Origin of the sequence: Flexivirga aerilata (assembly GCF_013002715.1) — a bacterium.
GTDB classification, from domain to species: domain Bacteria; phylum Actinomycetota; class Actinomycetes; order Actinomycetales; family Dermatophilaceae; genus Flexivirga; species Flexivirga aerilata.
On the sequence record NZ_JABENB010000001.1, the window covers coordinates 338535 to 394763 of the forward strand.

Consider the following 56229-nt stretch of genomic DNA (forward strand, 5'->3'; position numbering starts at 1 on the left):
GCGGGCCGAGTCCGCCGCGGTGCGTGACCGGGTGGCCGGCGCGTCGTCGGCGACTCTGCACACCCCCACTCCGGCAGCGGGGTGGGATGTCGCGCACCAGATCGCCCACCTGACCTGGACCGACGAAATGGCAACCAGCGCAGTCGCTTCCGTCGTGGATGGCGTCGATGCACCACACGACTGGAACGCCGCGCTCGAAGCCGCCGCGAAGTCACCGGAGACCTTCGTCGACGACGGTGCCGACGAGCTGGCCGCACTCCCCGCCGACGAGCTGCTGGCCCGATGGGACGCGAGCCGCGAGGCACTCGCCGCCGCGCTTCGGGCGACCCCTGCCGACACCCGCATCCCGTGGTTCGGGCCCCCGATGAAGGCGACGTCGATGGCCACCGCACGCATCATGGAGACCTGGGCGCACGGGCTCGACGTCGCCGCGGCGCTCGGTGCCGAGCCCGAGCCGACCGACCGCATCCGGCACGTCTGCCACCTCGGCGTCGCCACGCGCGGTTTCGTGCACAGCGTGCGCGGCCTGCCTGCCCCCGAGACGCCGGTGTATGTCGAGCTCGTCGCGCCCAGCGGCGAGACCTGGACATGGGGCGACGCGGGTGCGAGTGACCGGATCACCGGGCCCGCCTGGGATTTCGCGCGCGTCGCCGTGCGCCGCCTGCATCCGGACGACACGACGCTGGTCGCCGAGGGCGCTGCGGCCACGGAGTGGCTCGGCATCGTGCAGGCCTTCGCCGGGCCTCCCGGCGACGACCCCGTGCGCCGCACGGCGGGCGACGGCAGAGTCGAGGCACAGGCATGAGTGACAAGGTGCTCCGGATCGCCAACGCGTCCGGCTTCTACGGCGACCGGCTGTCCGCCATGCGCGAGCAGCTCGAGGGCGGACCGGTCGACGTCGTCACCGGCGACTACCTGGCCGAGCTGACGATGCTCATCCTCGGCCGCGACCAGCTGAAGGACGCGTCCACCGGCTACGCCAAGACCTTCCTGCGCCAGCTCGCCGACTGCCTGTCGCTCGCCAAGGCGCAGGGCGTGCGGATCGTCAGCAATGCCGGCGGTCTCAACCCGGCCGGCCTGGCGGACGCCGTGCGCGCGCTCGCTGCCGACACGGGCATCGACATCACCGTCGCCCACGTCGAGGGCGACGACCTCCGCGCGCGGGCTGCGGAGTTCGGCTTCGGCGACGCCCTGACCGCCAACGCCTATCTCGGCGCCTTCGGCATCGCCGAGGCTCTCCGACGGGGTGCCGACATCGTGGTGACCGGTCGAGTGACCGACGCGTCGGTCACCATGGGTCCGGCGATCGCCGAATTCAATTGGGGCCGCGAAGATTTCGACCAGCTCGCCGGCGCACTTGTCGCCGGACACGTCATCGAGTGCGGCGCGCAGGCGACCGGCGGCAACTTCGCCGGCTTCGACACGGTCGGCGACCTGGCGCATCCCGGCTTCCCGATCGCGGAGATCGCCGCAGACGGCAGCAGCATCATCACCAAGCACGTCGGCACCGGCGGTGCGGTCACCGTCGACACCGTGACGGCACAACTGGTCTACGAGATCGGCGGCCCGAGCTATCTGAACCCCGACGTCGTCGCCCACCTCGACACCGTGCAGCTCGACCAGGAGAGCAAGGACCGCGTGCGCATCTCCGGAGTGCGCGGCAGCGCCCCGCCCGAGACCACCAAGGTCGCGCTCAATCGGCTCGGCGGCTTCCGCAACTCCGCCGACTTCGTGCTGACCGGGTTGCAGATCGAGCACAAGGCCGAACTGATCCGGTCCCAGCTGACCGCAGCGCTGGCGGCCGACCCGCCCGCAGAGGTCGTATGGCGACTCGACCGCGCCGACACTCCGGACCCGCAATCGCAATGGGCCGCAACGGCATTGCTGCGCTGCCAGGTGCGCGACAAGCGCGAGGAGCCGGTCGGCCGGGCTTTCAGTGGGGCAGCCGTCGAGCTGGCACTCGCGTCATACCCCGGGTTCACCACGACCGCACCGCCGGCGAAGGCGACGCCGTTCGGCGTCTACCGCCCCGACTACGTGCCGCAGGAGTCGGTGACCCACCAGGTCGTCATCGACGGTGACACAGTCGACATCCCGGTCCCACCCCGGATGACGCCGACATCCCAGGACCACCCCGCGGCCCTCCCGACCGCACCGGACGGCCCGACCGACCGTCTCCCCCTCGGCGCGGTCGCCTATGCCCGCAGCGGCGACAAGGGCGGCGACGCCAACGTCGGCGTGTGGATCCCGCAGAGCAGCCCCGACCCCGAGCGCGCCTATGCGTGGCTGGCCAATCTCCTGACCCCCGAGGCGATTCGGTGGCTGCTGCCCGAGGCGGCCGAGCTGCCGATCGACGTGTGGCCGCTGCCCAACCTGCGCGGGGTCAACATCGTCATCCACGGACTCCTCGGCGAAGGAGTCGCCGCGTCCACCCGTTTCGACCCCCAGGCCAAGGCACTCGGCGAGTGGCTGCGCGCACGGGTCGTCGACGTCCCCGAAGGGATCGCCCTGTGACCGACGTCTGGCTCACCCCCGAACGCGTCGCCCTGCGCGACGCGGTGACTCGCTTCACCACCAAGCACATCGCACCGCACCTGTCGCAGTGGGAGGACGACGGCGCCATACCGCGCGAGCTGCATCGCACCATGGCCGAATCCGGTTATCTCGGAGTCGGTTTCGCAGAAGAAGTCGGCGGCTCCGGCGGTGACATCATCGACGTCTCGATCGTCGCCGAGGCGATCATCCAGGCCGGCGGGTCCAGTGGGCTGATCGCCTGCCTCTTCACGCACGGCATCGCCATCCCGCACATCGTCGCATCCGGCAACACCGACCTCATCGACCGCTACGCGCGTCCCACCCTGGCCGGCGAGCTCATCGGCTCCCTCGGGGTCACCGAGCCCGGTGGTGGCTCCGACGTCGCGGCCGTGCGCACCCGTGCCGTGCGCGACGGTGACCACTACCTGGTCACCGGCTCGAAGATGTTCATCACCAGCGGTGTTCGCTCCGACTTCGTCACCACCCTCGTGCGCACCGGCGGCGACGGCCACGACGGGCTGAGCCTGCTGGTGATCGACAAGGGACTGCCCGGCTTCTCGGTCTCCCAGCCGCTGCGCAAGATGGGCTGGCACTGCTCCGACACCGCCGAGCTCACCTTCGACAACACCCCGGTGCCGGCGACCCAGCTGGTCGGCGGCGAAGGCGACGGATTCGTCGCTGTCATGCGGCAGTTCGTCAACGAACGCATCAATCTCGCAGTGCACGGGTATGCCGTCGCGCAACGCGCGCTCGACCTGGCCACCGACTACGCCCGCACGCGCGAGACCTTCGGCCGGCCGATCATCGACCGGCAGGCCATCCGGCACAAGCTGGTGAGGATGCACCGCCGGGTCGCCGAGGCGCGGGCGCTCACCCGCTCGGTGATCGAGCGTGCCGCGGCCGGTGAGGAACCCATCGCAGACGCCTGCCTCGCCAAGAACTCCGCCGTCGAGGCGTGCGACTACGTCGTCGACGAGGCGGTGCAGATCTTCGGGGGCGCCGGTTACCTGCGCGAGTCGGAGGTCGAGCGGCACTACCGCGACTCCCGCATCCTCGGCATCGGCGGTGGCACCAACGAGATTCTCGACGACCTGGCGGCCAAGCTGCTCGGTTACAGCTCAGGAGGCAAACGGTGACCGTCATACGGTCGACGATCGACCCTAATTCCCCTGCGTACCAAGCAAACCGGGAGGCAATGCTCGAGCGCGTCGCCGACCTCGGCGAGCAGCACGCCAAGGCTCTCGTCGGCGGCGGCGAGAAGTATGTCGAGCGGCACCGCAAGCGCGGCAAGCTGCTCGCCCGCGAGCGGATCGAGCTCCTGCTCGACCGGGACAGCGCATTCCTCGAGCTCTCCACGCTCGCCGCGTGGGGCAGCGACTTCCCGGTCGGCGGCAACGTCGTCACCGGCATCGGGGTGGTCGAGGGCACCGAGTGCATGATCGTCGCGAACGACCCGACCTCGCGCGGCGGCGCATCCAACCCGTCGACGCTGAAGAAGTCCGGGCGTGCCGCGCAGATCGCCGCGGAGAACAACCTGCCGACGATCAACCTGGTCGAGTCCGGGGGTGCAGACCTGCCGACGCAGAAGGAGATCTTCATCCCGGGCGGCGCGGGCTTCCGCAACCTGACTCGGGCAAGCGCGGCCCGACGGCCCACTGTTTCCTTGGTTTTCGGCAACTCGACCGCCGGCGGTGCCTACATCCCCGGCATGAGCGACTACACGGTCATGGTCAAGGGGGGCGCCAAGGTGTTCCTCGCCGGACCGCCCCTGGTCAAGATGGCCACCGGTGAGGACTCCGACGACGAGTCGCTCGGCGGCGCCGAGATGCACGCCCGGCAGTCCGGCCTGGCCGACTACCTGGCGGCCGACGAGCAGGATGCGATCCGGATCGGCCGGTCGATCATCCGCCGGCTCAACTGGCGCAAGCAGGGCCTGGTGCCCGTCCCCGACTACGCCGACCCGGTGCTCGACGCCGAGGACCTGCTCGGTCTGGTGCCTTCGGACCCGAAGGAGCCGTTCGACCCGCGCGAGGTCATCGGCCGGATCGTCGACGGGTCCGACTTCGACGAGTTCAAGCCGCTCTACGGGTCGAGCCTGGTCACCGGCTGGGCCAACCTGCACGGCCACCCGATCGGCATCCTCGCCAACGCCCAGGGTGTGCTCTTCAGCGAGGAAGCACAGAAGGCGGCGCAGTTCATCCAGCTCGCCAACCAGATCGACACCCCGCTCCTCTTCCTGCACAACACCACCGGCTACATGGTCGGCAAGGAATACGAGCAGCGCGGCATCATCAAACACGGCGCCCAGATGATCAACGCGGTCTCCAACTCGACCGTCCCACACCTCAGCGTGGTCATCGGATCGTCATACGGCGCAGGCAATTACGGCATGAGCGGCCGCGCCTACGACCCACGTTTCATGTTCAGCTGGGTCAACGCGAAGTCGGCCGTGATGGGCGCCGCGCAACTCGCCGGCGTCATCTCCATCGTCTCCCGCGCGTCCGCCGAGAAGAAGGGCGTGCCGTTCGACGAGGACGCCGACGCCCAGATGCGCGAGCTGGTCGAGAAGCAGATCGAGGCGGAGTCCACGTCATACGTCATCTCGGGGATGTTGTATGACGACGGCGTCATCGACCCGCGGGACACCCGCACCGTGCTCGGCATCTGCCTGTCCGCGATCAACACGACCGCCACCCGTGGCGCCGAGGGATTCGGAGTGTTCCGGCTGTGATTACCCCGAAGAGTCCTCGCTTCTCCATCACCCGGCAGCTTCCAGGGGTCCCACAATGACGATTCGACGACTGCTCGTTGCCAACCGCGGCGAGATCGCCCGCCGCGTGTTCGCCACCTGCCGCCAGCTCGGCATCGAGACCGTCGCCGTCCACTCGGACGCCGACGCCGACGCGCCCTTCGTGCGGGAGGCAGATTACGCCGTGCGGCTGCCGGGTGACGCCCCGTCCGACACCTACCTGCGCGGTGACCTGATCGTCGCCGCGGCGAAGTCGTCGGGCGCCGACGCCATTCACCCCGGCTACGGGTTCCTTTCCGAGAACGCCGAATTCGCCGGCCAGGTGATCGACGCAGGGGTGACCTGGGTCGGTCCCCGCCCGGAGACCATCGCGTCGATGGGTTCCAAGATCGAGGCGAAGTCGCTGATGCGCGCCGGCGGCGTGCCCACCCTCGACGTCGACGTCGACAACGTCGCCGACGACGCGTTCCCCCTGCTGGTGAAGGCGGCCTTCGGCGGCGGTGGCCGCGGCATGCGGGTGGTGCAGTCCCGCGACCGGCTCGCCGGCGAGCTGGAAGCGGCACGCGACGAAGCGAAGTCGGCATTCGGCGACGACACGGTCTTCGTCGAGCCCTATCTGCCCACCGCGCGTCACGTCGAGGTGCAGGTGCTCGCCGACGAGCACGGCACCTGCTGGGTCGTCGGCGAGCGCGACTGCTCGATCCAGCGGCGCCACCAGAAGGTCGTCGAGGAGGCACCGGCGCCCAATCTCTCTGAGAGCGTGCGTGATCGGTTGTTCGACGCCGCCCGCAAGGCGGTCGCCGCGGTCGACTACGTCGGCGCCGGCACCGTGGAGTTCCTGGTGCAGGGCGACTCGGTCTACTTCCTGGAGATGAACACCCGCCTGCAGGTGGAGCACCCGGTGACCGAGTGCGTCACCGGCACCGACCTGGTGGCCGGGCAGCTGACCGTCGCCGAGGGCGGCGCGCTGCCCGAGCGAGACTTCACCCCGAACGGCCACGCGATCGAGGTCCGGCTCTACGCCGAGGACCCGGCACACGGCTGGGCTCCACAGACCGGCGTCGTCGAGTCCTTCGAATTCCCAGCAGCGATAGCGGAGTTCGCCAAGCTCGACCGCCCCGGACTGCGCCTCGACTCGGCCGTCGAGAGTGGGTCGACGGTCAGCATCCACTACGACCCGATGCTCGCCAAGGTGATCGTCTGGGGCCCGACCCGCGAGGCGGCCACCCGGATGCTCTCCGATGCGCTGCGGCGCGGTCGGGTGCACGGTGTGCTGACCAACGCCGCGGTGCTGCGATCGATTATGACTGACGAGGAGTTCGTCGCCGGGCGCGTGCACACCTCGCTGCTCGACGAACGCATCGAGCAATGGATCGAGGCTGCCGGGGCACCGGACACGACTCAGGCGGTCACCGCGGCCGCTCTCGCCGACGCGACGGCCGCCCAGCGCAGCCGGCCTGTGCAGCAACGGATTCCGGCCGCCTGGCGCAACGTCCCCTCCCAAGACCAGACCCGCACCTACCTGCACGGGGACGACGAGGTCACGGTCGCCTACCGCAGCGTGGGAGGCCGGCTCACGCCAGCCGACCAGACGCTCGCCGCCGAGCAGGTCGACGCCGACGGCGTGCGGTTGCGGTCCGGCGAGGTCGTGTCGGCATACCGCGTCGACCGTGCGGAGGACGTGACCTTCGTCGACGGTCCGCACGGTGCCATCGACCTCACGCTGGAGCCACGCTTCGTGGATCCGCAGGAGGCGGTCGCCAGCGGCTCGCTGCTCGCACCGATGCCGGGCGTTGTCACGGCGGTCAGCGCGGCCGTCGGCGACTCCGTCACCGCCGGCGCACCCCTGCTCGTGCTCGAGGCGATGAAGATGCAGCACTCGATCACCGCTCCCGCCGACGGCGTGGTGAGCGAGCTCCCGGTCAGTGTCGGCACCCAGGTGACCGCCGGCGCCGTCCTCGCCGTCATCGACGAAAACGACTCTGCCGAATAATCATTGGAGACCCGCATGACCGATCAGATTCCGTTCACCGAGACCGAGGAGCGGCAGGCGCTGCGCAAGTCGGTCGCCGCCTTCGCCAGCAAGTACGGCGAGGACTACTGGCTGGAGCAGGCCCGCGCCGGCAAGAAGACCGACGAGCTGTGGGCCGACGCCGGCAAGCAGGGCTTCCTCGGCGTCGCCGTGCCCGAGGAGTATGGCGGCGGTGGCGGCGGCATCGGCGACCTGGCCGCGGTCTGCGAGGAACTCTCCGCCGCTGGTTGCCCGCTGCTGCTCATGGTCGTCTCGCCGGCCATCTGCGGGACCATCATCGCGTCATACGGGACGGACGAGCAGAAGCAGCGGTGGCTGCCCGGTTTCGCCGACGGCACCCGCAAGATGGCCTTCGCGATCACCGAGCCGGACGCCGGGTCCAACTCGCACAACATCACCACGACGGCCACCCGCACCGACGACGGCTGGACCCTCAACGGCGGCAAGGTCTACATCTCCGGGGTCGACGAGGTCAGCGACGTGCTCGTCGTCGGCCGGGTGGAGAGCGCCAAGACCGGCAAGCTGCGACCGGCGCTCTTCGTGGTGCCGACCGGCGTGGAAGGCTTCTCCTACAACCAGATCGAGATGGGCATCGTCGGCCCGGAGAAGCAGTTCGTGGTGCACATCGACAACGTCAAGCTGCCGTATGACGCGCTCGTCGGCAGCGAGGACGCCGGCATCGACCAGCTCTTCGCCGGGCTCAACCCGGAGCGCATCATGGCTGCGTCGTCGGCGACCGGCATGGCGCGGCGCGCGCTGGAGAAGGCCACGGCATACGCCAAGGAGCGCGAGGTGTGGGGGGTGCCGATCGGGCAGCACCAGGCCGTCGCACATCCGCTCGCGCAATCCTACGTCGAGATCAACATGGCGCGGCTGATGACCCAGCGTGCGGCCGCGCTCTACGAAGCCGGCGAATACCTGCTCGCTGGTGAGTCGGCGAACATGGCGAAATACGCTGCGGCAGAAGCGGCGTGCACCACCGTCGATCGCGCGGTCCAGGTGCACGGCGGCAACGGTCTGGCCGAGGAGTACGGCCTGGTGCACATGGTCGGCGCCTCCCGGCTGACCCGCATCGCGCCCGTGAGCCGGGAGATGGCGCTCAACTTCGTCGCGCAGTTCAGCCTGGGGTTGCCGAAGTCGTACTGAGCCCGCGGCGGGCGCGGTGTGGGCGCCGGCGGCGTGCGTAGCCCGCGACTGTCGCGACTTGTGCACGCCGCCGGCCGGTTTCGCGTGCACACCCCGCAACCGTCGCGACTTCTGCACGCCCCAGCCGGGTTTCGCGTGCACAGCCCGCAACCGTCGCGACTTGTGCACGCCCCCAGCCCATTCCGCGTGCGTACGGCGCAACCGTCGCGACTTGTGCACGCCCCAGCGCCCCTTCGCGTGCACAGACCGCAACCGTCGCGACTTGTGCACGCGCCGCCGCCACTCCCCTACTTCCGACGCTCCACCGTCGCGAGCACCTCGGGGTCGGCGCGGAAGTCGATGCGCCGCACCCGGCCGCCCGCGATGGTGAAGTCGAAGGCGACCTTGAACTCGCCGCGGTGCAGCCACGCCGCGCCGGGTCGACCTTCGACATACACCGGGAAGGCCGTCTGAGCGGCGCCGTTGAACATCGTCGCGACGTCCTTCGCGCCGGCGATGCGGGCGGGGGTGCCGAGCGCGACCGCCAGCTCGTCGCCGGCGATGACCGCGTCGGGCGCGAGGAGCTCCATCAGTCGGGCGAAGTCGCCGCCTCGCGCGGCGGCGAGGAACGCGTCGACGATGTCGGCGTCCGAGGCCGGCGAGCCGGCGGCGGGCAGGGCGACCTTCGCCCGCGCCCGGGACGCGAGTTTGCGAGCAGCCGCCGGCGAGCTGTCCAGGATCTGCGCGATCGTCCCGAACTCGACGCCGAACGTGTCGTGCAGCACGAACGCCACCCGCTCGGCCGGCGTGAGCCGGTCGAGCACCACCTGCAGTGCGATGCCGACAGTGTCGGCGAGCGCGACCTCGTCGGCCGGGTCGGGCACGGTGTCGTCCGGCTCGATCTCGGCCTCCGGCAACGGAGTTCGCGACCGGAGCCGGTCCAGGCAGAGCCGGGTGGTGACTGTCGTCAGCCAGCCGGGCAGGTTGTCGATCGCGACTTCGTTGCGGTCGAGCCGCAGCCAGGCGTTCTGGACGACGTCCTCGGCCTCGGCGTGGTCGCCGAGGATGCGCTCCGCCATACGCACCAGGCGAGGACGCTCGGCCAGGAAGACCGCGGTCTGGTCGATTTCGTTCATCGTGGTCACACTTTCATCGTTCGGCTCGTCAGGTGGGTGACGCGCACGAAGCGCGCATTGTGACCGATCAAGGAGAAGACATGACCAGTTTCCAGACCGTGCTCATCCCGGCCAAGGATCTCGCCGCCGCGCGCGAGCTCTACACCAAACTGCTCGGCACGGCGCCGTCCGCCGACTCGGACTACTACGTCGGGTATGACGTCGACGGGCAGCAACGTCCGGCCGAAGGACGGCAGTCAGACACAGATGCTGGGTCGGCGATGAGGAACGAATCGCCGACCCAGCACATTGGACTCGTGCCGGGAGACGGTGAGGTCACGGCATACCTGCACGTCGATGACCTCGACGGCACGATCGAGCAGATCACCGCGGCCGGCGGCGAGGTCGTCGAGGAGCCGAAGAGCGTCGGCGGTACACGCCGGGTCGCGGTCGTGACCGACCCGTCGGGCGGGCGCATCGGGCTGCTCAGCGACGCCGGCTGAGCGTGGCCGCCGAGCGACGGCTGGCGGACCAGCGCAGGTCGCGGTGCCACGACTCGGTCTTGTATGACGTGACCCACCCCATGGAGGAGTACAACCCGTCGGCACCGGTCGGCGAGTCGGCGTCGACCTCGAGGCCGACGCGGTTGCGATCGTGCTCGAGCGCGTCGCGAATCACGGTGTGCAGCAGCGCTTTTGCGACGCCCCGGCCTCGCGAGCGACGGTGCACGCCGATGTAGTCGATGTAGCTGCCGTAGGCGCCGGAGTCGTCCGGCGGCAGCACCGTCCCGACGACGGCCCCACCGGGGGCAGGCTCGCCGGCCTCGTCCTCGACCTCGGCCAGCCACCAGAGCGCCCACCGGTGCCCGGGGTCCTCCCGCAGCCGCTGCATGAACTCCGGGAAGCTCTCCCGATAGGAGTTGAAGTGGTCGGCGAAGGACTCCTCCAGCACCAGGTGCACCGCCTGCAGGTCGGCCGCGACCGGGGTGCCGTCCTCGTGGGTGGCAACCCGGCGCACGGTGACGCCGGCGCGCGGACCGGGCAGGTCGGCGTCCGCCGGGGTCACCGGCCGGGACATCTGCAGCCAGGTGCGCGCCTGCGAATAGCCGGCGTCGGCGAGCCACCGCCGCTGCCGGTCGTCGGCGGCGTAAGCCCCTGAGTCCAGCTGAGTTTCGGTCAGGCCGCGCGCGTGGGTGATGGTGCGGGCGACGTCCGCCGCCCAGTCGAACAACGCCTTGGCGACCTCGTCGGCGTGCTCCTCGTCGGGCCGGACGGTGACCTCGACGACGGTGCGTCCGGCTGCGCGGTCGTGCACCAGCCCCCACGCCGCGAGGGCGCCGTCCGGGTCGCGCACGATGACTTCCCGCCGGGTCCACGACCCGGTGCCGGCGACGTTGGACTCGACCATCTCCGGGTCGACCGAGCTGGAGCCGTGCGCGGCCCGTTGATGGGCGGCGAGCAGCGCGGCGATCTCGGGCACGTCCGGCAGGTCGGGCACACTCGCGCTCCAACCGGTCGGCACCTCGGGCATGGTCAGCTGTGCGGAAGTCACGGCATACAGTCAATCGCAGGCGCTTCAGGCGCGCACGGACCCGCCACCCTGTGGTTTGTCGTCGTCGTCCTTGTCGTCCGGGATCCGGCACCAGGCCTGCACGACGAGACCCACCGCAACCGCGCCGACCGACGCTACGAACAACACGATCGCCTGCACCATGCCGCTGAAAGCACTTGAGGCTTCTAGCCTTCCGGCCTCGACGAGCGCATAGCCCGCGAACCAGCCGGCCAGTGCCGCGCCGGCGAGGACACACGCCTGCGCCGCGACCAGTGCGCGCCGCGCCTTCTGCGGCGACGGGGGCCGGGTGGACTGGCCGCGCAGATAGGCGCGCACCTCCCAGCCGCCGGCGAGCACCGCGACCGTGAGCAGCACGATCGCGATGAGTGCGAACCACGAGTTGTGCGGCAGGGTGTTGCCGCGGGTCGAGCCGAGTTTGAGCGCCACGTAGGACAACACCAGCACGACGCCACCGACACCGGTGGCGTGCCGCCAGCTCACGCCGTTCTCGGTCACAACGGGCTCCAATCCGGCCCCGGCCGTATGCCGGAGCGATCGCTCGAGTCCAACAGGTCATGCACCGGCACGGCCGCTCCCCCGACCGACAGCGTCGCGGCCGGGTCGGCGTCGGCCCAGGGGGCGAGCACGAAGGCGCGTGCGGCAGCGCGCGGGTGCGGCAGGGTGAGCTCCGGGGTGTCGAAGCGCAGGTCGGTGCCCGCGGCGGGGTCGCCGACCTGCAGCAGGTCGAGGTCCAAAGTGCGCGCACCCCAACGGATCTCACGAGTGCGGCCCCGACCGGCCTCGATCTCGTGCAGCCGCTCCAGCAGCGTCCACGGCGCCAGGCGGGTGCTGCCGACCGCGACCGCGTTGAGGTAGTCGGGTTGCTCCGGGCCGCCCACCGGGTCGGTCTCGAAGAGGCGGCTGACCGCGATCAGCTCCAGCCCGGGCAGGCGGTCGAGCGACCGCACCGCGGAGCGCAGCGTGGCGACGCGGTCGCCCAGGTTGGCGCCGAGTGCGATGGCGACCGGGCGGTGCTGCTCACGGCGGATCGTCACCGACGGACCGGAGAGGCCGATGTCCGAAAACCGCACTCCCGCAGGCGCATCCGGCTTGTGCACGGTCACTTCGACGGCTTCGGCGGCCGGACGCTGCAGGACCGAGGCGGCCACCTGCTCGGCGAGCGTCTCGATCAGGTCGACTGGCGGCTGGGTCATGATCCGCTCGACATCCTGCGCGACCTCGGCGTAGCTGATCGTGGCGCCGAGGTCGTCGCTGTGGCCCGCCCCGGACAGGTCGCACTCGATCACGACGTCGACGAAAAACCGCTGCGGCTCGCGCTTTTCGTGGTCGAGCACGCCGTGCGGGGTGGTCACCGCGATGCCGGTCAGTGTGATCCGGTCGGTGCATCCTGCGGTGTTCATTCGGCTGCCCCGGCAGCTCGCAGCTTGGCGACGACGTCGCACGCCGCGAAGGTCGAGCGGACCTCGTGCACCCGGATCGCCCACACGTCCGCCTGGGCGAGCACGACGGACACCGCGGCGGTCGCGTAGTCGCGCTGGTCGGCCGGCACCGGCGGTGCTTGCCCTGCGCCTTCTCCTGAGCGCTGTCCTGAACCTGTCGAAGGGCCCGCCGCGGGGTCGCGGCTGCCGATCCGGGAGAGGAACGACTTGCGCGAGGCACCGACGAGCACCGGCAGCCCCAACTGCTCCAGGCTCGAAAGGTGCTGCAGCAAAAGCCAGTTCTGGTCAGCGGTCTTGGCAAACCCCAGGCCGGGGTCGATGACCAGCTGCGACGAGGCGACGCCGGCGTCGAGCGCGGCCTGCACCTGGGCGGACAGCTCGCGGCGGACTTCGTCGACGACGTCGGCATAGACCGCTCTGGTCTGCATGTCGTGGCTGTGACCGCGCCAGTGCATGACCACGAAGCCGGCGCCGGTGTCGGCCGCGACTCCCGTCATACCGGGATCGGCGAGGCCGCCGCTCACGTCGTTGACGATGCGTGCTCCGGCCGCGACTGCCGCCGCGGCGACCTCGGCGCGCATGGTGTCGATCGAGATCCAGGCTCCGGTGCCGGCCAGCCCCTCGATCACGGGTATGACGCGCCGCAGCTCCTCCTCGACACTCGGTCGCGAGGCGCCGGGCCGGGTCGATTCGCCGCCGATGTCGAGGATGTCCGCGCCCTGGGCGAGCAGTTCGCGACCGTGTGCGACGGCGGAATCGCAGTCGTACCAACGCCCCCCGTCGGAGAACGAGTCGGGCGTGACGTTGACGACGCCCATCACGAGGGGGCGTTCGGCGGGTCGGGCCGGCAGTGCCGCAGCCTGCGCAGCCATCGTCACCGTCGCGACTGTGCGTTGATCAGGCTCATCGCCTCGGCGCGGGTGGCCGGGTCGGTCAGCTGCCCGCGCACCGCCGAGGTGATCGTGAGTGCACCGGGTTTGCGCACGCCACGCATCGACATGCACAGGTGCTCACACTCCACGACGACCAGCACGCCCTGGGCGTGCAGGTGCTGCACGAGGGCGTCGGCGATCTGGGTGGTGAGCCGCTCCTGCACCTGCGGCCGCCGGGCGAACACCTCGACGAGCCGGGCGATCTTGGAAAGACCGGTGACCCGGCCGTCCGGCGCCGGGATGTAGCCGACGTGCGCGACGCCGTGGAAGGGCACCAGGTGGTGCTCGCAGGTGGAGTAGACCTCGATGTCGCGCACGATGACCAGCTCGGAGTGGTCGACGTCGAAGGTGCGGCTGAGCGCTTCCTCCGGGGTCTGCCACATGCCGGCGAAGGTCTCGGCATACGCACGGGCGACCCGGCCGGGGGTGTCCTTCAGACCCTCCCGGTCCGGGTCCTCACCGAGGGCGAGCAGCAGCTCGCGGACTGCGGCTGCTGCTCGCTCGAGATCAACTGTCGGCGGGGTCGACATACCCGCCGTCCGGGACCTCGATGACCGCCTCCGGCGGGTGCAATTCGGCCTGCTGCTTGTCCTCTTCCTTCTCCAGGTCGACGCCGTTGGCCTGCGCGCGCTGCTCGGCCGGGGTCAGCACCGGCGGGCGGTCGCTGACGAAGCGGCGGTCGCTGGACAGCCAGATCTTGCGCCGCGGGCGCTTGCGGACGTCCTTGAAGATCTCCTTGAGCTGCTCGACGTCGAGCGTCTCCTTCTCGAGGAGTTCGAGCACCAGGTTGTCGAGCACGTCGCGGTTGTCGTTGAGCGCGTGCCAGGCCTCGTCGTGCGCGGCCTCGATGAGTCGGCGGACCTCCTCGTCGACGACGCCCGCGAGCTCCTCGGAGTAGTCGCGCTCGTGGCCCATGTCGCGGCCGAGGAAGACCTCGGAGTTGCCCTGGCCGAGCTTGATCGCGCCGACGCGCTCCGACATACCGAACTGGGTGACCATCTTGCGGGCGAGGCCGGTGGCCTTCTCGATGTCGTTGGCCGCACCGGTGCTCGGGTCGTGGAAGACGATCTCCTCCGCGACCCGGCCGCCGAGCGCGTAGGCCAGCTGGTCGAGCAGCTCGTTGCGGGTGGTGGAGTATTTGTCGTCGACCGGCAGCACCATCGTGTAACCGAGGGCGCGGCCGCGCGGCAGGATGGTGATCTTGCTGACCGGGTCGGTGTGGTTGAGCGCCGCCGCGACCAGGGCGTGACCACCCTCGTGGTAGGCGGTGATCTTGCGCTCCTTGGCGCTCATCACGCGGGTGCGCTTCTGCGGACCGGCCATGACGCGGTCGATCGCCTCGTCGAGGGCGCGGTTGTCGATGATCTGCGCGTTGGAGCGGGCGGTGAGCAGCGCGGCCTCGTTGAGCACGTTGGCGAGGTCGGCGCCCGAGAAGCCCGGGGTACGGCGGGCCACCTGCAGCAGGTCGATGTCCTTGGCCATCGGCTTGCCCTTGGCGTGCACCTGCAGGATGTGGTGACGGCCGCCCATGTCGGGCGCCTCGACCGCGATCTGCCGGTCGAACCGGCCCGGGCGCAGCAGCGCCGGGTCGAGGATGTCGGGGCGGTTGGTCGCGGCGATCAGGATGACGTTGGTCTTGACGTCGAAGCCGTCCATCTCGACCAGCAGCTGGTTGAGGGTCTGCTCGCGCTCGTCGTGGCCGCCGCCGAGGCCCGCACCGCGGTGCCGGCCGACAGCGTCGATCTCGTCGACGAAGATGATGGCGGGCGCGTTGGCCTTGGCCTGCTCGAAGAGGTCGCGCACGCGGCTGGCGCCGACGCCGACGAACATCTCCACGAAGTCCGAGCCGGAGATCGAGTAGAACGGCACCCCGGCCTCGCCGGCGACCGCGCGTGCCAGCAGCGTCTTACCGGTGCCGGGCGGGCCGTAGAGCAGCACACCCTTGGGGATCTTGGCGCCCACGTCGAGGAACTTCTTCGGCGACTGCAGGAACTCCTTGATCTCGTGGAGCTCCTCAACGGCCTCGTCCGAGCCGGCGACGTCGGCGAAGGTGACCTTCGGCATGTCCTTGCTGGCCAGCTTGGCCCGCGACTTGCCGAACTGCATGACGCGCGAGCCGCCGCCCTGCATCTGGCTCATCAGGAACCAGAAGATCAGGATGAACAGCAGGAACGGCGCCAGGCTGATCAGGATCGACAGGAAGACGTTCTGCTTGTCGGGGTCGTCGGTGTAGCCACCGGGCGGCGGGTTCTTCGACAGCATCTCAACCAGGCTGTCGCCGCGCGGGCTGACGTAGTTGGCCGACACCTTGGTGGCGTCCTTGACGTCGCCGATGGTGGTCGGGTCCTTCAGCGTCAGGTTGATCGCATCGGGGGTCAGCTTGGCGGATTCGACCTGCTTGGAGGTGATCAGTCGCTCGGCCTGGGAGGTGTCGATGTTCTGGTAGCCGCCGACGTTGCCGAAGACGAACCAGAGGAAGCCGAGCAACACGACCAGGACGATCCACAGGCCGGGGCTCTTGATGACGCGCTTGAAGTTCATGTACGTGCGGGGCGTGCCCCGATCCTCCTGCTACGAGTTGGGCCGAGCCCGACAACAGACCAATAGACGGTACACCGACGAAACCGGGGAGATCTTCGGGTGTCCGGCCTGGTCAACGCATGGCAGGTGACCGATGTTCCGTATGACGTCCCGCAGCCCTTAGCTGCGACAGACTCGCGCAAGATTGCGGCGCCGGGTCCGCGCCGGGTATCGCCGAGCGTCGTTCGGCGCGCCGTCGAGCCGCGGCTCGGCGATACCTCGGGCGCAGCGAATCAGCCGATCAGGCCGGTGCTGCCGAAGATCGGCGACTGCGGGTAGCACCGAATCGCGTGCTGGTCGGCCGGATCGAGCTTGTTGAGCACGATCTGGGCGACGTTCTTGGAGTAGGGCAGGCTCAGGTGCTCGGACTGGTCGACTGCGCAGACGTTCTGAATGGTGATGTTGTCGACGCTGGAGTCGGGGCCCGGCTTGATGAACGCCCGCTCGTATGGCGTGACGACCTCGTCGTTCTTGGTCGCGATGACCGTGTAGTTGATGCCCGCGACGGTCTCACTGCCGCCATTGACCTGCTGGTAGAACGGCGCCTGCGGGTTCGGGCTCTGGTCGGCCTGCTGGGCGGCCGCGGGCATCCGGATCGCATTCAGCACCGTCATACCGGCGCCGAACAGGTTGAGCGTCTTGGCAAGTTCGGTGATGCCGGACAGCGTGGTCGGGTGGTTGGACGGCGCAAGCCCGATCACGTTGTCGACCGTGCCGGGGGTCGCGAGCTTGTTGGCGTAGTAACGGATCAGTGCACCGCCCTGCGAGTGCCCGATCAGGTCGACCTTGGCGGCACCGGTCTGCGACCGCACCTTGTCGACGAACGGGGTGATCTCGTTGGCCGACTTGATCATGTCGCCTGTGCCGTTGAGGAAGGGGACGCCGGTGGAATTGCCGTAGTTGAGCGCGTAGACGCAGTAGCCCTGGTCTTTGAGGATCGGTGCCAGACCGTTCCAGTTGTTGTAGGCGTTCTCCCAGGTGCCGTGGACCAGCACCACCGGGTTCGGGTGGGCGGCGGACGGCTTGCAGCTCCAGTCGTTGGCGCCGATCGGGTTGCGCGTCGGCGTCAGCGTCGACACCCCGAAGGCCCGCGGGAACGAGTTGTCCTCGGTGGGCGGCGAGATCCGGATCGGGCGGGGCGTCGGATCGGTCGCCGCCTCGGCGGGCATCCCGATCGCGACCAGGCATGAGGTCGCGGCGGCCGCGGCGATCGTCATACGAAACGTCTTGCGGGTCATCTCTACTCCTCGGATTAGGTGACGGGGGTCACATTTTACCGAGAAGTAAGTTCCTGCTGGGTAAGAAGACTGTCAAGAAGAGCCTGCGAGCGCGGCCGGAGGAGGAGTCGACGCCAAGAGGACAGGCGTACTCGTCGCCGACGAAGGAGGCTACGAGTACACGTGCGGGGCGAGCGTTCCGATGTCGCGCAGGTTGCGGAACTTCTCGTCGTAGTCCAGCCCGTAGCCGACGACGAATTCGTTGGGGATGTCGAAGCCGACGTACTTGCAGTCGATCTCGACCTTGGCGGCGTCGGGCTTGCGCAGCAGCGTGCAGATCTCGACCGACGCGGGCTCCCGGGAGCGCAGGTTGCTGGTGATCCAGTTGAGGGTCAGCCCGGAGTCGATGATGTCCTCGACGATCAGCACGTGGCGGCCGGAGATGTCGGTGTCGAGGTCCTTCAGGATGCGCACGACGCCGGAGCTCTTGGTGCCCGAGCCGTATGACGAGACCGCCATCCAGTCCATCGGCACCGAGCCGGGCAAGGCCCGCATCAGGTCGGCCATCACCAGGATCGCGCCCTTGAGCACGCCGACGAGCAGCACGTCCTTGTCCTGGTAGTCGCGCCAGATGTCGGCGGCGAGTTCGTCGAGGCGGGCGTGGATCTGCTCCTCGGTGAAGAGCACGTGGTCGAGGTCGTCTCCCATATGGCTGGAGTCCATGGGGCTATTCAACACGCCCGTGGTTCGAGGTGGATCAGCCCGTCGGCCCGACGCACCTGCAGCGCGCCCGGCACGTGGATCGGGCCCTGCCCGCGCCATTGCCCGACGAGGGCGTCGACGCCGTCGAGGTGCACCTTGCCGAGGGCGGCGCTCGGGCAGCCTCCGGTGGTGAGCAGGCTGCGCCATACGCGAGTGCGGAGGGCGGGGCTGAGGGTGCTCAATTCGTCGACGGGCCAAGGGGTTTCGCCGAGACGGGCGGCGATGGCGTCGGCCTGCTCGTCGAGCGTGTCGAGGTCGCGGCGGACGAGTGCGGCGCTGCGGGCGAGGCCGGCGACGACCCCGGGCCCGATCTGCCGCTCCAGGTCGACCAGCGCCTGCCGGGTGCGCACCCGCAGATAACGCGGGTCGCTGTTGTGCGGGTCCTGCCACGGCTCGATGCCGAGTGCGGCACACGCCGCGGCCGTCTCGGCGCGGGCGACGTCGAGCAGCGGCCGCATCCACCGGACGCCGCGGGAGTGCGCGACCTGCGGCATACCGGAGATGGCGCGGGGGCCGGAGCCGCGGGCGAGGCCGAGCAGCACGGTCTCGGCCTGGTCGTCCCGGGTGTGGCCGAGGAGCACGCCGGCAGCGGCCGCCTCACCGGCGGCGTCGGCGAGCGCCGTGTAGCGGACCTCGCGGGCGGCGGCCTCGGGGCCGTCGGCGCCGGCCGGCACGTGCACCGGTATGACGCGCGCCGCGAGCCCAAGGGCGTGGCACTGTTCGGCGGCGCGGGCGGCGACGGCGTCCGACCCGTCCTGCAGCCCGTGGTCGACCACGACCGCCTCGGCGGTCAGCCCCAGTTTCGGCGCCTCGAAGGCCAGCGCGGCCGCGAGCGCCAGGGAGTCGGCGCCGCCGGAGCAGGCGACGAGCACGGTGTCACCGGGTCCGATCGGGGCACGCAGCGCGCGCCGCACGGCCAGGCGGGTGGCCGCGACGGCCGGGTGCGGGCCCGCCATAGCGCCGATCCCCTAACCGTGGACGCGCTCGACCCAGGCGGCCGGCGTCTCGATCTCGGCGGCGGTCGGCAGCGTCTGCGGTGACGTCCACACCGCGTTGAAGCCGTCGACGCCGACCTTCTCCTGCACGGCCCGGCAGAACGCGGCGCCGTCGCGGTATTGCCGCATCTTGGCCTCGAGGCCGAGCAGCCGGCGCAGCATGCGGTCGACGCTGCCGGCGCCCTTGCGGCGCTCGTCGAACTTGGCGCGGATCTGGTCGACGGACGGCACGACCTGCGGGCCGACGTCGTCCATCACCACGTCGGCATGGCCTTCGAGCAGCGACATGATCGCGGTGATGTCGGCCAACTCGGCGCGTTGCGCAGGGTTGACGACGAGGTCGGTGAGGCCGCCCCCGCCGTCGCGCAGCGCACCGGGCAGCGCCTTGGCGACCGACTGCAGCCGCTGCTGGAGCGCTTCGGGGTCGGGCACGAGGTCGGTGATCAGCGTGCGCACCCGCCCGATCAGGTGCTCGCGCAGCCACGGCACCGCGGTGAACTGCACCCGGTGGGTCTCCTCGTGCAGGCACACCCAGAGCCGGAAGTCGGTCGGGTCGACGTGGAGTTCGCGCTCGGCGGCGACGATGTTGGGCGCGACGAGCAGCAGGCTCGGCTGTCCCTCGGGCGCGAGGTCGAACTGCCCGAGCACTTTGCTCGCCACGAAACCCATCAGCGCACCGGTCTCGGCGCCGCCGACCTTCGCGCCGACGGCGCGGGTGCGCGGGCCGGCCTTCTTCTTGGCGGTGAGCACGTCGATGACCGGCGCCAGCAGCGCGTCCATCGAGTCGACGTTGACGTCGATCCAGACGGTCCGGTCGACGATGTGCACGGGCGACTCCGCGCCGGTGCTCGCGTCCATCCGCGCGGTCTCGGCGACCGGCCCGTGCGCGCGCATCGCCGCGCCCCGCAGGTCCTCGACCGCGGCGGCCGCCTCACCCGGTGTCGTGCTCGGACCGTCCGCGACGAACCTGCGGGCGGTGCGCTTCGCCAGCGCCCAGTCGACATACGTCTGCGCCATGTCCACGAGGGTATGACGTGACGCCGCGCGCCGGCGCGGCCGTCATACCGAGCGCGCGCCGGGCCTGGTCGCCGCAGCCTGCTCGCCGAGTTGACGACCCGAAAGGTCACTTCCGCGGGACGGTCGCACCTTGTGGTGCCCACAAGTGACCGTTCGGTCGCACCTCAGCAGGGGAAATGCAGCCGCCACTGCGGATCCAGCCGGGGCGGCCGCATCCCGACTGAGCGCATCGCGGCCACCAGCCGGTCCAGGAACTGCTCGGGCCGCCGGTAGATGTCCGCCGAGACCGCGACCACGAAGCGCCAGCCACCACCTTCGACCGATTCGCGCCGCAGGAGGTCCTTCTCCCACTGTCCCTGCCGTTCGACATGGGCGCGGCCGTCGTACTCGATCGCCAACCGGAACCCTCCGTAGGCCAGGTCGAGGCGGTAGACCACGAACCCCTCGGCATCGAGCAACTCGACCTGAACGGTCGGCTCGGGCAGTCCGGCGAGAACGACGAGCAGCCGCAGACGACTCTCCTGCGGGGACTCGACCCGAGCCCGCACCAGCTTCGCGGCGCGGCGTGCATTGACCGCCCCGCGACCCCGCGCGTCGCCGGTGGCGGTCGGCAATCTCTCCGGGAACCCGACGTCGCTCCGGGCGAACGAATCGCCCAGCACGACGAGGTCGACCAGGCTCAGGCGAGCTGCCAGGTCGAGGAAGGTCTGCTCCTTCGAGGTCACCGGCATACCGCGCACGGTGACGATTTCGGGCGCGCGGGTGTAGCGATGGACGACCAGCCCCCGCACCCGCACCCGGCGCCCGGTCAGGGTGCCGACCTCAACCTCGCCCGTGGCGGGCACGACACCACCGTGCAACGCGGCCGCCGTGTGGTGACTGAGAAATGCGTCATCCGGCCCGCAGTTGAGACCGGCCTGCCAGAACTCCTCCAGCCGCAGCCGCGTGGTGTCCACTTTCCAGTGACCGCGCAGCAGCCGGAGGTGCTGGCGGCGCAGCTGATTGTCGTCGATACCCAGCGAATTCGCCGTCGCTCGACTCACCGGACCGTTGACCCGGCCGACGCTTCGCTTCATCGGTCGAGCGTGCCAGCCGTCGCCGACGGGCCACCGTAGTTATCCACAGGGGGCGCAGCTGGCTGCCGAGGCACCGGTGGCGAGAACTCGACCCGAGAGGTCAATGTCGGGCGGGTATGGCGGAGTAGCCCCGACGAAAGTGACCTCTCGGGTCAGTTGCAGCCGCAGCTCGCGAGGTCGGCCACGATGTTGTCGATCGCGTCGCGCGTGACGTATGGCGAGGCCTGCGGGCCGTTGCTGATCACAGCGAAGACCAGCAACCGGTTGTCCTTGGTCACCACCGTGCCGGCGAGGGACGCGACGCCGAGCAGGGAGCCGGTCTTGGCGCGCACCAGCCCCGCGGCCGAGGAGTTGGTCTTGGCCTCGAAGCGGTTGTGCAGGGTGCCGTTGAGCCCACCGACGCCGAGGCGGCTGACCGTCTCGGCATACGGCTTGTTCTTGCCGGTGGTGCCGGACAGGAGAACGTCGGCGAGCACGCGCGGTGGGATGGTCGTGCCGTCCGAAAGGCCGGACGTGTCAGCGAGTTTCACCCCGGCCAGGTTGAATCCGCCCTGTTTGAGCGTGTTTTCGACAAACTTCGTGACCTCCGCGGTCGAGCCGCCGATGCCCTTGCCGAAGGCCGCCTGGCGCGCGAGCGACTCGATCATCGCGTTGTCGCTCGCCTGCAGCGCGTCGCCGAGCACGTCGACCAGCGGCGCCGACTCGACCCGACCGAGCTCCTGGGCGTCCTTCGGGGCAGCCTTGCTCGCGCCCTTCTTGGCCGTGATCCCTTGTGCCGCAAGGGCTTTGACGAATGTCTGCTGGGTGCTGCCGACCGGGTCGGTGGGCGTCGGGGTCGCCGGGTCGGTGGCCCGCTCGGTCGACAGCCCGAGTTGCGCGATGCGGGCGGTGTAACCGGCGGCGACCACGCCCGGGTCCCAACGCGCGGCGGTCAGCGGGCCTGGCGCGTAGGAGGTGTCGACATCGACGGTCACCGAGGTCCGGCCGGCCCTCTTCAGGGCGCCCGCGACCTGCGCGGCGAGGTCGGCCAGCCCGGCGTGGCCGCTGACCGCGTTGGGGTCGCCCTTGCCGGGGTTGAGGGCGGTGTCGCCACCGGCGACGAGAGTGACCGCGTCCGGGGACGCACCACTGACCACCTTCGTGGTGAGCGGCTTGTCGAGGTCCATCGTGTTCGCGACGGCCCAGGCGGTGAGCAGCTTGGTGGTCGATGCGGGTGTGGTCGCGTCGTTCTGGGACTGCTCGGCGAGGACGGCCCCCGTCATACCGTCGCGCACGTCGATGGCGACCTTGGTCGACAGGTCCGGATCCTTCAGTGCCGCAGCGATTTTCGCCTTCACCTTGGCCGGGTCGGGTTGCGGTCCGGCGAGCGCGGGCAGGGCTGCGGGTGAGGCGGGTGCCGCCGGCGGTGCGACGGACGGACCGACGGCGGTCTTCCCGGGCTCCGGCACGGCCTCGCGGGCGGCGCTGTCGCGGGTGAGCGGACCGGGCACGACGTCGAACACGTCGAGCGTCTCGTAGCCGAGGGCGAGGACGAGCGCGCCGGCGGTGACGCCGATCGCCATACGTTTGCCCATGTGTCGCCCTCGATGTGAACGTCCGGGATCCCTCGGACCACCCGGACCCCTCGCACGGCGCTCCCGCGCACCGTGCGCCACACTAACCTGCAGCCAAACATTTCCGCGAAGGGACAGCCGCAATGGAGTTCGACGTCACCATCGAGGTGCCGCAGGGCAGCCGCAACAAGTACGAGATCGACCACGAGACCGGCCGCCTGCGCCTGGACCGCCGGCTGTTCACGTCGATGCAGTACCCGACCGACTACGGCTACATCGAGCACACCCTCGGCGAGGACGGCGACCCGCTCGACGCGATGCTGTTGATCACCGAGTCGGTCGTGCCGGGCACGGTCGTCGAGGCGCGTCCGATCGGCGTCTTCCGGATGGTCGACGAGGCCGGCGGCGACGACAAGATCCTCTGCGTGGTCGCGGGCGACCCGCGCACCGACGCCCTGCAGGACACCGGTGACGTCAACTCGTTCGTGCTCGACGAGATCGCCCACTTCTTCGAGAACTACAAGGCGCTCGAGCCGGGCAAGGGTGTCGAGCCCGGCGCGCGCTGGGAGACTCGCGCCGAGGCCGAGCGCATCGTCGGTGAGGCGCTGCAGCGCGCGAAGGACCAGGGCGTGGACACCGCGCGCTGGGCGATGCCGCAGCAGCAGCAGCACTGACCTGCCACTGACACTGACACTGCCACTGACTGACACCGGCCCTCCCGTCGAGAGGACCACTTACCGTCCAGAGGCCCACGTGTCAGGCCCAATTGCGGGCCTGACAAGTGGGCCTCTCGGCGATTAGTGGGCCTTTCGGCGGGACGGGGAGTGGCGGCCGATCGGCAGGCCGGTGCGCAGGTGGGCGTAGTCGTCGTCGGCGCGCACCAGGCGGCGGGTCTCGCGACGCAGCCGCACGATCTGCACGATGCCGAGCGCCCAGACGAAGTACTGCACGCACATCGCGACCCGGAAGGCCGACAGGTTGTAGTCGTTCGGACCGCCGGGCACCTGGTGGTCGAGCACGACACCGATCAGCAGCACCGAGATGAGGGTCGCGCTGAAACCGCCGACATTGACGATGCCCGACGCCGACCCGAGCCGGTGCTCGGGGTTGAAGGTGCGGGCCAGGTCGAAGCCGATCATCGAGCCGGGGCCGCCGACGGCGGTGATGACGACGAGGATGATCAGCATCCAGAGCGGCGCCCGCCCGGGCCAGAGCAGCACGATCGTCCAGGCGGCGATGATCGCGCCGACGGTGATCAGCACCAGGGTGGAGCGCGAGTAGGGGTAGCGCGCGGTGAAGACCCCGAAGACCGGGCTCGCCGCGATCGTCGCGACCACCATGATCTCCAGCAGCAGGCTCGCCGTGCCGGTGGACAGCCCCTCCCCCTTGGTGAGGAAGGGGAAGCCCCACATCAGCGAGAAGACGGTCGCGCTGAACTGTGACGTGAAGTGGCACCACAGGCCGAGGCGGGTGCCCGGCTCCTTCCACGCGACGCTCACCGCTCGCCCGACGGCGCGCAGCTTCACGTCGGTGCGCTGCTTGCTGCGGTATGGCGAATCACGCACAACCAGCACGAGAATCACGCCGAGCACCACACCCGTCAGCGACGCGATCAGGTAGGACTGCGTCCATCCGAGGTCGTGCAGCGCGACGGCGAGCGGGCCGGCGGCGAGAATGGCGCCGAGTTGCCCGAAGACGCCGCACAGCTGGGTCATCAGCGGCGTCCGCGCGGGCGGGAACCACAGCGCCACCAGCCGCAGCAGCGACACGAACACCATCGCGTCTCCCATGCCGACGAAGACGCGGGCGAGCACACCGAGCGCGAAGCTGTCGGCGAAGGCGAAGCCGAACTGCGCGATCGACATCGTCGTCACGCCGGCGACCAGCAGCACCTTGGAGCCGTACTTGTCGAGGAGTGCGCCGACCGGGACCTGCATGACGGCATACACCAGCAGTTGCACCATGACGAAGGTCGCCAGTTGCGCGGAGCTGATGTGGAAGCGGTCGGCGGCGATGACGCCGGCGACGCCGAGCGAGGTGCGGTGGAAGATCGCGAGGATGTAGATCGACAGCGCGGAGAGCCACACCGCCCAGGCGCGCTTGCCGCCGAGTGGCCAGTCGGCAGAGGGGGATTCGACGACTGATGGCAGCGAGTGGCTGCCTTCCTTGGTGGGCGGGGTCATCGGCTCACCGCCATGGTGCCGACGTAGCTGACGTGGTCGCGGCAGGCCCGCACGAAGGCGGCCTTGGTGCCGGCGTCGAGCAGGTCGAGCAGGTCGCGGTGCTGGGCGTATGACGCAGTCATCCGCTCGGCGTCGCCGCGCAGGTTGCCGGCCACGATCACGATCTGGCGGTCGCGCAGGTGGCGATACTGCCGGGCGATGACCGAGTTGCCGGCCGCCTCGACGATGACCTCGTGGAAGGCCCGGTCGGCGGCGCTGAAGGCGTCGGCATCGCCGGTCTTCATCGCGGCCGCCATGTCGGCGAGGCGGGCGCGCAGTCGTGGGACGGCGTCGGCGCGGCGGGGCCAGGCCTGGGACGCCGCCCACTCCTCGATGAGGGCGCGCGCCTCGAAGACCTCCCGGCCCTCCTGCGGGGTCGCCGGCACCACCAGCGCGCCCTTCTTGGGGTAGAGCTCGACCATCCCCTCGGTCTGCAGCCGCAGCAGCGCCTCCCGCACAGGGGTGCGCGAGATGCCGACCTCGGCCGCGACCTGCCCTTCGGTGAGGAAGCTGCTGGGCGCGAGCCGGCCGGTCAGGATGCCGTCCTTGACGTGTTCGTAGGCTCGATCACTTGCACTCATGTTGCATCCATCATAGATGCAACAGCGGACATGTCGCAGGCAGCGATCGCGTGACGTCGACCACCCGGGCGGACTACGTTCGTAGTCATGCAGACCTACACTCGCGATGGGCTGACCTTCGACGTCACCGACTCCGGACCCGCAGACGGCGAGGTCGTCGTGCTGCTGCACGGCTTCCCCGAGGACCGGCAGGCCTGGGACAAGCTGACCCCGAAGCTGGTCGAGGCCGGCTACCGGGTGCTCGCCCCGGATCAGCGCGGCTACTCCCCCGGCGCGACGCCGAAGGGGCGCACGTCCTACGGGCTGCACGAGCTGGGCAAGGACGTCGTGGCGCTGCTCGACGCGGCCGGCGTGGAGCAGGCGCACATCGTCGGGCACGACTGGGGTGGGGCGGTCGCCTGGCAGCTCGCCGGGCGGCACGCCGATCGGGTGCGCACGGTGACCGTGCTCTCGACGCCGCATCCGGCGGCGATGGCCTGGGCATTCGCGCACAGCGACCAGTGGCGCAAGAGCGGCTACATGGTCTTCTTCCAGCTGCCCTTCATGCCCGAACGCGCTGTGCTGCGGCAGATTCCGGGCCTCTACACCAAGACGGGCATGCCCGCGGAGGACGCCGCCAAGTATGCCGAGCGCTTCCGCACCCCGCAGTCGCTGACCGGCCCGCTCGGCTGGTATCGCTCGATGCCGGCGAGCGGCGCGATGCTGAAGGCGATGCGCGGCCGCGGCAAGTCCGCGTCCCCCCCATCCTCGGACGGCGCGCCGAGGCCGAGCCGGAAGGTGCAGGTGCCGACCACTTACATCTGGGGTAGCCGCGACTTCGCCCTCGGCCGCGCAGCGGCCGAGAAGACCGGTGAATTCATCGCTGGCGACTACGAATTCGTGGAGATCCCCGGTGCCGGGCACTGGCTGCCCGAGGCCAACGCCGACGAGGTGGCGGAGGCGCTGCTCAGGCGAGTGCGCGGCTGAGTCCGGTCGCCCACGCCGCGCGGACGGCATTGGTGGGAGCGGTGCCGCGACGCGGGTGCACGGCGTTGGACAGCAGGATCGCGACCGCGCTGCGGTCGAGGTCGACGACCAACGAGACGCCGGTGAAGCCGGTGTGCCCGATCGTGCGCGGCCCGCTGAGCTCTCCCATGTAGCGCGGCTGGTCGATCTCGAAACCGAGTCCGTGCGCGTCGTCCGGCAGATCGCCGTTGAGGTTGGTCGTCATGCGAACGACGCTCTCCTCGCTCAGGATTCGTGTCCCGTCGACCTCGCCGCCGCCGAGGAAGACGCGCGCAAACTGCAGGAGGTCGGCCGCGGTCGAGAAGACTCCGGCATGCCCGGCGACACCGCCCAGCGACCAGGAGTTCTCGTCGTGCACCTCGCCGCGGACCAGGCCGCGACCGGCGTCGTCCTCGATCTCGGTGGCGGCGAAGCGCTCCGGGTCGAGGTGACCCAGCTGGGTGACATAGCCGGTGTCGGACATCCCCAGCGGTGTGGTGACGTGGTCGCGGAGCAGCACGTCCAGCGGTGTGGCGCAACGGTTTTCGAGCAGCACGCCGAGGGTGATCAGATTGAGGTCGCTGTAGACGAACCGTCCGGCCGGTGACGCCTGCGGCCGGGTGAGCGCTGCGTGGATGCGCTCCCGCGGCGTCGGCCAGTCGCGCCACAGCGGGAGCCACGACTCCAATCCACTGGTGTGCGTGAGCAGTTGGGCGACCGTGATGTCCTGCTTGCCACCCGCTGCGAAGACCGGCAGGTAGTCGGCGACCGGGGCATCGAGATCGAGCAGCCCGGCTTCGGCCTGCTGCAGGGCGAGCGTGGCGGTGCAGAGTTTGGTCAGCGACGCGACGTCGAAGACGGTGTCGGCGCGGGTCGCTGATCGTGCGGGCTCGGGCAGGAGTGCGCCGGCCGCGTCATACAGCACGGCGGAGCCGGCGACGTGCTCGGCGATCACCCGCCCGTCGGCCCACATCACGCCGACGACGCCGGGCAGCAAGGGTGCCCCGGGCACGACCGGCGTATGACGGGCCGCCTCGACGGCCGCGATCGCGCTACTGACCGGACCGGCGACGCTCACGCCGTTCGTCGTCCTTGACCAGCAGCGGCAGTTGCGGCGCCTCGCGCGGGCCGCGGCGCTTGTCGCGCAGCTTGCCGACCCAGACGATCAGGAGGAAGAGGATGACCATGAACGCACAGATGCCGAAGAAGGCCACGCCCATGCCGATGGGGTGCCCGTTGTTCTGGTCGAGCTTGGCGGGCAAGGCAGCTGCAGCGGTCAACACGTCTCCATTGTGCCCCGACCGGCTCGATCCGGCGCCGGCCGCCTCCGTCGAGCGACCGAGTGCAGCCGCGCAGACGCTCCCGCGGCTCGATAGCCTGCCGGACGTGCCTGCCGACGAACCCACCATCCTCGCCACGTCCGGTGGCCTGCGGCCCGGAGAGCGGACCTTCTTCGAGTTCAGTGCGCTGACGCATTACGCGGTCGAACTCGCGGGGGTGACCGGCCGCGCGCCGCGACTCTGCACGGTCGCGACCGCTCTGGGCGACAACCCGCACGTGCTGCACGCGTTGGCTGAAGCGGCCCGCGTTGCGGGTTATGAGCATTCGCATCTGCAGCTCTTCCCCCAGCCCAACGTCGCGGATCCTGCCGAGCACCTGCTGGCCCAGGACGTGGTGTGGGTGATGGGCGGCTCGGTCGCCAACCTGCTGGCCGTATGGCGGGTGCACGCGCTCGACCGGGCGATGCGCGCGGCATGGGAGGCCGGCGTCGTGCTCACCGGGGTGAGTGCGGGGTCGATCTGCTGGCACGTCGGTGGCACCACCGACTCCTTCGGACCGGAGCTGCGGCCGGTGACCAACGGTCTGGCGTTGCTGCCCTACGGCAACGGCGTCCACTACGACGCCGAGGACCGGCGCCGGCCGCTCATGCAGCGACTGGTCGCCGACGGCACGCTGCCGGAGTCCTACTGCAGCGACGACGACGCAGGGCTGCTCTACCGCGGCACCCGGTTTGTCGAAGCCGTCGCCGAACGCGACGGCGCGCGTGGTTATCACCTTGTGCGGGAAGGGGATTCGGCGGTCGAGACGCCGTTGGACACGCGACTGCTCTGACCGCTGCGAGCGACCTGGCCGGCCGCGCGGCCTCAGTCGAGACAGAACTCGTTGCCCTCGGGGTCCTGCATGACGATGTGCCCGGCGTCCATCGCACCCGGGTCCTGGCGCCGGACCCGGGTCGCGCCGAGCGCGACGAGCCGGGCCGCGACCGACTCGAGTTGCGTCATACGAGCCTCACCTGCGGTGCCCGGAGCGGCGCGCAGGTCGAGATGCACCCGGTTCTTCGCCGCCTTCGCCTCCGGCACGCGCTGGAAGAACAACCGCGGGCCGTTGCCGGCCGGATCGACGACCGCTGAGCGGCTGTTCCACTCCTCCGGCGGGACGGCCCACGACTCGAGCGCCGCCTCCCAGGACTCGAAACCGGGCGGCGGGGCTTCGAGCTGGCCACCGGTCGCTTCGGCCCAAAAGGCAGCAAGGGCAGCGGGATCCGCGCAATCGAAGGTGACCTGAAACTCCAGAGCCATCAGCTCACCACACGATCCCGCGTGCGTTGAAGCGCGCCTTCACCGCGGCAGCCGCGGCCGCGCCGTCGCGGGCGAGCGCCTTGTCGTAGGTGGCCTTCGCGGCAGCGGCGAAGCTGGTGTCGGGGGCGTAGTCGAACTGACTGTCGACCAGCGTGGTGTCCCAGGCGCGGCTGCCGAGGCCGAGGGTCTCGTAGTCGGTGCGGATCTCCCAGAGCGCCTGCCCCCAGATCTGACCGTCGTGGTGCACCTCGCCGTTCGCGTCGGCGACGGTGAGACCGGTGTGGAAGCTGCGGATGCAGTGCGGGGCACGGGTGTAGGACGTGGAATCCCAGTCCATCGGGCACGACGGGTCGGCCTTGACCGGCCAGCCATACTGCTTCGCGGCGTCGAGTCCGACGGTCACCCCGAAGTAGTCGCCCCAGGCCTCCCCGATCGAGCCGGCCTGCACGCTTCCGCCATACCCGGGGACCTGCGACTGGTGCACCGCGTGGCCGTACTCGTGCACGATCACCTCGGCGTCCTCTGCGTCGTCGACGCCACCCTTGCCGTAACGCACCCGGTAGGGCTTGTCGGTCTGGTAGCTGTTGTCGCCGCCATACTGGTCGACCTTGACCGGGAACTGCTGCTTGAGCACCGGACGCAGCGTCGAGCCGAAGCCGAGCGACTGCAGGTATTCCTGCGCCTGGTTGACGAAGAAGTAGGCCATCACCTGCTCGAACTGGTCCTGGCTGCGGGTGAACATGAAGGTGTTGGTCTTGCTGAATGCCGGTGTGCCCGTTGCGGATTCGACACTGACCCACTTGCCGCGCAGATATCCCGAGCCGTCGAGGTTGCGCAGCTGCTCGACCGTGTATGCCGAGGCCGGCACCGCCGCGTCGGAGTCCTTCTGGTCGGTCAGCGACTGGTCGCCCGTGGACTGCACCGAGTTGACCATGAAGATCCGGGCCTGCCCGGTGGACGTGCCCGCGCCGGGCTTGTCGGCCTGGGCCGGAAGGGCGACCGCGCAGAGGGCCAGCGTGCTGGCGGCGGCCGCGGCGATGCGGGTGACGGGTGCGGACATGGCGTCTACTCCTCGTGTGACGGGTGGCGCCGGGGTGCGCGCCTCTCGTGAGGCTAACCAGGACCGGGTGCCGCCTGGGCTTATTCACGCAAAGTACCCGGTGTCGGAGTTCGGGCGTTGATGTCCGAGCCGTATCCCGACTGGCTTCTGAGTGACTTCGGTGTCAGCCGAATTTCGAGTCGATCATCGTCGAGCTTGGAGCGCGCCGACACATACCCTCTCACTTGCGGTCGATTGACCATGCCGCTGTTTATGCGGCTCTGACTACAAGGAGGCTTAGATGGTAGCGGAAAGATCCAGTTCCCACCTCGTGAGTGCATACGGTCTGTTTTGGGATCGAAGTCAGGTCGGCTGGCCATCGGGCAAGGGCAGAGCCTGGCAACTACTCGGCTATCGAGGAGCCAACACGGGAACCGTACGCGTGTGCGACTTCCGTCGTGCCCGTGGTCTCTACATCCTCTATAACGACTACGGTCCCAACTACGTCGGAATTGCGCGAGGCACACAAGGGATCGGCCAACGACTCCTCACTCACGACCGCGTGAGGACTGACCGTCATACCGCGTGGACCCGCTTCTCGTGGTTCTCATTCGACCATGTTGTCGATGTCGGATCCACCGGATGGGCGGCGTTACGACTTCGTGCAGCACTCAAAGAAGTCGACGCCGAGGCAGTCGTATTCGACATGGAAGCACTCATGATCAAGGTGTTGGGCACTGCTGTGCAGAGCGGCCAGAACGACATGAACTTCAACCGAGGTCGCGATGTGAAGCAATGGGAACAGGTTACGTCCGAGGACATCTATCCGGGTCGACCACTTCAGAAGGTCGACCCGACACAACTGACCGATTGGATGTTCCGTGACTACCTTGAACAACTGGAGGATCGTCCGCTGTGACGAACAACGCTGCCTGATCGCACTTCCGCGGTGCCCCATTGAAGGAGCATCAGCCGCTCACGCGCCTGACCCGTAGCGCGAGACCTAAACACGCGATGCACAGGACAAAGCAGATCCACGGGTTGACGTGAATTCCCGAACCCATCGTCTGACGAATTACCTCCTGCCGCGAGACGCCCCGCACTTGCTCCGGATACCACAGCTCCAGACTCGCCCGCGTGAGCGGATCGACGAACCGACTGACCGCGCTCACAACCGCCGATGGCAGAACCACGGAGATCACGTGACGCGAGATCGAAGGCCAATGATCCAGGAGCGCCAGCGCCGACCGAGCGGCAAGATAGACGGAAACGACCGAGACTGCGGCCACACCCAATCCGACCTGGCAAACCCCGAGCATTTTTGCGGCTGACAGCCCGCCGGCGACATCGGCCGAGGCCGCCTGGGAGTTTGTCGCGGAGAGAGTGATCGCGGCGGGAGCAGTTAAGAGAACGATCGCCGCAACTGCGCCGAGCGTCGTGGCGACGGAACGGAGCACCGCGATCGTCTCTTGACCAACCTTCATCACGCTGGTTGACCAGGACACCCCAGTCATTCCCTGCGCGAACATGCTCAATGGGAACGTTACTGCCAACGCCGCCGAGCCGCACGTGAGCAGCGCGCCCGCCAGCGAACCGAACAAAGGCACCAGCACGGCGGCGTCTGGGTGGCGCGTCATTGCCCAAGGCACGGTCAAAATCGACAAACCTAGAATGCTGGCACACAGCATGAGTGCGACCTTGAACCATGCCACGTAGCACCGAAAGAACAACACGATTGGGTCGCCGGCCTGAGCACGCCACCACGACCCCTCGGCCTTGAGCATTCTCGCGGCTTCCTCCATCCGGCGAAGCCAACCCACCTTGTTGGTAGCCATGGCGGCCATCGTGGCCCTGCACACTGACAACCGTCGCCGCAGCAACCGCTGTACGCAGACCGGCCCCTGCTGATCACGCCTGGTCGGCGACACGGTGGGACACGCGAAACGTCCCGGATCGTTGATCCGGGACGTTTCGGCTGAGCCGCCTGTCGGAATCGAACCGACGACCTATTCATTACGAGTGAATCGCTCTAGCCGACTGAGCTAAGGCGGCCTGGCCCGCGGGCGTGCCGTGGGCCGCGACGAGTATACGCAGCCCAACGCCGTCCCGCCGAATCGAGCGACTGCGGTGGTCGCCGCGAGGGCGGAGCGCCTCAGCCCCCGACGATCGTGAGGCCGTAGACGGTGATCAGGCCCAGGAAGAACGCCGCGGTCAGGACCGTCGTTTCGGACTCCTCGTGGGCCTCGACCAGGAGTTCCTCGACGGCCAGGTAGACCAGCGCCGCAGCCCCGAAGCCGAGGGTCGCCGCAATGGGTTTCGGTCCGGCGTCGCCGAGGGCGACCGCGGCCGTCAACGCACCGACCGCGGTGAGCAGGCCGAGGCCGCCACTTGCGCCGGCGGCCCGCCACCGGGTCATCCCGGCCTGGACGAGTTCGCCCTGCACAGACAGCGCGAGGAAGAGCACTTCGAGCGTGAGCGCGCCGACGAGGATCATCGCCTGGGTCGAGCTCAGCGTCGCGGCAAGCCCGACGAGAGCTCCGTCGATGAGCAGGTCGATGGCGACCGTGACCATGAGCCCGATGGGCAACGCCGACCGCGCCGCCCTGGCGGGGTCACTGGCTTCGCCGGCCTTGCCTCGGGCATCCAACCTGCGACCCCAGGCGGCCAGCGCGAGCACCACCACCACGCCGAGCGTGAAGCCCGCCACCGCCCACGACCACTGCGCTTCCTTGTCCAGGTCGGGCAGGATCTCACCCACCACGGCCGCGAGGACCACGCCGGCCGCGAAGTGTTGGACCGCGCTCATGACGACGCCGCTCGGTCGCCGGACGGCCGCAATCACCGCACCGAGCGCGGCGGCGCCGACGGGGAACGCCGTCAGCAGGGCCGCATTCGCAACATTCGCCATGTCAGGTGAAGATACCGCCGCTGCAGAAAAGAACGTGAGCGGCTCAGCAGGCCTTGCCCGCCGCCGGCACCGTGCCGTCCAGCAGGTAACCGTCGACCGAGTCGTCGACGCAGCCCGACCCCATCAGGTAGGCGGTGTGGCCGTCGCCGTCATACGTCAGCAGGTGGCCGTTCTGCAGCTGGTCGGCCAGTCGCTTCGACCATTCGTATGGCGTTGCCGGGTCCCGCGTGGTGCCGACCACCAGGATCGGGCCGGACCCGGCCGCGGTGATCCGCCCCGGCTTGCCGGTCGCCTTGATCGGCCACTCCCCGCACACCAGCGAACCCCACGCGAGCATCGGACCCCACGTCGGCGCCTGCTGCGCGAACGACTTCGCGTCGGCCCGGTAGGCGCCGAGGTCGGACGGCGCGGACCGGTCGAGACAGTTGACGGCATTGATCGCCTGCATGATGTTGCCGGAGTAGCTGCCGTTCGCATTGCGCTCGGCGTAACTGTTCGCGAGCTTCATCAGCTTGTTGCCGTCGCCCCCGAATGCCGCCTTCAACGCGTCGGTGAGGTCGGGCCAGTAGCTCTTCTCGTACATCGCCTGCGCGATGCCGATCGTCGCCCAGCCCTCGGTGAGCCCCTTGACATCGCCGTTGCCGCTGACCGGCAGTGGCTTGGCGTCAATATCCTTGAGGAACTTACGGATTCGCGCCATACCAGAGTCGACGCTGTCGCCGAGCGGGCAGCCGCCCTGCGCCACGCAGTCACGCACGTAGGACTGCGTCGCCTGCTCGAAACCCTTGGCCTGGCCGAGGTTCATCTCGGTGCTGGTGATGTCCGGCGGCACGACACCGTCGAGCACGAAGCGGCCGACCCGCTGCGGGAACAGGCCGGCGTAGGTCGAACCGATGAACGTGCCGTAGGACTTGCCGAGGTAGTTGAGCTTGTCCTCCCCCAGCGCGGCGCGCAGCACGTCGACGTCCTTGGCCACCTCGACCGTCGACACGTGCCCGACGAGCGGACCCCCCTTGGTCTGGCACGCCGTGCCGAAGTCACGGTTGGACGTCGCGGCCTGCTGCTCCTCGGCGGCCGTGTCGGGCGTCGGGTCGGACCCGATGAAGCCGTCGAGGGCCTTGTCGTCGACGCAGGTGATCGGCGCCGAGCGCTGCACCCCGCGCGGATCGAAACCCACCACGTCGTATGCCGAGGCGACCTTCTTGCTGACGACAAACCCCTCAGCGGTGTAGGCCGCGTAGTCGTAGCCCGAGGCCCCGGGCCCGCCGGGGTTGACCACGAGCGCGCCCTTGCGTTTCCCCGTCGCCTTGACCCGGTCGACCGCGAGCTGGATCGTCGCGCCGTCGGGCTTCGAATAATCAACGGGGACAGTCAGTTTCGCGCACTCGACCGGCCCGCAGTCCTTCCAGTCGAGCTTCTGCCCGTAGAACTTCGCCAGGGACGCCGGCGCACCAGCTGCGGATGCTCCGGCCGACGACGCAGCGGCCGCCCCGCCGGACGATGCGGATGCCGAACCGCCGGCCGAGTTGCTGCCCGCGCCGCCGGCTCCGTCACCCGAGCCGCTGCTGCACCCCGCCAGGGTGAGCGCGATTGCAGCGGCCGCCGCCGCACCGGTCGTGGCCAGTCGTCGCATGGCTGCACGCTACGTCATACGACGGGGTCGGTGACGCAGGGCAACTTGTACCGCAAAAGGTGGACTTGTCACGTGCTAGAGCACGTGACAAGTCGGGTGCGGACGTGACAAGTCGCCGAAAGCGTGACAAGTCGACCGCAAGCGGACGAGCGACGGCCGAGGCGTATGACGGGGCGGCGCGACTACGACGCGGCCGGAGCGCGCAGGCCGATCGCCATGGCCTCGAGCGCGAGCAACGGCGGCACGTTGGCCTCGATGCGTTCGCGCGCGGTGCCGATGGTGTCCATCGCGGTCAGCAGTTGCTCGCTGCTGCGGGCCCGCGCCAGCTGCTCGACCTCGGTCGCGAGGTCGGCGTTGATCAGCGGCACGGTGTTGCCGGCCCGCACCACCAGCGCGTCCCGGTAGAACGACAGCAGGTCGACCAACGACCGGTCGATCACGTCGCGGCCGAAGCGGGTGGCCCGGGTTTTCTGCTCCTTCTCCAGCGCCGCAAGCTGCGAGCGCACGTGCGGCGGCTGGGTGCGCGCGGCCGGGTCGGCGCCCAACTGCTCCATGAGCTTGACCTTCTCGGCGGCGTCCCGCTCGGCGCTGGACGCCGACGACTCCTCCCCCGCGATCGACGCGAGCTCGGCCGCCGCGGACATCGCGTCGCCCAAGGTGTGGATGCGGCCGGCGAGCAGCACCGTGCTGCGTCGGCGTTGCCGGGCGGCGTCGTCGGTCGCCAGGCGGCGGGCCAGCCCCACGTGTGACTGCGCCGCCCTCGCCGCGTACGACGCAAGCCGCTCCTCGATGCCGTCGCGCCGGACGAGCAGCGCCGCGACCGCCTCGACCGACGGCGTGCGCAGCCGCACGTGCCGCGAACGCGACCGGATGGTGACGATCACGTCCTCCAGGGACGGCGCGCAGAGCAGCCAGACCGTGCGCGGCACCGGCTCCTCGAGCGCCTTGAGCAGCGCGTCGGCCGCCCGCTCGGTGAGGCGATCGGCGTCCTCGATGATGATCACCCGCCACGGGCCGACCGCGGGCCGGCTCTGCGCCAGCTCGGCGAGGGCGCGGGCGTCCTTGACCTGGATCGACAGCCCCTCGGTCGCCATCACGGTCACGTCGGCGTGGCTGCCGTCGAGCACGGTGTGGCACTCGTGGCACTCGCCGCAGCCGCCGTGCGGGCACTCCAGTGCGGCAGCGAAAGACCTTGCCGCCATGGAGCGTCCGGAGCCGGGCGGCCCGGTGAGCAGCCAGGCGTGGGTCATGCGGGCCGGGTCCGCGACGGCGGAGGTCAGGGCGGCGACGGCGTCGTCCTGGCCGACGACGTCCCGCCATACGCCTCCGGGGGCGGTGTCCGTGGTCACGACTGCACCTCCTGCGCGACGAGCGCGGCGATCTGCTCGGCCGGCAGGGCGGCGTCGACCACCAGGTAGCGCCCGGGGTCGGTCGCCGCGAGCGCGAGGTAGTGCTCGCGGACCCGGGTGTGGAAGTCGTCGGCCTCGCGCTCGAGCCGGTCGTGCACCTCGCCGCGACGAGCGCGCCCGACCTCGGGGGTGACATCGAGCAGCACGGTCAGGTCGGGCAGCAGGTCTTCGGTCGCCCACAGCGAAAGCCGTTTGACCTCAGCAGGATCGAGCTCCCGGCCGGCCCCTTGGTAGGCGATCGAGGAGTCCATGTAGCGGTCCTGCAGCACGATCGCACCGCGCTCCAGCGCCGGCCGCACCACCGTCGCGACGTGATGGGCGCGATCGGCGGCGAAGAGCAGGGCCTCGGCGCGCGGGGCGACGTGGTCGCCGTGCAGCAGGACGTTGCGGATCTCCTGCCCGAGGGCCGTGCCGCCGGGCTCGCGGGTCACCACGACCTCCCGGCCGGCGGCGACCAGCCGGTCACGCAGCAACTGGATCTGGGTCGTCTTGCCCGCGCCGTCGCCGCCCTCGAACGCTATGAACACCCGGTCAGCCTAGGCGAATGCGCGGACAGCCGGTCGCGCGCCGCGGCTCAACGCCGGGCGAAGACCCCGACCGCGTCATACGCGATCCACGACCCGTGGTCCTTGACGACGTCGATGGTGTTCTCGCCGACCTGCAGGCAGCGGCGGTCGACCGTCCGCTCGATGTATGCCGGGCCGCCGCCGAGCCCCGGGACCGCGGCCGACGCGTCGGACGCCGGCGGCCGGTCGCGCGCCACCGGGTCGTCGAAGAAGATCGTCTGCTCGGTGTCGCCGTTGAGCACGAGCGTCGCCGAGCCGGCTCGCGTCGCGTGGCGGTCGACCAGCCAGAGCGCGAAGTCGAGGTCAGCGGCGGGCAGCCGGTCGAGGTCGAAGCGCAACCGGAAGCGGTGCCCCCGCCGCCCGGCCCAGGCATCGTCGGGGCCCGGCTGCAGGTAGCTCCAGGTGACGTCGGCGCGGTCGTAGCCGTAGCGGAAGTCGACGTCGCGCGGGAAGGTCGATCGGTAGTGCACGAAACCTGTTGGGGCCAGGGCAAGTTCGAGGCCGCTGCCGTCGAACGAGCCGACCGTCGCGACCGGCTCGCCCGTCACCGTGACCGAGGTCCTGGTCGACACCGTGACCGCGCCGAGCGGAGGGACCGGGTGGTCGAGGACCGGCACCACGGCATACGACCAGTTGACCGCGAGCGGGCCGAGACCGTCGTGCACGAAGCGGGGTTCGGCATGGGTGGCGAGCAGGTTGCGCTCGTCCGGCTCCCACGAGCCCGTCCGCGGCGTGGCGACCCCGTGCACCCGGTAGCCGCTCGCCCCGGGCACCTCGCGCCAGGTCAGCCGGACGCTGCCGACGTCGCCGACCGCTCGCAGCGGCCGCGGTTCGTCGACGTCGTGCACGGCCGGTCCGTGCGGTGCCAGCGCCATGTCGCACCTCCCTCGAGACCTGGGCGATGGGCCGATTCCAGCGATCGTCACGCACCGACACGTCCGCCAGGCGACCTCAACATGACGCGCGGGTGACGGATGTGACGTATGACGCAACGCATCGGCTTCGGCAGCAGCGGATTAGGTTTACTGCTATGACCTCCGAGCCGTCGGCACCGACCGAACAGACCACCCGATCGCTCTCCCGCATCGCGCGCACCGCCCAGCGCGACAGCCGCACACCGGCACTGGTCGCCGGCGTGGGGCGACACGGCTCGCTCCTCTGGTCCGAGGGCGTCGGCCGGGCCGACCTCGACGACCCGTCGGTGCCACTCGACGCGAACACCCAGTTTCTGGTCGCCTCCAACACCAAGACGTTCACCGCGGTCCTCACCATGCAGTTGCGCGACGAGGGCAAGCTGACCCTCGACGACACCGTCGACCAGCTGGTGCCCGGCACCACCCACCCGCACGTGACCGTCCGCGAACTCCTCTCGCACACCAGCGGCATGCAGCGCGAGCCGATCGGCGACGTCTGGGACACCCTGGAGTTCCCCGACCGTGACGGGCTGATCGAGGGCTGGAACGCCGCCGAGCGCATCCTGCGCCCGCACAACCGCTGGCACTACAGCAATCTCTGTTACGGCCTGCTCGGCGAGATCATCGCCCGGCTCGACGGCGGCGACTGGGCCGACTCACTGCGTCGCCGCCTGCTCCAGCCGCTCGAATTGCGCCGCACCACACTGCAACTCACCGCTCCGTATGCCGGGCTCTACTACCTCCCGCCGTTCACCGACGTGCCGGTGAACGAACCAACCCTCGACAAGGGCGCCGTCGCGTCGGCCGGCTCGATCTGCAGCACCCTGGCCGACATGGTCACCTGGCACGGCTTCCTGCTGGACCCCGACGAGTCGATCCTCTCCCCGGACACCGCGGAGGAGATGCGCCAACCGCAGATCGTGGTGGACCCGGGCTGGAATCAGGCCTGGGGCTTGGGTTTTCAGCTGGTGCGACGGGACGACCACATCTGGTTCGGGCACACGGGTGGGCTGCCCGGAGGCATCACCGGGTTCTTCTCGGAGCCGGAGTCGGGCACGACCGGCGCCGTGCTGATGAACAACAGCGGCGCCAACGACCCGGCCGGCATCGCCGTCACGCTGGGCGACCACCTGCTGGTGCACGACCCGGCGCCGGTCGAGCCGTGGCAGCCGGGCACCCATGCGCCGGATGAGCTGAAACCGCTTGTCGGGCAATGGTTTTCCGAGGGCACGGAGTTCACCTTCGCGATCGCCGACGGCAAGCTGACCGCGCGGCTCGCCCAGGTCAGCACAATCCAGCCGCCGTCGGTCTTCGAGCGTGAGGGCGACGACACCTACCGCACCGTGAGCGGCCGGGAGCGGGGCGAACGTCTCGTCATACGGCGTCGGGAGGATGGGTCGATCCGGCAATTGAACTGGGCCACTTACAGATTCACCCGTGAGCCGCTGTCGTTCGGCGAGCCCACCCCCTGACCGAGCAGCGAAGACCCCGGCACCGTCCGGTGCCGGGGTCTTCGTCATACGTCAGGACGTCACTTGGTCCAGACGATGTTGTGGTCGTAGTCGTTGTAGGTGACGCTGGTGATCGGTGCGCCCGGGATCTGGTAGATGTAGCAGCTGCTGCCCGACTCGCCGGCCTTCAGCTCCTTGGACTCGCTCTTGCACGCGTCGGTGTCGCCGTAGAGACGCTTGGCGTTCTTCACCGTGTCCGGCACGGCCGGGTGGAAGAACAGGCCGTTGACCGAGTTGGTGCCGAAGAACGTCGCGTTCGTCTTGATCGCGGTGATGTCGAACTTCAGGTAGTAGAGGGTGCCGTCGGTCTTCTTGCGGCGGGTCTCGTTGTATGCCGAGTCGGGCGCGACCTCGAGCGCCGTCGGCGTCAGCCGGAACGTGTCGTCGTCGTCCTTGATCACGGCCGGCTGACCGATCTTGAACTTGCCGTCGGGGTCACTCACCTCGGTGGGCCCGGAGACCGGCGTGCTCGCGCCGCCCGAGGCCGCCGACGAGGTGTCGCTCGTCGCCGGCGAGCTCTCGGTGGTCTCGCTGGTCGACGGAGCCTGACTCGACTCCGTGGTCGACGGCGTGGTCTCGGTGGTGGTGCTCGGGGCAGCGCTGCTCGTTGCCGACGGCGTGGTCACGCTCGCGGAGTCCGAGTTGTTGCAGGCGGCCAGGGTGAAAGCTCCGGCGACGGCCAGAGCGGCGGCAGCGCCGCGACGAACGGTGGTGCGAGACATGACTTCTCCTCCAGAAAGTGCCTCAGGGAATGTGCCTGCGTGTGACGGCGCAGGCGGAGAGTCGGTTCCCATCCCCGCAAAACCGCTCTCCGTGGTGGTCCGCATCCAACCGGCAACGGCCCCGCCGGTCAAACCGGTGGGGCCGTCGGTCGGTGGTGCACTCAGCTCTTCTTGGCCGCGCTCTTCTTCGCCGGGGCCTTCTTCGCCGTCTTCTTGGCGGCTTTCTTGGTCGTCTTCTTCGCCGTCCGCTTGCGCGTCGTCGGGCCCTTCGCGCGCTTCTCGGCGAGCAACTCGAAGCCACGCTCCGGGGTGATCGACGCCGGGTCGTCGCCGCGGCGCAGCGTCGCGTTGGTCTCACCGTCGGTGACGTAGGGGCCGAACCGGCCGTCCTTGACCACCACCGGCTTCTCCGACACCGGGTCGTTGCCGAGCTCCTTCAGCGGCGGCTGCGCTGCCCGGCCGCGGCGCTTGGGCTCGGCGTAGATCTTCAGCGCCTCCTCGAGGGTGATGTCGAAGAGTTGCTGCTCGGAGGTCAGCGAGCGGGAGTCGGTGCCCTTCTTCAGGTAGGGCCCGTAGCGGCCGTTCTGCGCGGTGATGTCGACGGTCTTGGCCTCGTCGCCCTCGCCCTCGGTGACGGTGCCGACCACGCGAGGCAGGCTGAGCAGCTTCAGCGCGGTGTCGATGTCGATCGTCGCCAGGTCCATGTCCTTGAAGAGACTGGCGGTGCGCGGCTTCGGCCCGGCGTTCTTCTTGGTGCGCTTGGGCTTCTCGCCGTCCGCCGGTGCCGGGGGCTCGGGCAGCACCTCGGTGACATAGGGCCCGTAGCGGCCCGCCTTGGCGATGATGTCGTGACCGGTCGCCGGGTCCTGGCCGAGCACCCGGCCGTCGTCGTCGGCCGCCTCGAGCAACTCGCGGGCCTTCGCCGGTGTCATCTCGTCGGGCGCGATGTCGTCGGTGATCGTGGCGCGTCGCGGGTCCTTCGGCGCCTCGTCGGCGGTGACCTCGCCGGTCGCGGCGTCGACCCCGGCCGGCACGACCTCCTCGACATACGGACCGTAACGGCCGACCCGCACGACGATGCCGTCGCCGATGTCGATCGTCGAGATCGCCCGGGCGTCGATGTCGGGCAGGTGCTCGACCATCTCCTGCAGGCCCTCGGCGGCGGTCGGCCCGACGTCGGGCAGGCCGACGCGGCCCTTGCTGTCCTCATCGCCGAAGTAGAAGCGGGTCAGCCACGCGACCCGTCCCTCGTCGCCGCGGGCGATGCGGTCCAGCCCCTCCTCCATGGAGGCGGTGAAGTCGTAGTCGACCAGCGACGGGAAGTGCTCCTCCAGCAGCCGGGTCACCGCGAACGCGGTCCAGGTCGGCACGAGGGCGTTGCCGCGCTTGCCGACGTAGCCGCGGTCCTGGATGGTGCCGACGGTCGCCGCGTAGGTCGACGGGCGGCCGATGCCCATCTCCTCCATGGCCTTGACCAGCGTCGCCTCGGTGTAGCGCGGCGGCGGGCTGGTCTGGTGACCGTCAGCCTCGGCCCGCAGCACGTCGGCGGGCGCACCCTCGCTGAGCTTGGGCAGCCGGCGCTCGGCATCGTCGTTGCTCGCGTTGCGCTCGACGTCGCGGCCTTCTTCGTATGCCGCGAGGAACCCGCGGAAGGTGATCACGGTGCCACTGGCGGTGAACTCCGCCGACTGCGCGACACCCGAATCAGCAACGGGGACAGCAAGTTTCACGGTCGCGGTGCTTCCGCGTGCGTCGGCCATCTGCGAGGCGACCGTGCGCTTCCAGATCAGCTCGTAGAGGGCGAACTCGTCGCCGCGCAGCTGCCCGGCGACCTGCGCCGGGGTGCGGAAGGAGTCACCCGCGGGACGGATCGCCTCGTGCGCCTCCTGGGCGTTTTTCACCTTGCCCTGGTAGCGGCGCGGCTGGTCGGGGACGTAGTCGGCGCCATACAGGTCACGGGCCTGGGTGCGCGCGGCGTTGATCGCCGACTCCGACAGCGTGATCGAGTCGGTGCGCATGTAGGTGATGTAGCCGTTCTCGTAGAGCCGCTGCGCGACTCCCATCGCGGCCTTGCTGCTCATCCGCAGCTTGCGGCCGGCCTCCTGCTGCAGCGTGCTCGTGGTGAACGGCGCGCTCGGCCGGCGGGTGTAAGGCTTCTCCTGCACGGAGCTGACCGTGGCGGCCCCAGCAGCGACCGACGTCGCGACCGAGGTCGCCTGCTGCTCGTTCAGGTGAAAAACGTTGTCGCTCTTGAGGTTTCCGCGGTCATCGAAGTCACGCCCGGTGGCGACGCGTCGCGCGTCGAGCGCGGAGAGCTTGGCGGTGAACGCCTCACCGGCACTGCCCTGCGGTGCGAACTCACCCTCGACGTCCCAGTAGGAGGCGGTGCGGAACGCCATACGCTCCCGCTCCCGCTCGACCACCATGCGCGTGGTCACCGACTGCACGCGGCCGGCCGACAGGCCACGGCGCACCTTGCGCCACAGCACCGGGCTGACCTCGTAGCCGTAGAGCCGGTCGAGCACCCGCCGGGTCTCCTGCGCGTCGACCATCTGCTGGTCGAGGTCGCGGGTGTTGTTGACCGCGCGTTGGATCGCTTCCTTGGTGATCTCGTGGAAGACCATGCGCTTGACCGGCACCTTGGGCTTCAGCACCTCGAGCAGGTGCCACGCGATGGCTTCGCCCTCGCGGTCCTCATCGGTGGCCAGGTAGAGCTCGTCGCTGTCCTTGAGCAGCCGCTTGAGCTCGGCGACCTTCTTCTTCTTGTCCGGCGCGACGACGTAGTAGGCGTCGAAGCCGTCGTCGACGTTGATCGCGAACTTGCCGTACGGACCCTTCTTCATGTCCGCCGGCAGCTCGGAGGGGTTGGGCAGGTCACGGATGTGGCCGACGCTCGCGTCGACCACGTAGTCGTCGCCGAGATAGCCGGCGATGTTCTTGACCTTGTTGGGCGACTCGACGATGACAAGTTTGCGCGCCATGGGTTTTTCTCACTTCCTGTCCGACGTGCAGCGGATTCGTCGCTGCCGATACGTGCGAACGGCGTGCAGTCTAAGCAGCCGGGCTGCGGTCTCCGTCCCGGAGGTCGGTTTCGTCATACGGAATGAAGTAGTTGAATATTTAACTTGTTTGTCGGATGAGGTTGCCGGATGATGGAGACATGACTGCCGACCAGCTGCCCGTCCTCTTCCTCAGCCACGGCGCGCCGCCGCTCGCGGACGACGCCGAGTGGACCGCGCAGCTGTCGCGCTGGAGCGCGCAGATCCCGCGGCCAGAGCGCATTCTCATGATCTCAGCTCACTCGGAGTCGGCGCCGATCGCGGTGAGCTCGACGACCGGCGCACCGCTCGTCTACGACTTCTGGGGCTTCCCGAGCAAGTACTACGACGTGCGGTATGACGCGCCGGCCGCGCCCGGCCTCGCCGGCGACGTGTCCACCCTGCTCGCTTCCCCCGGACGGTCGGTGCTGCGCGCGGAGGATCGCGGCCTGGACCACGGCGCCTACGTGCCGCTGGTCGAGATGTACCCGGACGCCGACATCCCCGTGCTGCAACTGTCGATGCCGACGCTGGAGCCGACCGAGCTGTACGAGCTGGGCCGCAAGCTCGCGCCGCTGCGGGAGGACGGCACGCTCATCGTCGGCTCGGGCTTCACCACCCACAACCTGTCGATGATGCAGCCCGACCCGGCGGCTGCCCCGTCGTCGGCGATGACCGAGTTCGACCACTGGGCCGCCGAGACGATGGAGCGGGGCGACCTCGACGCGCTGCTCGACTTCGGCAGCACCGCCCCGGCGGCGCAGCTGGCGCACCCGCGCACCGAGCACTGGGCGCCGCTGTATGTCGCACTCGGCGCGGCCGCGAGCGACGGCACGCGCTCGCACACCGCGATCGACGGCTTCTGGCACGGCCTGTCCAAGCGCAGCTGGCAGCTCGACGCCGCCTGAGGGGAAATACTCAGCGGCAGCGGGGTAGTTGCGCCGATCCGCCGTGACGGCCACGGCGCCATCGTCGTGGTCATGTCCTCGTTGTCCCGCGCGCTTTGCGCGGCCAGTGCCGGTCTGCTCGTCTTCTTCCTCGTGCGGCAGCAGGCGATGCCGTATGCCGATGACCTCCGTGCCGCACCGCCGTCGATCGCCACACTCGCGACGACCACGGCCTGTTGGGCAGCCCGGGATCTCCGTCGGCAGACGGCCCGGGCGGTGCAGCGCGAGTGGTTGACCGCGGCCGTGATGATCGGGCTGACCGTTGGCGCGGTCGGCCCGGCCCTGGGCGTCGCGGCACGGGCCGCTCTCTACGTCGCAGTGCTCTGCGGCTCGGTGACCGCGATGTCGGCTTCGATCGCCGTCGCAGCGGTCCGACCGGACCGGGCCGACCGAAGTGATGCCCCAGTCTCCCGCGTCATCTGCGCTTTGTCCGCCACGATCAGCGCGGCGGCGCTCCTGGCAGTGCCGATCGGCTTCCTCGTCGTCTGGGTCCGCGTCAACTGGACCGGTTGCTTTCTTGCTTGCGCCGAGCCCGACCGAAGCCTCGCGGTCCTTCTGGGTGGCATCGTCCTGGTGCTGCTCGCCGACGTGGTGGCGTTGGGCGTCGCTGGGTGGCGCCGCTTCCCGCGCTTCCTCACCACCGTCGCGCTGCTACCGCCGACCGCTTTGCTCGTGGCTACCCCGATGGTGCTGACCTGAGGCATCCATGCGTCGCTGGCTCGCCCACATCCGGTAGAGACACCAGGCGGCGACCGCGCACATCAGGTGCCAGAAGGCGTGACCCTGCAGCAGCGAATGCGGGCGGCAGAGCGGGCCGCCGTCCTTCGCCATACTCCAGACCGCGAATGCCGTTGCCAGCGCTGCCAATGCAGCGACGCCCCACCTCAGGTCGGTGCGCGGTCCCGGCCGGCGGTGCAGCGCCACCTCCCCCACGGCGGCGGCGAGCAGCAAGCCGCCGAACGCGACGTTGGCCCAGGTCATGAAGAGCGGCACCTCACCCGGGACACGCTCGGCGATCTCGCACAGCACCAGCCCGGCGACGAAGCACGCGATGAAGACAATGGCTCCCCCGCGCACCACCCGCAGCACCACGTATGACGCAGCGAAACTCGCGACGAGGAACATGCTGAAAACATCGAGTCTGCCTCCGGCCGCGGTCTGCGTCGCGTGCATCGCGGCGCTTCCAGGGCCGAGAAGCACCACGAGACAGGCAAATCCGGTCGCCAACCAGCGCGGCGGACGTCCGGCCGACGTGGCGCGCAGGGCGATCAACAGCCCGGCGACGACGAAGCCGAGGTTGCTCCAGGTGTTGGCCGGTTGCCGCACCAGGGCGTCACGTGCGGCCTCGCAGAAGCCGCCGCCGGCACCGACATCCATGCCGAGCCAGCCGCCCGCGACGGCAGCGGCGAGCAGACCGATCGAGACCACCGCCGTCGTGGCAGCCGCGACGAACGGCCACCGGTCACCATGCCCCCGCATCAAGCTCCCCTGCCTGGGCCGTGCCGTCAGCGCACCAGCAGCCCGTCGGCGACCAGGTCGCGCAGCACCGGCAGCGCGTCCGCGATCAGCGCGTCGGGCGACACCTCGAGCAGGGTCGCGATGGCGTCCAGCGCCTGGCGGACCGTGAGTTCGCCGTCCGCGACCGAGACGTAGGCCGCCACCGCCGTGTCGACCTGGAACGCGCGTCGCAGGCCGCCGCCCTGCCGGATCACGATCACGCTCGGATCGTCGGCACCCGGCCGGCCGTGCCGCTCCTCGGTGACGTCGTCGGCGACGCGCAGTCGGGCATCGAGCAGCCCGTCGTCACCGGCCTCCGCCAGCCAGGTCCGCGCCCGCAGACCGGCATCGATGGCCGGCCCCATCGGGCTCTGCACCGGCCCGGTGATCTCGACCAGGTCCAGCCACGGCTTTCGCGCGGTCTCCGGCCGCTGCACGGTGATCACGCCGAAACCGATCGTGCCGATGTCGCGACTCTTGAAGTCGGCGAGCCACGCGGCATACATCTCCTCGAAACCCGTTGCGCCTGCTCGGTGTCCGCCGTCGCCGGCCCAGAGCTCGGCATACTCGGCCGGGTCCTGGGTATCGCGCTGCACGACCCACGCGTCCAGGCCGGTGCCGGCGAACCAGTCGCCCACAACCTGCCGCCAGTCGCCTCCCGTCGGCACCTCCCAGTTGGCCAGCAGCTGGGCGACGCCGCCCGGCGCGAGGTGGTCGGGCAGCTGAGCGATGAGCGTCTGCACGATCCCGTGGCCGACGCGGCCGCCGTCGCGGTATTCGTAGGTCGGCACCCCCGCAACTCGCGGCGTGATCACGAACGGCGGGTTGCTGACGATCAGCTCGAAGCGCTCGTCGCCGACCGGCGCGAAGAGGTCGCCGCGGCGCAGGTCCCACCGGTCGCCGTTGAGCGCCGCGTTCCAGCCGGCGATCTCGAGCGCCCGCGCGGACGTGTCGGTCGCGACGATCTGCTCGGCGTGACCGGCCAAATGGAGCGACTGCACGCCGCAGCCGGTGCCGAGGTCCAGGGCGCGCCCCACCCGGCGGCGCGGGGTCCAGGAGGCAAGCGTCGTCGAGGCACCGCCGATGCCGAGCACGTGGTCGACCGGCAGCGGCTGCCCGGTCATCACCTCCGACAGGTCCGAGGCGACCCACCACTCGTGCTGCTCGTCGCCATAGGGCCGCAGGTCGTATGCCGCCGTCACCCGCGACCCGTCGACCCGCACCAGGCCCGCGGCCGCGAGCCTGCGAGTGTCCCAGCCGGCCAGTGCGCGGTCGAGCTGGCGGACCGTCACCGGCAGACCAAGTGCGAACAACCGCACCAGAGTGGCAATCGGCGAATCCGTCTCTCGCGTCACCAGATCCGCGGGCAAACGCTGCTCACGGTGCAAGGCCGCGGAGGGCAGCGGCCCGAGCAGCTCGGCGATGCCGTCGGTGGTGAATCCCGCCGCGACCAGCGCCCTGCGCAGCGCAGCCGGGTCGTCGGTCAGCGGCGGCGGGGCGGGCGAGGCGTCAGGCGGCATACGCACATCTTGGCGTCACCTTCGCCGAAAGGCCCAGTTATGCCCGAGAGGCCCACTTATCCGGGCCATGGAATGGCCGGATACGTGAGCCTGTCGGTGATAAATGAGCCTCTCGGCGGGCAGGGCCGGGTCAGTTGAAGAGACCGCCGAGGCCGCCGCCGCCCTGGCCGCCGCCCGCGACCGGGGTCCACTCGCTCGGCTGGACGACCACGAAACCCGGGCCGTGGAAGGCATATTGGAACGCCTCGCCCGAGCCACCGCGCAGCAGCGACTTCATGTTCATGCTGTTGACCACCTGCGGGGTGAGGTTGGCCGACCAAGCCACGCACGCCTGCACGTCGACATACGTCGGCTGCTGCGAGCAGTCGAGGATGACCGGCTGACCGACCGCGTGCATCGCGACGGTGCCCTGCCCCCGCAGGAAGACGTTGAACAGGCCGCCGGTCATCATCCCCGCGCCGCCGGTGCGCCGGATGTCCCAGGTGACGTTGGAGTCGAAGGCGAGCAGGTTGCGACCGTTGAGGCTGATCGCGTCACCCTGCAGGTCGATGAGGAAGACGTATCCGGCCTCACTAGCGAAGAACACGTCGCCCTCGCCGGCGACCCGCATCAGCGGCACGTCCTCGCTGGTCAGCACCTTCTTCATGAACTTGCCGACGGAGCCCGCGCCCTCGTGGTTGAAGGTGATGCTGCCCTGGTAGGCGACCATCGATCCCTTGGTGGCGAGGACGTCGCCGCCGAGGTGCACGCGCAGCAGCTGCGGGTTCTGCAACGCGAAGCGGTTGGTGGTCTGGACCTCGAGGTTCTTCTGATCGAACAGGGTGCTCTGCATGCTCTGACCGACGCTCGGGAAGCGACGGAAGTTCCGCCCCGGGCCGTATGCCGGGGCTCACTTCCCGGAGACGGCCTCCCGGACGCTGCCGTAGACGTTGAAGACCCGGTCCAGGCCGGTGATCCGCAGGTTGCGCATCAGGCGCTCGGACGGCACGACCAAGCCGAGATCGCCACCGCCCTGCCGCAGTTGCTTCAGCCGCGCCACCAGCACCCCGAGGCCGGTGGAGTCCAGGAACGGCACGTCGGTCAGGTCGACCAGCACCTTCTCGTCCGGCGCGGTGATGAGCCGGCCGAGACCGTCGCGGAGGCGCGCGGCCGCGGAGACGTCCACGTCACCGACGAGGCGGACGACGGTGAAGTCGCCCTCGTCGGTGCCGGTGATGTCGAGGTCGGTCACGGGTGGCCCTTTCGGGGTGAGGTCGGTCGCGTCGCCGGGGCAGTCTTTCATCCGCGGCGGCCCACGTCCGCAGGATGTCGCAGACCGGACTTACCGTGGTGTCGACATGATCCCTGTCCTGCCCGAAGCCGAAGCCACCGGCACCTTCGACGTCGACGCCGCCCTCGCCGCGCTCGACGGGGCCGGCACCGGCCGGCTGCTGCACGTGCGGCAGCTCCCGGGGCGAGCGGCGCGCCTCGCCGGCTGGCCCGACTGGGTCAACCCGCAGGTGAGCGCGGCGATCCGCGGCACGGGCATCGACGCGCTCTGGTCCCACCAGCGTGCGGTCGCCGACAGCGCGTGGGCCGGCCGGCACGTGGTGGTCAGCACGGGCACGGCCTCCGGCAAGAGCCTCGGCTATCTCCTGCCGATGCTCTCGTCCGTCGCCGACGGTGCGAGCGCACCGACCGGCAGAGGCGCCACCGCGATCTACCTGGCGCCCACCAAAGCTCTCGCCGCCGACCAGGAGGCGCGCATCCGGTCGTTCGCGGTGCCCGACGTGCGCGCCGCGGTGCTGGACGGTGACACTCCGACCGACGAACGCCGCTGGATCCGCGACCACGCGGCCCTGCTGCTCACCAACCCCGACCTGCTGCACCACACCCTCCTGCCCAGTCACGAGCGGTGGGCGTCGTTCTGCCGGGCGCTGCGTTACGTCGTGATCGACGAATGTCACGTCTACAAGGGCGTTTTCGGCTCACACGTGGCCGGGGTGCTTCGCCGGCTGCGCCGGATCGCGCGCAGGTATGGCGCCGAGCCGACCTTCGTGCTGGCATCGGCGACGATCGCCGCGCCGGGCCTGCACGCCGAAGAGCTCACCGGGCTGCCGGTGGAGGAAGTGACCGAGGACGGTTCGCCGCGCGCGCCGATGACCTTCGCGCTGTGGGAGCCGGGCGGCAAGCCGGGCGCCGATGACGCTGGCAGCGGCGCGGATGCGCGACGCAGCGCCGTCGCGGAGTCGGCCGACCTGATGAGTGCCCTGGTCCGGCAGGGGGTGCAGACCCTCACCTTCGCGCGGTCCCGCGTCGGGGTGGAGATCGTGGCCGAGATGGTGCGCTCCGATCTGCGGTATGCCGGGGCGGGCCTCGCCGAGTCGGTCGCGGCATACCGCGGCGGCTATCTGCCCGAGGAACGCCGCGAGCTCGAAAATGACCTGCGCACAGGCGTTTTGCGCGGCCTGGCTGCCACGTCGGCGCTCGAGCTCGGCATCGATGTCAGCGGCCTCGACGCCGTGCTGCTCGCGGGCTGGCCGGGCACGCATGCGTCGCTGTGGCAGCAGGCGGGTCGCGCGGGACGCAGTGGCCGCACCTCGCTGGTGGTGCTCGTCGCCGCCGACGATCCGCTCGACACCTTCCTGGTGCACCATCCGGAGGCGATCTTCGACCGGGCGATCGAGACCGCGACGATCGACCCGGCCAACCCGTTCGTGCTCGCGCCGCATGCCGCCGCGGCCGCGCACGAGTTGCCGGTGACCGAGGACGACGCTGCCTATTTCGGCACATCCCTTCGGGCCGTGCTGGATTCGCTGGTCGCCGGCGGCATCCTGCGGCGGCGTCCCAAGGGGTGGTTCTGGGCGCGCGAGGACCGGCCGGCCGACCATTTCTCACTGCGCGGAGGCAGCGACGACGACATCCGCATCGTCGAGACGCGCACCGCGCGCGTGCTCGGCACCGTCGATGCGGCGCGTTCGCATGCGGCGGTGCACACCGGTGCGGTCTACCTGCACCAAGGTCGTTCGCATGTCGTCACCGACCTCGACCTCTCGGCGACGACCGCGCACGTGGTGGTCGGGGATCCCGGCTGGTCGACGGTCGCCCGATCGGTGTCGACCTTCGACATACAGCAAGTGGAGCGCGAAAAGCGTTGGGGTGCAGTCGGTTTGCACTTCGGCACGATCCGGGTGCGCAGCCAGGTCACGTCCTTCCTGCGGATGCTGCCGTCCGGCGAGGTCATCGGCGAGCACCCGCTGGAGCTGCCCGAGCGTGCGCTCGTCACCCGCGGCGTCTGGTGGACGATCGATGAGGCGGAACTGCTCGACGTCGGCGTGACCGCGGCCGCCCTCCCCGGTGCGCTCCACGCGGCCGAGCACGCCTCGATCGGCATGCTCCCCCTGGTCGCACAGTCCGACCGCTGGGACGTCGGCGGCGTGTCGACCGTGCTGCACCCGGACACCGGTTTGCCGACCGTCGTCGTCTACGACGGTTACCCGGGCGGCGCGGGCTTCGCCGAGCGTGCCTATGACGAGGCCGCCTCCTGGCTGCTCGCGACGCGCACCGCGATCGCGTCCTGCGGCTGCACCGACGGATGTCCGTCGTGCGTGCAGTCGCCCAAGTGCGGCAACGGCAACAACCCGCTCGACAAGGCGGCCGCGGTCGTCGTGCTCGACCGGGTCCTGCGCGACCACAGCTGACCGCCGCACAAAAGAAGAGCGGTGCTCTTGCTTTGCCATGCTGTATCGCCGTACGCTCCAGGCATAACGAGAGCACCGCTCTCTAAAATCTAGCTGGAGGGGCCACGATGACGACGAAGAGCCTGCGAGACCTGGCGATGCCCGCCTTCACGAGCGGCGTGCTGATGGCGCTCTACCTGCTCGCCCGCCCCTACGGCGACCGCGGCAGCGATGCCGACCTCGCGGCCGCACTGTCGTCCGGCTGGTGGATGGTCGCCCACGTCGCCGGGATACTCGCGCTCGCGCAGTTCGCCCGCACCGCGCTCCGCCTGGCCGACGTCATCACCGGCGTCACGGCCAGGCTCGGGCGGTGGGCCGCACTGGCCGGACTCACGCTGGTGCTGCCCTACTACGGCGCCGAGGCGTTCGAGCTCCACGTCATCGCACAGCGCTCGAGCGTCGGCGGCGACTCGCTCGCGTTGGTCGACCAGGTGCGCACTCAGCCGGCGGCTATGACGATGTTCGGGCTCGGGCTGCTGTTGCTGGCCGTGGCGGCGGTCTGTGTCGCAGTCGCGTGGCAGCGCGCGACCGCCGGCCGGGGCCGCTGGGCGGCCTGGCCGCTCGCGGCGTTCGTCATACTCCTGCTGCCGCAGTTCTACCTGCCCGCTCCGGGCCGGATGGCGTATGGCGTGGGTTACGCACTGGCCGCGACCCTGTTGGCCGTCACCGCGTGGCATCGGCCGGCCACCGCCGAGCCGGGCGACGCCCACCAGGGCACCACCACGTCGGCCGCGGCAGCGCACGCGGGTTAATCCGGGTGCGCCGGGGGCGTGCGGACCGGCAGGATTGGCCGGGTGCCGAACACTGCCGAGCGTCTGCTCGCCGCCTACGACGAACAACTCCGATCCGACGCCGAGATGCGCTCGGCGGTCCGGGTCGAGCGCTTAGGGCCGCTGCTGCTCGGCACGTTCCGCGGTGGTCGCGGCTTCGTCAGCTACGCGCCGTTCGCGGCGACCGGCAACGGCATGCTGGGCGACCTGGTCGATGCGGCCGTCGCGCATTTTTCGGCCGACCCGGAGGTCACCGAGTTCGAGTGGAAGACGCGAGGCCACGACGAGTTGCCGGGGCTCGAGCAGTTGCTCACCGAGCGCGGGTTGGTGCCGGAGGAGCCGGAGTCGGTGATGGTCGGCGAGGCGGCGGCACTCGCGGTCGACGTGCCGTTGCCGGCCGGCGTCAGCTTGCAGCAGGTCACCGACCGCGCCGGGCTGGAGCTGATGTGCACGATGCAGGCCACGGTCTTCGGCGACCCACCGGAGTCGGTCGGGCCGCGCGTGGAGGACCACCTGCGGGAGTTCGCCGAGGACACCACCGGCATGGAGGCCTGGGTCGCCGTGGCCGATGGGAAGGTGATCAGCGCCGGCCGCGTCAATCCGGTCCCCGGCACCAACTTCGCCGGCATCTGGGGTGGCTCGACGCTGCCGGAGTGGCGCGGCAAGGGCATCTATCGCGCGCTCACCGCCGCCCGTGCGCGCGCCGCCCTGCGGGCCGGGAAGTCATTGATCAACAGCGACTCGACCGAATATTCGCGCCCGATCCTGGAGCGCTACGGCTTTGCGAAGGTGACCACCACGACGCCGTACATCTGGCGGCGCTGACCTGGCCGGGATCGGACGGCGTCCGTGGAGCCGGTCCGCGCAGTCGGCTGTGCCGGTCAGGCCCCGGTCGGGCCGGTCAGACGAACTGGTTGACGAACCGGGTCACGTCGCGCAGCACGTCGAGCTTGTTGATCTCGTTGAAGATCTCGTGCCGGGCGCCGGCATAGGTCTGCGCGTGGTCACCCTCGTCGGCGATCACCCGCCATCCCTCCAGGGTCGCGGCGTAGGGCACCAGCTGGTCGGCTTTGCCGTGCAACCAGAGCGCGGTGACGTCGTCCAGGTCCGGCCCCTTGTTGATGCGCTCGAGCTCGGTGTGGAAGGCCTGCAGCGTCGGTTGCTTGAACGGCCCGTGCCACACGAGCGGGTCGGCCTCGTATGCCGCGCCGACCGCCGGATCCCGCGAGAGCGTCGACGGGTCGAGCGGCGTCGGCTCGATGGTGCCGTCGAGCAGACCGTCGATGACGTCCCACCGGCCCAGCACCGGTGCGGACAGCACCAGGCAGGCGAGCTCGGCGCCGTGCAGGCTCCCGTAGCGCGCGGCGATCATCCCGCCCATGGAGTGACCGATGAGCACGACCGGCAGGTCGGGGTTTTCGGCCGCCGCGTGCTTGTGCAGCAACCGGAAGTCGTCGACCACCTTGTCGAAGTCGTCGATCAGCGCCCGCTCGCCCTCGCTGCGGCCGTGCCCGACGTGGTCGACGCCGTAGACGACCGCGCCGTCCGCGCGCAGCCGGTCGGCGACGAAGTCGTAGCGACCGATGTGCTCGCCGTAGCCGTGGCAGAGCAGCGCCACGTAGCGGGGCTGGTCGGGTGCGGGCCAGCGCTGGGCGTGCAACTTCCCGGCGTGACCGGCCAGCTCGAACGTCGTCGGTTCGCTCATTCGAGGCAACCTACTCCCTCGCTACTCCCCCGGAACGCTCGGTCCGCTCGGTCCGGCGGCGGCGTCGGCGCCCTCCGGACCGGCCCGGGCGCGGGCGGTCGCGTCGGGCAGGCCGGGCCAGGAGGTGGGCACCCGCACGGCGATGACGAGCTCGTCACCGTGGGTCGAGCAGCTCGCGACCCGGCCGTGGTTGCGAGCCACGACCGCGGCGGCCACGTCACACGCTGACCGCGCGTCGCCCGGGTCGAGCAGCACCCCCGCGCCGGCGAGGGCCGACAAGTCGGCCGCCGCCCGCGCCCGGTGGCTGGCCAGCACCGCCGACACCAGTGCCATGGCGCTCAGCAGACAGGCGATCACCACTCCGATCGCGGCGACTACCAGCACCGTCGCCGATCCGCGATCGCCCGCCCGGTGACCTGTCATGAGCCCGGCCCGCCCGGCGCATCCGGGGCGCCCGGCCCGGCCGGCCCGCCCGAACCGCCGGCGCCGCCCGAGCCGCCGGCGCCGTCGAAGGCGTCGGACCCGTCGGACTCGACCGGCGTCGTCGCGGTCGCGGAGAGGCTCCGGCCACCGGTCAGCCAGCCGAACGGCCCCGGCACCGGCGCGCGCACCGTCACCGTGACATCGCCACCGGCCGTGCCGACGCCTCCGTGCACCTGGACCCGCGCGCCTCCTGGGCCGGCCCGCGCACCGACCCGTTGCACCGCCGCCGCGGAGTCACCGCGAGCGGCGGCCCGGGCCGCGACCCGGGCCGCGTCCACGCAACGCACCTGGTTGACGCCGATGAGCACTGCGTTGAGGGCCACGATCAGCACGAAGATCAACGCGGGCAGGGTGGCCGCGAGCTCGGCGGTGACCATGCCGGCATCGCGGCCGGCGCCTCTCCGGCCGGCCCGTCGCGCGCGAACCCGCGGCCACCCGGCCATCAGGACGCGACGCTGAGCGCGCTCTGGATGATGCCGGTCAGTGCCGACTTCACCGCTCCGGACTTGACCACCGCCATCAGCACCGCCGCGAAGGCAACCGCGGCCAGCGTGCCGACGGCATACTCGGCCGTCGTCATGCCGGCCTCGCGCCCGCGGTGCGCGGCCGCAATCACCTCGAGCCACCGCCGTTGCAGCCGGCTGCCGAGACGTATCGTGCGTGTCGTCATCGATCTCCTCCTTGTTGAATCGCTCTCTGCGAGAGCGGTTTTCGCGCGCCACCGACGGTCGGTGGCACGTTTGGTTCACCGGGCACCGGCGAGCAGGTCGCCCGCCAGCACCGCGATGACGGGGACCACGGTCAGCAGGGCGAAGGCGGGCAGGAAGCACAACCCGAGCGGCACGACGACCAGCACCGACAGCCGGCCCGCGGCCTCCTCGATGCGCCGCTGCTCCGAGCGACGGAGGTCGGCCGCGGCGCGGCGCAGCAGGCCCGCAGGCGGCACCCCCGCCATCCCGGCGAGTGCGAGCGCCTGACCTGCGGGTCGCCAGCAGGCGGGCAGACCGTCCCACGCCTTGCCCTCCTCGACGCCCCAGCGCAGCGCGGCCACCACCTGGCTCAACTGGCCCCCGACGACCGGTCCGCACCGCTCGGCGACCACTTCGACCGCGGTGACCAGCGGCACACCGCTGCCGAGTGCGAGCGCGATGAGGTCGAGTGCGCCGGCCACGCTGAGCAGGTCCTCGGGCTGCGCGGCAGCCGCTCGCGGCGTCCGATCGCCTGACGGAGCAGGCGCCGCTTCGACGAGCGCTCTCGACCGGGAGCCGGACGACGCCACGGCGTGCGACCGCGGCCGCATGCCGCCGCCTGCCCTGGGCCCTGCCCTGAACCCCGGCCAGAGCAGCGGCACCAGCGCGACGAGCAACGCCGCCAGCCAGCCGAAACCGCCCGCGTTCATGCGATCTCCGCAGGCGCACAAGCCCGCCGGATCATCCGGCGCACCAGTCTCCGTCCGCCCAGGATGAGCAGCGCCCCGCAAACGAGCACGACCGCGCCGAGCGTGCCGGCATAGAGCCGCCATGGGCTCACGCCGATCAGCGCCGCGATGCCGACACCGGCCAGCGGCAGCAGCGTGAGCAGTTGCATGGTCGCGCGCGGCCCGGCGGTCACCACGTCGACCCGGCGGTCGCGGTCGACCTGCTCGCGCATCATCGCGCTCGCCGTCGCGAGCGACTCGGCGACGCCGCAGCCGAGCTGTTCGGACAACGCCCACGCCCGGGCGACACTCGCCAGCGCGGGCAGTCCGTGGGCCTGGTGCAGCTGCGCCCATACCGGCGCGAGTTCGGCGCCTGCCGCGGCCTCCCGCGCAAGGCGGCGCAGGTCGTCCCGCAGGCGGCCGTCATCGATCGCGGCAGCCGACAGCAGGGCCGAGGTCGCCACCGCCGTCGACGGCGCGACACCCGCGGCGATCGCGGGACCGATGCCTTCGAGCATCGAGGTCAGCCGGTCGACGTCGGCGTCCCGGCGCGAGCGGCGCCTGCGGAGTGACACCCTGCCGAGACCGCCCGTCGAAGCGACGGCCACACCCCCGCCCGATCGAGGTATGACGGAAGTCCCGCGCGCCGGCCAGCACCCCACCGCGAGGGCCGCGCACAGCGCCGCCAGGAGGATCACGACTGCCCGCCCGGGCCACGGCCGGTGGCGGCGGGCAGCAACTCGGCGAGTGCCGGCCACGCCTCATCCGGCGCCAGGTCACCGCCGCTGCGTCGCACCGCGGCCCGCACCCGCAGGCTCCGGGAGTCGCGCTCGATGAGGCCGATCTCGCCGACCGTGCGCCGGCCGCCGTCACGGCGCAGGTGCACCACGACCTGCACCGCCGAGGCCAGCTGCGAGCGCACCGCGTCGGTCGACATGCCGGCGAGTGCGCCGAGCGCGTCGAACCGGGCGAGCACGTCGGTGCTGGTGTTGGCGTGGACGGTGCCGCAGCCGCCCTCGTGGCCGGTGTTGAGCGCGCTGAGCAGCTCGCGGACCTCCGCGCCGCGCACCTCTCCGACGACCAGCCGGTCGGGCCGCATGCGCAGCGACTGACGCACCAAGGTGGTCAGCGAGATCTCGCCCCGACCCTCCACGTTGGCGGCCCGGCTCTCCAGCCGCACGACGTGCGGGTGGGCGATCTGCAGTTCGCGGACGTCCTCGACCACCACGATGCGCTCGGCGGGAGCCACCTCGCTGAGCATCGACGCCAGGAGTGTCGTCTTGCCGGTGCCGGTGCCGCCGCTGACCACGAACGCCACCCGGGCCGCGATCAGCTGCCGCAGCACGCGCAGCCCGAACGGCCCGAC

Annotated in this window: 55 protein-coding genes and 1 tRNA gene (2 of these 56 running past the window's edge); 17 read left to right on the forward strand and 39 right to left on the reverse strand. The window is 70.3% G+C overall.

Features of this window, described 5'->3' with window-relative positions; all coding sequences use genetic code 11:
- The 6 genes in view from HJ588_RS01615 to HJ588_RS01640 are tightly spaced (at most 55 nt apart) and all read left to right on the forward strand, a layout consistent with a single transcriptional unit that may run on beyond the window.
- A protein-coding gene (locus HJ588_RS01615; protein ID WP_171151326.1) for a TIGR03084 family metal-binding protein crosses the window boundary here: on the forward strand, positions 1-805 show its 3' portion. It extends 26 nt beyond the left edge of the window; the window shows 805 of its 831 coding nt (coding positions 27-831); the start codon falls outside the window, past its left edge; its stop codon occupies positions 803-805.
- Positions 802-2514, forward strand: a complete 1713-nt coding sequence (locus HJ588_RS01620; protein WP_171151328.1) for an acyclic terpene utilization AtuA family protein — start codon at positions 802-804, stop codon at positions 2512-2514. The genes HJ588_RS01615 and HJ588_RS01620 overlap by 4 nt, the downstream gene beginning before the upstream one ends.
- The gene (locus tag HJ588_RS19875) at positions 2511-3671 is read left to right on the forward strand and encodes an acyl-CoA dehydrogenase family protein (RefSeq protein WP_171151330.1); all 1161 of its coding nucleotides are present in this window, start codon (positions 2511-2513) and stop codon (positions 3669-3671) included. The genes HJ588_RS01620 and HJ588_RS19875 overlap by 4 nt, the downstream gene beginning before the upstream one ends.
- Positions 3668-5266: an acyl-CoA carboxylase subunit beta gene (locus tag HJ588_RS01630; protein ID WP_171151332.1), complete on the forward strand. Its 1599-nt coding sequence runs from the start codon at positions 3668-3670 to the stop codon at positions 5264-5266. The genes HJ588_RS19875 and HJ588_RS01630 overlap by 4 nt, the downstream gene beginning before the upstream one ends.
- A 55-nt stretch (positions 5267-5321) precedes the next feature.
- Positions 5322-7277 carry an acetyl/propionyl/methylcrotonyl-CoA carboxylase subunit alpha gene (locus HJ588_RS01635; RefSeq protein ID WP_171151334.1) on the forward strand — a complete coding sequence of 652 codons (1956 nt, stop codon included), beginning with the start codon at positions 5322-5324 and terminating at the stop codon, positions 7275-7277.
- Positions 7278-7292: 15 nt separating this feature from the next.
- Positions 7293-8462 carry an acyl-CoA dehydrogenase family protein gene (locus HJ588_RS01640; RefSeq protein WP_171151336.1) on the forward strand — a complete coding sequence of 390 codons (1170 nt, stop codon included), beginning with the start codon at positions 7293-7295 and terminating at the stop codon, positions 8460-8462.
- Positions 8463-8749: 287 nt separating this feature from the next.
- On the opposite strand, the gene HJ588_RS01645 is transcribed toward HJ588_RS01640, so the two are convergent.
- On the reverse strand, positions 8750-9577 hold the full coding sequence (locus HJ588_RS01645) for a sigma-70 family RNA polymerase sigma factor (RefSeq protein WP_171151337.1): 828 nt from the start codon (positions 9575-9577) through the stop codon (positions 8750-8752).
- An 80-nt stretch (positions 9578-9657) separates the two neighbouring features.
- On the opposite strand from HJ588_RS01645, the gene HJ588_RS01650 reads away from it, so the two are divergent.
- On the forward strand, positions 9658-10059 hold the full coding sequence (locus HJ588_RS01650; RefSeq protein ID WP_171151339.1) for a VOC family protein: 402 nt from the start codon (positions 9658-9660) through the stop codon (positions 10057-10059).
- Here the strand turns inward: HJ588_RS01650 and HJ588_RS01655 are convergent.
- The 12 genes from HJ588_RS01655 to dacB all read right to left on the reverse strand — a co-directional run bounded on the left by HJ588_RS01655 (position 10043) and on the right by dacB (position 22720).
- Positions 10043-11107, reverse strand: a complete 1065-nt coding sequence (locus HJ588_RS01655; RefSeq protein WP_343036552.1) for a GNAT family N-acetyltransferase — start codon at positions 11105-11107, stop codon at positions 10043-10045. The two genes, HJ588_RS01650 and HJ588_RS01655, sit on opposite strands and share 17 nt — an antisense overlap.
- 24 nt (positions 11108-11131) lie before the next feature.
- Complete coding sequence (locus HJ588_RS01660; protein ID WP_171151341.1) at positions 11132-11623, reverse strand: DUF3180 family protein; 492 nt, start codon at positions 11621-11623, stop codon at positions 11132-11134.
- Positions 11620-12528, reverse strand: a complete 909-nt coding sequence (gene folK, locus HJ588_RS01665; protein WP_171151343.1) for a 2-amino-4-hydroxy-6-hydroxymethyldihydropteridine diphosphokinase — start codon at positions 12526-12528, stop codon at positions 11620-11622. The genes HJ588_RS01660 and folK overlap by 4 nt, the downstream gene beginning before the upstream one ends.
- Positions 12525-13439 carry a dihydropteroate synthase gene (folP, locus tag HJ588_RS01670; RefSeq protein WP_171155271.1) on the reverse strand — a complete coding sequence of 305 codons (915 nt, stop codon included), beginning with the start codon at positions 13437-13439 and terminating at the stop codon, positions 12525-12527. Before folP ends, folK begins: the two co-directional genes overlap by 4 nt.
- A gap of 2 nt (positions 13440-13441) precedes the next feature.
- Positions 13442-14029 carry a GTP cyclohydrolase I FolE gene (gene folE, locus HJ588_RS01675; RefSeq protein WP_171151345.1) on the reverse strand — a complete coding sequence of 196 codons (588 nt, stop codon included), beginning with the start codon at positions 14027-14029 and terminating at the stop codon, positions 13442-13444.
- A complete protein-coding gene (ftsH, locus tag HJ588_RS01680; protein ID WP_171151347.1) occupies positions 14007-16040 on the reverse strand; it encodes an ATP-dependent zinc metalloprotease FtsH in 2034 nt (677 codons plus the stop codon). Before ftsH ends, folE begins: the two co-directional genes overlap by 23 nt.
- A gap of 272 nt (positions 16041-16312) precedes the next feature.
- Positions 16313-17317, reverse strand: a complete 1005-nt coding sequence (locus tag HJ588_RS01685; RefSeq protein WP_171151349.1) for an esterase/lipase family protein — start codon at positions 17315-17317, stop codon at positions 16313-16315.
- Positions 17318-17467: 150 nt separating this feature from the next.
- Positions 17468-18019 (reverse strand): hypoxanthine phosphoribosyltransferase, encoded by a 552-nt coding sequence (hpt, locus tag HJ588_RS01690; protein WP_171151352.1) that lies wholly within the window; start codon positions 18017-18019, stop codon positions 17468-17470.
- Positions 18020-18027: 8 nt separating this feature from the next.
- Positions 18028-19014, reverse strand: coding sequence for a tRNA lysidine(34) synthetase TilS (tilS, locus tag HJ588_RS01695; protein ID WP_171151354.1), 987 nt, complete (start codon positions 19012-19014; stop codon positions 18028-18030).
- Positions 19015-19026: 12 nt separating this feature from the next.
- Positions 19027-20070 carry a zinc-dependent metalloprotease gene (locus HJ588_RS01700; protein WP_171151356.1) on the reverse strand — a complete coding sequence of 348 codons (1044 nt, stop codon included), beginning with the start codon at positions 20068-20070 and terminating at the stop codon, positions 19027-19029.
- A 164-nt stretch (positions 20071-20234) separates the two neighbouring features.
- Entirely contained in the window at positions 20235-21146 is a 912-nt protein-coding gene (locus tag HJ588_RS01705; protein ID WP_171151358.1) for a hypothetical protein, read from the reverse strand.
- A 152-nt stretch (positions 21147-21298) separates the two neighbouring features.
- Positions 21299-22720, reverse strand: coding sequence for a D-alanyl-D-alanine carboxypeptidase/D-alanyl-D-alanine endopeptidase (dacB, locus tag HJ588_RS01710; protein WP_171151360.1), 1422 nt, complete (start codon positions 22718-22720; stop codon positions 21299-21301).
- A 122-nt stretch (positions 22721-22842) separates the two neighbouring features.
- On the opposite strand from dacB, the gene HJ588_RS01715 reads away from it, so the two are divergent.
- Positions 22843-23373, forward strand: coding sequence for an inorganic diphosphatase (locus tag HJ588_RS01715; RefSeq protein ID WP_171151362.1), 531 nt, complete (start codon positions 22843-22845; stop codon positions 23371-23373).
- A 123-nt stretch (positions 23374-23496) separates the two neighbouring features.
- On the opposite strand, the gene HJ588_RS01720 is transcribed toward HJ588_RS01715, so the two are convergent.
- A complete protein-coding gene (locus tag HJ588_RS01720; RefSeq protein WP_171151364.1) occupies positions 23497-24882 on the reverse strand; it encodes an MFS transporter in 1386 nt (461 codons plus the stop codon).
- A complete protein-coding gene (locus HJ588_RS01725) occupies positions 24879-25502 on the reverse strand; it encodes a GntR family transcriptional regulator (protein ID WP_171151365.1) in 624 nt (207 codons plus the stop codon). Before HJ588_RS01725 ends, HJ588_RS01720 begins: the two co-directional genes overlap by 4 nt.
- Positions 25503-25589: 87 nt before the next feature.
- On the opposite strand from HJ588_RS01725, the gene HJ588_RS01730 reads away from it, so the two are divergent.
- Positions 25590-26468, forward strand: coding sequence for an alpha/beta fold hydrolase (locus HJ588_RS01730; protein ID WP_171151367.1), 879 nt, complete (start codon positions 25590-25592; stop codon positions 26466-26468).
- Here HJ588_RS01730 and HJ588_RS01735 read toward each other — a convergent pair.
- On the reverse strand, positions 26449-27564 hold the full coding sequence (locus HJ588_RS01735) for a serine hydrolase (RefSeq protein ID WP_171151369.1): 1116 nt from the start codon (positions 27562-27564) through the stop codon (positions 26449-26451). The two genes, HJ588_RS01730 and HJ588_RS01735, sit on opposite strands and share 20 nt — an antisense overlap.
- Positions 27539-27769, reverse strand: a complete 231-nt coding sequence (locus tag HJ588_RS01740) for a hypothetical protein (protein ID WP_171151371.1) — start codon at positions 27767-27769, stop codon at positions 27539-27541. The genes HJ588_RS01735 and HJ588_RS01740 overlap by 26 nt, the downstream gene beginning before the upstream one ends.
- Before the next feature lie 103 nt (positions 27770-27872).
- Here HJ588_RS01740 and HJ588_RS01745 point away from each other — a divergent pair, with 103 nt between their 5' ends.
- Entirely contained in the window at positions 27873-28598 is a 726-nt protein-coding gene (locus tag HJ588_RS01745) for a Type 1 glutamine amidotransferase-like domain-containing protein (protein WP_171151372.1), read from the forward strand.
- 32 nt (positions 28599-28630) lie between these two features.
- Here HJ588_RS01745 and HJ588_RS01750 read toward each other — a convergent pair whose 3' ends face one another.
- Together HJ588_RS01750 and HJ588_RS01755 are read right to left on the reverse strand one after the other, a co-directional pair.
- Complete coding sequence (locus HJ588_RS01750; RefSeq protein WP_171151375.1) at positions 28631-29065, reverse strand: VOC family protein; 435 nt, start codon at positions 29063-29065, stop codon at positions 28631-28633.
- Between the two features lie 4 nt (positions 29066-29069).
- Positions 29070-30125 (reverse strand): M36 family metallopeptidase, encoded by a 1056-nt coding sequence (locus tag HJ588_RS01755; RefSeq protein ID WP_171151377.1) that lies wholly within the window; start codon positions 30123-30125, stop codon positions 29070-29072.
- A gap of 310 nt (positions 30126-30435) precedes the next feature.
- Between HJ588_RS01755 and HJ588_RS01760 the strand changes: the two genes are divergently transcribed.
- Positions 30436-31023 (forward strand): hypothetical protein, encoded by a 588-nt coding sequence (locus HJ588_RS01760; protein ID WP_171151379.1) that lies wholly within the window; start codon positions 30436-30438, stop codon positions 31021-31023.
- Positions 31024-31072: 49 nt separating this feature from the next.
- Here the strand turns inward: HJ588_RS01760 and HJ588_RS01765 are convergent, their stop codons facing one another.
- The 7 genes from HJ588_RS01765 to HJ588_RS01795 form a co-directional block, all read right to left on the reverse strand.
- Entirely contained in the window at positions 31073-31939 is an 867-nt protein-coding gene (locus tag HJ588_RS01765) for a hypothetical protein (RefSeq protein ID WP_171151381.1), read from the reverse strand.
- Between the two features lie 143 nt (positions 31940-32082).
- Positions 32083-32156 (reverse strand) — tRNA-Thr (locus HJ588_RS01770).
- Between the two features lie 100 nt (positions 32157-32256).
- The gene (locus HJ588_RS01775) at positions 32257-33012 is read right to left on the reverse strand and encodes a ZIP family metal transporter (RefSeq protein ID WP_171151383.1); all 756 of its coding nucleotides are present in this window, start codon (positions 33010-33012) and stop codon (positions 32257-32259) included.
- A 43-nt stretch (positions 33013-33055) separates the two neighbouring features.
- Positions 33056-34645, reverse strand: coding sequence for an alpha/beta hydrolase (locus tag HJ588_RS01780; RefSeq protein WP_171151386.1), 1590 nt, complete (start codon positions 34643-34645; stop codon positions 33056-33058).
- A gap of 182 nt (positions 34646-34827) precedes the next feature.
- Positions 34828-35994, reverse strand: a complete 1167-nt coding sequence (locus HJ588_RS01785; protein WP_171151388.1) for a DNA polymerase III subunit delta' — start codon at positions 35992-35994, stop codon at positions 34828-34830.
- Positions 35991-36581 (reverse strand): dTMP kinase, encoded by a 591-nt coding sequence (gene tmk, locus HJ588_RS01790; RefSeq protein ID WP_171151390.1) that lies wholly within the window; start codon positions 36579-36581, stop codon positions 35991-35993. Before tmk ends, HJ588_RS01785 begins: the two co-directional genes overlap by 4 nt.
- Before the next feature lie 47 nt (positions 36582-36628).
- Positions 36629-37495, reverse strand: coding sequence for a polysaccharide lyase family protein (locus HJ588_RS01795; RefSeq protein WP_171151392.1), 867 nt, complete (start codon positions 37493-37495; stop codon positions 36629-36631).
- A gap of 155 nt (positions 37496-37650) precedes the next feature.
- Between HJ588_RS01795 and HJ588_RS01800 the strand changes: the two genes are divergently transcribed.
- Positions 37651-39006 (forward strand): serine hydrolase domain-containing protein, encoded by a 1356-nt coding sequence (locus HJ588_RS01800; RefSeq protein ID WP_171151394.1) that lies wholly within the window; start codon positions 37651-37653, stop codon positions 39004-39006.
- Positions 39007-39065: 59 nt separating this feature from the next.
- Here HJ588_RS01800 and HJ588_RS01805 read toward each other — a convergent pair whose 3' ends face one another.
- Together HJ588_RS01805 and topA are read right to left on the reverse strand one after the other, a co-directional pair.
- Entirely contained in the window at positions 39066-39767 is a 702-nt protein-coding gene (locus HJ588_RS01805) for a hypothetical protein (RefSeq protein ID WP_171151396.1), read from the reverse strand.
- Positions 39768-39928: 161 nt separating this feature from the next.
- Positions 39929-42748, reverse strand: coding sequence for a type I DNA topoisomerase (topA, locus tag HJ588_RS01810; RefSeq protein ID WP_171151397.1), 2820 nt, complete (start codon positions 42746-42748; stop codon positions 39929-39931).
- 179 nt (positions 42749-42927) lie between these two features.
- On the opposite strand from topA, the gene HJ588_RS01815 reads away from it, so the two are divergent.
- Positions 42928-43713 carry a dioxygenase family protein gene (locus HJ588_RS01815; RefSeq protein ID WP_171151399.1) on the forward strand — a complete coding sequence of 262 codons (786 nt, stop codon included), beginning with the start codon at positions 42928-42930 and terminating at the stop codon, positions 43711-43713.
- A gap of 72 nt (positions 43714-43785) precedes the next feature.
- The gene (locus HJ588_RS01820) at positions 43786-44451 is read left to right on the forward strand and encodes a hypothetical protein (protein WP_171151401.1); all 666 of its coding nucleotides are present in this window, start codon (positions 43786-43788) and stop codon (positions 44449-44451) included.
- Here the strand turns inward: HJ588_RS01820 and HJ588_RS01825 are convergent.
- The 4 genes from HJ588_RS01825 to HJ588_RS01840 form a co-directional block, all read right to left on the reverse strand.
- The gene (locus HJ588_RS01825) at positions 44404-45231 is read right to left on the reverse strand and encodes a ceramidase domain-containing protein (protein ID WP_171151402.1); all 828 of its coding nucleotides are present in this window, start codon (positions 45229-45231) and stop codon (positions 44404-44406) included. The genes HJ588_RS01820 and HJ588_RS01825 overlap by 48 nt on opposite strands.
- Before the next feature lie 26 nt (positions 45232-45257).
- On the reverse strand, positions 45258-46769 hold the full coding sequence (locus tag HJ588_RS01830) for a DUF7059 domain-containing protein (protein ID WP_171151404.1): 1512 nt from the start codon (positions 46767-46769) through the stop codon (positions 45258-45260).
- A 130-nt stretch (positions 46770-46899) separates the two neighbouring features.
- Positions 46900-47601, reverse strand: a complete 702-nt coding sequence (locus tag HJ588_RS01835; RefSeq protein WP_171151406.1) for an AIM24 family protein — start codon at positions 47599-47601, stop codon at positions 46900-46902.
- 57 nt (positions 47602-47658) lie between these two features.
- Complete coding sequence (locus HJ588_RS01840) at positions 47659-48000, reverse strand: STAS domain-containing protein (RefSeq protein WP_343036553.1); 342 nt, start codon at positions 47998-48000, stop codon at positions 47659-47661.
- 106 nt (positions 48001-48106) lie between these two features.
- Here HJ588_RS01840 and HJ588_RS01845 point away from each other — a divergent pair, with 106 nt between their 5' ends.
- From HJ588_RS01845 to HJ588_RS01855, 3 genes are all read left to right on the forward strand, one after another.
- The gene (locus HJ588_RS01845) at positions 48107-50449 is read left to right on the forward strand and encodes a DEAD/DEAH box helicase (protein WP_171151409.1); all 2343 of its coding nucleotides are present in this window, start codon (positions 48107-48109) and stop codon (positions 50447-50449) included.
- A gap of 107 nt (positions 50450-50556) precedes the next feature.
- Positions 50557-51240 (forward strand): hypothetical protein, encoded by a 684-nt coding sequence (locus tag HJ588_RS01850; protein WP_171151411.1) that lies wholly within the window; start codon positions 50557-50559, stop codon positions 51238-51240.
- Between the two features lie 42 nt (positions 51241-51282).
- Positions 51283-52083: a GNAT family N-acetyltransferase gene (locus HJ588_RS01855; protein ID WP_343036554.1), complete on the forward strand. Its 801-nt coding sequence runs from the start codon at positions 51283-51285 to the stop codon at positions 52081-52083.
- Positions 52084-52159: 76 nt separating this feature from the next.
- On the opposite strand, the gene HJ588_RS01860 is transcribed toward HJ588_RS01855, so the two are convergent.
- The 7 genes from HJ588_RS01860 to HJ588_RS01890 form a co-directional block, all read right to left on the reverse strand.
- A complete protein-coding gene (locus HJ588_RS01860; protein WP_171151413.1) occupies positions 52160-52963 on the reverse strand; it encodes an alpha/beta fold hydrolase in 804 nt (267 codons plus the stop codon).
- A gap of 21 nt (positions 52964-52984) precedes the next feature.
- Positions 52985-53386 carry an Rv3654c family TadE-like protein gene (locus HJ588_RS01865; protein ID WP_171151415.1) on the reverse strand — a complete coding sequence of 134 codons (402 nt, stop codon included), beginning with the start codon at positions 53384-53386 and terminating at the stop codon, positions 52985-52987.
- Positions 53383-53823, reverse strand: coding sequence for a TadE family type IV pilus minor pilin (locus tag HJ588_RS01870; protein WP_171151417.1), 441 nt, complete (start codon positions 53821-53823; stop codon positions 53383-53385). The genes HJ588_RS01865 and HJ588_RS01870 overlap by 4 nt, the downstream gene beginning before the upstream one ends.
- A 65-nt stretch (positions 53824-53888) precedes the next feature.
- Positions 53889-54116 (reverse strand): DUF4244 domain-containing protein, encoded by a 228-nt coding sequence (locus tag HJ588_RS01875; protein ID WP_171151419.1) that lies wholly within the window; start codon positions 54114-54116, stop codon positions 53889-53891.
- 75 nt (positions 54117-54191) lie between these two features.
- Positions 54192-54845 (reverse strand): type II secretion system F family protein, encoded by a 654-nt coding sequence (locus HJ588_RS01880; RefSeq protein ID WP_171151421.1) that lies wholly within the window; start codon positions 54843-54845, stop codon positions 54192-54194.
- Positions 54842-55438: a type II secretion system F family protein gene (locus HJ588_RS01885; protein ID WP_171151423.1), complete on the reverse strand. Its 597-nt coding sequence runs from the start codon at positions 55436-55438 to the stop codon at positions 54842-54844. The genes HJ588_RS01880 and HJ588_RS01885 overlap by 4 nt, the downstream gene beginning before the upstream one ends.
- A gap of 119 nt (positions 55439-55557) precedes the next feature.
- Positions 55558-56229, reverse strand: the 3' portion of a protein-coding gene (locus HJ588_RS01890; protein WP_246241738.1) for a TadA family conjugal transfer-associated ATPase. 516 nt of this gene lie beyond the right edge of the window; the window shows 672 of its 1188 coding nt (coding positions 517-1188); its start codon lies off the right edge, out of view — the gene reads right to left on this strand; the stop codon is at positions 55558-55560.

Excerpts from the sequence above, each read along its gene's own strand:
- HJ588_RS01620 (WP_171151328.1), top strand. The coding sequence starts at position 802 with ATGAGTGACAAGGTGCTCCGGATCGCCAACGCGTCCGGCTTCTACGGC.
- HJ588_RS01635 (WP_171151334.1), top strand. The coding sequence starts at position 5,322 with ATGACGATTCGACGACTGCTCGTTGCCAACCGCGGCGAGATCGCCCGC.
- HJ588_RS01640 (WP_171151336.1), top strand. The coding sequence starts at position 7,293 with ATGACCGATCAGATTCCGTTCACCGAGACCGAGGAGCGGCAGGCGCTG.
- HJ588_RS01645 (WP_171151337.1), bottom strand. The coding sequence starts at position 9,577 with ATGAACGAAATCGACCAGACCGCGGTCTTCCTGGCCGAGCGTCCTCGC.
- HJ588_RS01650 (WP_171151339.1), top strand. The coding sequence starts at position 9,658 with ATGACCAGTTTCCAGACCGTGCTCATCCCGGCCAAGGATCTCGCCGCC.
- folK (WP_171151343.1), bottom strand. The coding sequence starts at position 12,528 with ATGAACACCGCAGGATGCACCGACCGGATCACACTGACCGGCATCGCG.
- folP (WP_171155271.1), bottom strand. The coding sequence starts at position 13,439 with ATGGCTGCGCAGGCTGCGGCACTGCCGGCCCGACCCGCCGAACGCCCC.
- folE (WP_171151345.1), bottom strand. The coding sequence starts at position 14,029 with ATGTCGACCCCGCCGACAGTTGATCTCGAGCGAGCAGCAGCCGCAGTC.
- ftsH (WP_171151347.1), bottom strand. The coding sequence starts at position 16,040 with ATGAACTTCAAGCGCGTCATCAAGAGCCCCGGCCTGTGGATCGTCCTG.
- HJ588_RS01685 (WP_171151349.1), bottom strand. The coding sequence starts at position 17,317 with ATGACCCGCAAGACGTTTCGTATGACGATCGCCGCGGCCGCCGCGACC.
- hpt (WP_171151352.1), bottom strand. The coding sequence starts at position 18,019 with ATGGACTCCAGCCATATGGGAGACGACCTCGACCACGTGCTCTTCACC.
- tilS (WP_171151354.1), bottom strand. The coding sequence starts at position 19,014 with ATGGCGGGCCCGCACCCGGCCGTCGCGGCCACCCGCCTGGCCGTGCGG.
- HJ588_RS01700 (WP_171151356.1), bottom strand. The coding sequence starts at position 20,070 with ATGGCGCAGACGTATGTCGACTGGGCGCTGGCGAAGCGCACCGCCCGC.
- HJ588_RS01705 (WP_171151358.1), bottom strand. The coding sequence starts at position 21,146 with ATGAAGCGAAGCGTCGGCCGGGTCAACGGTCCGGTGAGTCGAGCGACG.
- dacB (WP_171151360.1), bottom strand. The coding sequence starts at position 22,720 with ATGGGCAAACGTATGGCGATCGGCGTCACCGCCGGCGCGCTCGTCCTC.
- HJ588_RS01715 (WP_171151362.1), top strand. The coding sequence starts at position 22,843 with ATGGAGTTCGACGTCACCATCGAGGTGCCGCAGGGCAGCCGCAACAAG.
- HJ588_RS01720 (WP_171151364.1), bottom strand. The coding sequence starts at position 24,882 with ATGACCCCGCCCACCAAGGAAGGCAGCCACTCGCTGCCATCAGTCGTC.
- HJ588_RS01725 (WP_171151365.1), bottom strand. The coding sequence starts at position 25,502 with ATGAGTGCAAGTGATCGAGCCTACGAACACGTCAAGGACGGCATCCTG.
- HJ588_RS01730 (WP_171151367.1), top strand. The coding sequence starts at position 25,590 with ATGCAGACCTACACTCGCGATGGGCTGACCTTCGACGTCACCGACTCC.
- HJ588_RS01750 (WP_171151375.1), bottom strand. The coding sequence starts at position 29,065 with ATGGCTCTGGAGTTTCAGGTCACCTTCGATTGCGCGGATCCCGCTGCC.
- HJ588_RS01755 (WP_171151377.1), bottom strand. The coding sequence starts at position 30,125 with ATGTCCGCACCCGTCACCCGCATCGCCGCGGCCGCCGCCAGCACGCTG.
- HJ588_RS01765 (WP_171151381.1), bottom strand. The coding sequence starts at position 31,939 with ATGGCTACCAACAAGGTGGGTTGGCTTCGCCGGATGGAGGAAGCCGCG.
- HJ588_RS01775 (WP_171151383.1), bottom strand. The coding sequence starts at position 33,012 with ATGGCGAATGTTGCGAATGCGGCCCTGCTGACGGCGTTCCCCGTCGGC.
- HJ588_RS01780 (WP_171151386.1), bottom strand. The coding sequence starts at position 34,645 with ATGCGACGACTGGCCACGACCGGTGCGGCGGCGGCCGCTGCAATCGCG.
- HJ588_RS01795 (WP_171151392.1), bottom strand. The coding sequence starts at position 37,495 with ATGGCGCTGGCACCGCACGGACCGGCCGTGCACGACGTCGACGAACCG.
- HJ588_RS01800 (WP_171151394.1), top strand. The coding sequence starts at position 37,651 with ATGACCTCCGAGCCGTCGGCACCGACCGAACAGACCACCCGATCGCTC.
- HJ588_RS01805 (WP_171151396.1), bottom strand. The coding sequence starts at position 39,767 with ATGTCTCGCACCACCGTTCGTCGCGGCGCTGCCGCCGCTCTGGCCGTC.
- topA (WP_171151397.1), bottom strand. The coding sequence starts at position 42,748 with ATGGCGCGCAAACTTGTCATCGTCGAGTCGCCCAACAAGGTCAAGAAC.
- HJ588_RS01815 (WP_171151399.1), top strand. The coding sequence starts at position 42,928 with ATGACTGCCGACCAGCTGCCCGTCCTCTTCCTCAGCCACGGCGCGCCG.
- HJ588_RS01820 (WP_171151401.1), top strand. The coding sequence starts at position 43,786 with ATGTCCTCGTTGTCCCGCGCGCTTTGCGCGGCCAGTGCCGGTCTGCTC.
- HJ588_RS01825 (WP_171151402.1), bottom strand. The coding sequence starts at position 45,231 with ATGCGGGGGCATGGTGACCGGTGGCCGTTCGTCGCGGCTGCCACGACG.
- HJ588_RS01830 (WP_171151404.1), bottom strand. The coding sequence starts at position 46,769 with ATGCCGCCTGACGCCTCGCCCGCCCCGCCGCCGCTGACCGACGACCCG.
- HJ588_RS01835 (WP_171151406.1), bottom strand. The coding sequence starts at position 47,601 with ATGCAGAGCACCCTGTTCGATCAGAAGAACCTCGAGGTCCAGACCACC.
- HJ588_RS01845 (WP_171151409.1), top strand. The coding sequence starts at position 48,107 with ATGATCCCTGTCCTGCCCGAAGCCGAAGCCACCGGCACCTTCGACGTC.
- HJ588_RS01850 (WP_171151411.1), top strand. The coding sequence starts at position 50,557 with ATGACGACGAAGAGCCTGCGAGACCTGGCGATGCCCGCCTTCACGAGC.
- HJ588_RS01860 (WP_171151413.1), bottom strand. The coding sequence starts at position 52,963 with ATGAGCGAACCGACGACGTTCGAGCTGGCCGGTCACGCCGGGAAGTTG.
- HJ588_RS01865 (WP_171151415.1), bottom strand. The coding sequence starts at position 53,386 with ATGACAGGTCACCGGGCGGGCGATCGCGGATCGGCGACGGTGCTGGTA.
- HJ588_RS01870 (WP_171151417.1), bottom strand. The coding sequence starts at position 53,823 with ATGGTCACCGCCGAGCTCGCGGCCACCCTGCCCGCGTTGATCTTCGTG.
- HJ588_RS01875 (WP_171151419.1), bottom strand. The coding sequence starts at position 54,116 with ATGACGACACGCACGATACGTCTCGGCAGCCGGCTGCAACGGCGGTGG.
- HJ588_RS01880 (WP_171151421.1), bottom strand. The coding sequence starts at position 54,845 with ATGAACGCGGGCGGTTTCGGCTGGCTGGCGGCGTTGCTCGTCGCGCTG.